Consider the following 57,671-nt stretch of genomic DNA (forward strand, 5'->3'; position numbering starts at 1 on the left):
ATCATGGAATGAATTGCTTCGGACTCTACGTATTTCTTCTTGGCTTCATCTGTGTAAACGGCTTGATTGATAATGATAGCCTTAAGCTTCTCCGGATCGGTTAGCTCTTCATAGCTCGCACCGATTCTGGCCGTATATTCTTTGAGACTCTGGTCATTAAGCGCGCTAAGAGTCGCATTGTATAGATACTTATTATTCTCCAGAATACTCTCATCCTGTTTTGCTAATTCTTTAAGGCGATCTGCGATCGCATCCTTATCGATCCAGCTAAAGAAATTAGCCCGTTTCATTACTGAATACTCCTCGACCTCTTTCAAATTAGCAATCGATTGTACAAATGAGGCATCCAGCTCCCCGCTTCTGCTGTCAATCTCGATATTATAATTTACACCGCTCTGCGTCATCTCCACGGATTTATTTAAGTTATTCGAGAAATAAGAGACAGACAGGAACAATACAATGCTGATCACGAGTGAAAATATGGTCGCCCGATACTTGCGCTTATTGCGTTTTAAATTCTTTAAACCAATCTCTGCTTCAATGCCAAAGATGGCTCGAACCAGCCGGGATGTCTTCACCGTTTTGCCCGTTAGCTTGATATCACTGGATTGGCGGATTGCTTCAATCGATGACATCTTCGACGCTCTTCTGGCCGGCACATAACATGAGACAAAGATGGTGAGTGCAGAGACAATGATGGTTACGATAATCGGTAATGGCGTGACCGTCATCTCCAGGTTCACTGTGGAGTCAATCGCCTGTTTAAATGCAGGACTAATGAAATGGAAACCAACCCCTATGCCGGCTAGTCCACATGCAATCCCTAAAGGAATACTGATTAAGCCAATGATCGCTCCTTCAAAAAACACGGAGTTTCGTTTTTGCTTTCGGGTCGCCCCAACACTTGAGAGCATGCCTAAGTAACGGGAACGCTCGGTAACTGAAATGGCAAACGCATTATATATGAGCGATATTGACCCGGCTATAATGATGGATATGATAATTGCACATAAAGAATATATGGTCTTGTTTAAGCTGTCATCATTCGTTATTCCATAATAACGTAGAAGGTCATTGTTGTAGTTGACCTGTTCCTGCGGAAAACCGGCTGCTTGCGCTAATTGCTCAGCATGAGTATAGATAGATTTATTAACATGCTTAACAATAACGGATACATCCGCCTTGTCATTAGCTCCTAATGCAGACTCGTCTAAATACGAAAATACAGAATAACTACCTCCTGATACAGATTCCCATATCGGAGGCTTAATTATGCCAACTATGGTATAGGTATGCCCCTTCAAGTTTACCAGTTTCTCCCCAGAATGATCATCTATCGAAGAGAGCTCGCCGGTGTTTAGCGTAATGGTATCGCCAATTTTATAATTCACTCCAGCGGATTCGACAATCTCTTTGGATATCACGATTTCATGCTCGTTTTTCGGAAGACGCCCTGCAGTTAATTCAATGTTAAATTGATGAAATCCGTAGTCATTGTATTCCTTAATGAACATATATGGCTTGCTCGGGTTTTTAGTCTCCTCCACAGATGCATATCCGATATCTCTGGAGATGGACAACGACTTGGTTTCGCTGTCCTGTCTGATCGCATGGATCTGATTGCCATTCACCTTCTCATAAAGGACGTGCCACTCTCCACCGATAGCGATTTCTTGTCTCTTCATCAGATCGATGAAGGAGGTACCCATTGTGGTTACAGCAGTTATCATAGCTGCGGATAAAATGACGCCGATGATGGTAACGAGTGTTCTTCTTTTGTTCTGCCTCATATGTCTGATGGTCAGCTTACCCATGATATTCATGGACGTATCACCTCGTCCTTGGCAATCCTTCCGTCTTCAATGGAAATGACTCGATCAGCCTGGAGTGCGATTCTCTCATCATGAGTAATCACGATAAGTGTCTGTTTCAGCGTTTTATTGAACATTTTAAGCATATCGATGATCTCACTGCTGTTCTGACTATCGAGATTCCCCGTTGGTTCATCGGCCAGTACAATGGACGGATTGCTAATTAATGCCCTGCCAATGGAGACGCGCTGCTGCTGCCCGCCGGATAGCTGATTGGGCAGATGGTTTAATCGATTATCTAACCCGAGGGCATCAACGATAGATTGTAACTGCTTCTTATCGACCTTGTGCTGGTCGAGCAGTATCGGCAATGTCATATTCTCTTCTACCGTTAATACCGGAATCAAATTGTAGAACTGATAGATCAGTCCGATTTGTCTGCGCCGAAATACAGCCAGCTCGGTTTCGTTCAGGCTATAAATATCCGTATTATCGATCATTACTTTGCCAGAACTCGGACGATCTACACCGCCAAGCATGTGCAGTAACGTGGATTTCCCCGAACCTGAAGGTCCGATGATAGCCACGAACTCTCCTTTTTGTACCGAGAAAGATACGTCATCTAGGGCTTTGACCACTGTTTCGCCTTTTCCATATATTTTAGACAAATGCTCTATCTTCAGAATTTCCATGCCAAATCCTCCATTAATGTATTGATAGAGTCAGTATAGTCTTTAGAAATGACTATTCAGTGACTGGCAAAGTGACATTCTAGTCACTTTTTGATTCGCTAGATGACGCTTTTATAAAACTTGATTCTGAACTGCGTCCCTTTCCCCGGCTGGCTAATTACATCGATTGTCCCGTTCTGACTGGTAATGATGCTGTGAGCCATGGCGAGTCCAATACCAACGCTGCTATCGCCTGCATTTTTGCCTCTGTAAAATCGTTTGAAAATATACGGCAAATCCTTCTTGGCAATTCCTTGCCCGGTATCTGTGATCTCTATTTCAGTGAACAGCGGATTCTCTCCATAATGAATGGCAATGCTTCCTCCATCACCTGTATGTTCTACCGCATTTTTCAGCAGATTAATGAATGCTTCCACCGTCCAATTCAGATCACCTGTAAAGGCTGCTTCCGGATTGCCATGAATCTCTACTGACAGTTCCTTGATTTCGATTGGAATTAACAATGGCTGCACTGCCTTATGAAGCAGCTGCTCAACTTTAACCGAATCCTTCTTGAAATGGATCGTACCCGCATCAATCTTGGATAGCTTGAGTAATGATGTGATCAGCCACTCCATGCGTTCCAATTGAATACGAATATTACGGGTAAATTCAGACTGTTTCGAGTCTGGGATATCCGGCTGGCTTAAAAGATCCACCATAACCAGCATTGAGGTTAGGGGTGTTTTGAGCTGGTGTGAAATGTCGGATATGGCATCGGTAAGCCGGAGTTTATCCCGCTTAAGAAGTGAGCTCTGCTCAGATAACAGGAGCGTCACTTTATAGATTTCATTTTTCAGGATACTCATTTCTCCTTCTGTATTATCACGCACATCCAGGGTATAGTTCCCGCTGGCAATAGTTCGCAAATATTCAGATAGCTTCTCCATTTCCCGGTATCTCCAGCGAGAGAAGAGTATGCAGCAAAAGATAAGCAGAAATGAAGTCACAAGAACGACGATAGCGGGAGGTATGGGTAAAAAGATAGCCGCCGATGCTCCAGCTATTGTAATGATACACATAATCAGCAGCATCTTTTGAAATTCTTTATTGCGCAGAATGCGAATCACCCACTTTATAACCAAGTCCGCGGACGGTCTTTATCAGTGTTGGCTGCCCGGGATTGTCCTCCAGCTTCTCCCGCAGTCTTTTTATGTATACAGTTAATGTATTATCATTGACGAAATCTCCAGCGATATCCCAAATTCCTTCAAGCAGCTGAGCCCGGGAAAGTACCTGCCCGATATGGTTTGCAAAAATAAGCAGCAGGCGATACTCCAGTGCCGTTAGTGGAACCTCATTCCCTTGCTTATATACCTTCGCTTCAAGCGTGCTGATTTGAACATCGCCGATCTCGATATATGATTTTGAGTGCATAGATTGGGTTACCTGCTGCGAGTACTGATACCGTCTGAGTACAGATTTAATCCGCGAAGTGAGCTCCCGAATCCGGAATGGTTTTGTTATATAATCGTCTGCCCCCATATCCAGTCCCATCACCACATTGACTTCATCGTCAATCGCAGTCAGGAAAATGACTGGCAGATCGCTCCTCTCCTTCACAAGCCGGCAAAGGTCATAACCGCTCCCACCGGGCAAAGACAAGTCGAACAGACATAGTGAAATTTGCTCCAGCCGCTCTGCAATGACATGTCTGGCTGAATCTACATCATGGCAGATGATCGTCGTGAAGCCGTCCTGTTCCAGTGAATATTGAATCCCATCAGCGATCGTCTTATCGTCTTCTACAAGCAAAATATTCATTTCAAGTCATCCTATCTTCAATGATTGTCAGTTTGTCAGTCCCATTGTAATCTTGACAATTTAATCTATACCCTTATTCTGCAGAATTGTTACCTGCATCATGGCAAAGATCTCATAGTAAACAACGCCATATATTCTACTTCATTCGAATCCTAATTGACATTTTGTTATGAGTAGAATTTTATACCATAAAAATAAAAAGCCGCATAATATGCGACTTTAATTATTCTCACTTATTGAATTCACTTTCAACCATTCAATGTCGCAAGCGCTTGTTCTGCCGATGTGCCTTCGTGCACGATCGACATTAACGCAGTCGTCATGCCGGCAGGATTCGTATGTTGGATCACGTTGCGTCCATATACGATTCCTGCAGCACCCTGCTTCATAAGCTCCGCCGTGCGCTGCATGATCTCTTCATCGCTTGCGCGGCCTCCACCCCTTACGAGCACGGGAACGCCTGAAGCCACCTCAATTACCCGATGATATTCAGTCACATCATCACAAGGATCGGCCTTGATAATATCTGCACCAAGTTCGACGCCTTGACGAACAAGTGCTGTGATTTTGCGGATATCTCCGTCCACCATATAACCGCCGTACGCTTCATTTGGCAGCATAACCAGCGGTTCGACCATGAGCGGCATGCCGTATTGCTCGCATTCTGTTTTCAGCCGGGAGATGTTCGTGACGCATTGATGATGCAGCTCCGGCTGGCCCGGAAGCAGCAGCAGATTGACACATACGGCAACCGCATCCAATCGCACAGCATGCCAGACTGCCTGATCGGCCAACTCGCTGAACAAGTGCCGTGGCAGCTCCTTTCCGTAAATATTTGCCGCGTCCGTTCTCAGAACGAGACCAGGTTTGTTTTTTCCGGGGATTTGCTGGTACTCGCGGGCTTGTCCAATGCTCAGCTGCACGCAATCCGGATTTGACCGAATCACGGTGTCGATCGCATGCTTCATGTTTTCAATCCCGGATAAAAAAGAGAATTCATTAAAAAATCCGTGATCGATCGCGACATCGAAGCATTTTCCATCCTGAGCAAACATTCGATTCATTCTTGCGGTGACTGACATTTGCCTCACTCCTTTTGATTTTATGATGCGAAGACCTTATAAATCGATGTGGTTAGCCTTTGACTGCCCCCGCCGACAATCCTTTCACGAAGAAACGCTGGAAGCCTAAGAACAAGACCAAAATAGGCAGCAGTGTAATGATGATACCTCCAAACAGCAGACTCAAATCCGCCATGCCGCGTCCGGCGAAAAACTTGTATAAGCTGATGCTAATGGTGGGGTGATCATTGGCATTGAGGATCACGAGCGGCAGCTGCAGGTCGTTCCATACATAGATGAATTGCAAAATAATCAGCGATGCTGTTACTGGCTTGACGAGCGGGAAAATAATGCGGAAAAACGTGTGTGCTGGCGAACTGCCATCGATATAAGCTGACTCTTCCAGATCGAACGGTAAGCTGCGCATGAAGCCGCTGAACATGAAGATGCAGAAAGGTGATAATACGGCAACATAGACAAGCGTGATGCCAATAATGGTATTTTGCAGGGACAGGCTTTTCAAGATAAATACAATCGGAATGAGCACCGATTGCACCGGAATCAGGATGGCCGATGCGTACACCCAATACAGTGTATTGAACAAAGGGTGCCGGATACGGGCTACAGCGTAAGCGGCCATTGCAGACAGGAAGATAATAATGATGAGAGCGATGCCGCCGATTGAAAACGTAACGCCGTATGCTTTGAGCGTGTTCATCTTCTCAAAAGCTCTTGCGATGTTGTCGAAGCCGACAGAGAAATTGGGCAGAGCAAGGGGCGCGCTGACGATTTGCTTATGGCTCTTAAATGCGTTGATCAGGGTCAGGTACAAGGGAATCGACATGACCAATGCGAGTACAATGACAAACAGCTCAATGGCAGTATTTTTTACTATTTTCACCTAAGACACCCCCTGTTCATATTTTCGGGTCATCGAAAGGAAAAATAGTGTCACGACCAGTGCGACAAGCGTCAGGACAAACGAAGACGCCAAGCCGTAAGACAAATCACTTGAAGCGAACGCGTAACGGTAGATCCGGATGGCCAGCGTCTCGCTTGAATTTGCCGGACCGCCGCCCGTAAGTGCAAATGGCAAGTCGAATATTCGAATACCGTTGGCGAGTCCGATCAGCACATTCACGGTAATGCCTGGAGCGATCATGCGCAAGGTGATCGAGAAGAATGTTCTACCCTTAGAGGCACCGTCTATGCTGGCCGCTTCCTTGAGTTCGGCGGGAACACCCTGCAAGGCGGCCAGATAAATGATCATAACCGGACCGACTCCTTGCCACACAGCTATAAAAATAAGGGAATATACGACATAGTCGGGCGAATCGATCCAAGGAATATTGACATTGGCTTCACTCAGCTTTGTTAGCAGTGCATTCAGCAGCCCGGTATTCGCATCGAATATATAACGCCATACAAACGCGGCAACGACGACCGGGATGATGTTCGGAATGTAAAATAAAGCGCGTAAAATATTCTTGGTCTTGAGGGCCTGATCCAGCATCATCGCCAGCAGCAGCCCAACGACATTCGCTAGAAATGCGGTGGATATCCCAATCACCAGCGTTCGAGTAAGCGACTCCGTAAACACCTTGTCATAGAAGATATCCCGGTAATTTTGGAAGCCGATGAACTGGTAAGCCCCAACCCCCTTCCAATCAGTTAAGCTGTAATAGAATGACTGGATGATTGGGAAGATCAAAAAAATCGCGATGACAATTGTAATCGGGATGACGAATGCAACACCAGTGATAAACATTTTTCTCTGCATAGGGTAATCACCCTCTATTCTTTCGAATTCATTGAAATTGTTTATGATCGCATTATTGTGAGCGGGTTCTTAGTTGTTATTTCGCTTTCGTCTTGTCATATTCTGAAATAAACTTATCGATCGCACTGTCGAGATCACCTTTAAACGTATACTCTTGTGCCGCATTGCCAAGCGCAACCCAGGTCGCACCTGGAATCGGACCTGTATTGGCAAACGAGATCACCTTATCTACCTTCAACCAATTTTCTACGTCGCTATAAGCTTCATCGGTCTTACCCACTCCGGGCTGAGCCGAAAGTGAACCCTTGGCCTCCGAGATTTTCCCGTAATTCTCCTTGCTGAAGAGCCAATTCATGAACACTTTCGCTTCCTCAACGTGCTGTCCCTTGGCATTGATAGCGAACCCGTCTTCCGGTATGAATAAATAGGCGTTCTCCTTATCTGGGGCGTAGGGCATGTTGATAAAACCGAAATCGAGGTTCGGACCAAGCTCGCGTAAGGTTCGCGCTTCCCACGGTCCACCCAGCAGCATAGCAGCATCTTCATTGGTGAACGATTGCTGCGCAATTGCATATTCATTCGTGAAACTGCCCGTGCGCACGAATTCGTTCAGTTCTTTGAAGCGCTGGAATCCTTCCTCCAGAATGGCCCGATTCTCCGGCAGGCTCCAATCGATATTGTTGGACAGATAGGCTTCCTTGAACGCATCGTTATTGACCGCGTGCTTGCCGAATGTCCAATGAAACACATTGCCGATTCCGGTCTCCCATTTGGAGGAGTATACAAGAAGATCCTTCCCTTTTTCCTTCAATTTCTTACCGGCATCCAGCAGTTCATCCCATGTCTGTGGAGGTTCGTTATAGCCGACATCTGTCAGCATCGCTTTGTTATAAGATAACCCAAGCACGCCAAGTCCTAAGGTGAAGATCGCCTGCTTGTCTCCTATTGAAGTCGCTTGACGAATGGAATCAGAGAAATTCCGGCTTGCATCCAGTTGGCTCAGATCATAGATATATCCCACCTGCTCGGCCATGGCAGTTGTGTCGTGGCCGATATTCAGCTGGTAGATGTCCGGCAATTCTCCGGTAGAGATGCGTGTTCGCAATGTATCGAAGAGTCCGCTGTCAGGGAGGGTTTCCGCCTTGATTTTAATATTCGGATGTTCTTTCTCGAATTCCTCAATCAACTGATCATGGATGTTGTTGAACACTGATTCTGCGAACAGCATCGACACTTCCACTTGACCTTCCCTGCTGCTTGCCGCACCACCCGAACAAGCTGTTAGCACACTGACGAGGATAACGAGGGCAAAGCCAGCGCATGTTATCTTTTTCAACCTCATGGTCACATTCCTCCTAGTCATCATTCTGTATCCTTTTACAATTTGATGATTCGATCATTTTCCGGAATGCAGCAATCGTTATTCGCCATCATATATACTTTGTTAGACGACTTTCTGGTTTTCTTCAACCACAATGGGTTTATCTTGTCTCTCGCCAATACTTGTTTGGTTGCTTGCAAGGCGGTGATCATCTGCAGAATATTGTAATATCTGTTGCCCGATAATCACCGTGCGCCACTTCATCACCTCTCCAAACCTCTTCAGCACATTCATCACATCGCCGTAAACGATGACGCCATGATGAGTGCCGCCCAACTGGCTGTACTGCGCAAGAAAGGCTTCGATGGGAACGGGTGGGCGGAACCAGCCGCGAATCGCGTCCGTCATCCGGTCTTCGCCATCAGGTTCACACATCTCGATCGGCGCTAAGATGAATGTATACTCCCCTTCTCGCCCAGGTGCCAGGTTCAAATAGACTGCCTGTCCCCCGCGGAAACAACCGTAAGCGGCAACGGGAGTGTCGGCGTCGGCAAACGGAAACGCTTTTTCTTTCAACACCGGTCTGCCGGCAGCGAGGCGTACATTCATTTCGCCCATGTGGCTCAGGAAGATGCGATTATGCTTCCAATCGGGACAGAACATCTCCGTAAACGAACTGTCCGGGTAGACGGACAAAAGTGCACCCGTCAACGCGGCTGTAAGCGTGTCACCTTCTCCTGCATAGCCAACACCTCGCGCCATCGCTTTGCTCGCTTCAAGGAACGGCATACTAGGCAGACCAGACCCTCTACGGACATCAAGGAAGTTGACAGTGAAGGCCGTGAGTTCATTTCGGTCGATCCAACGTCTTACCGTCAGGTCCGAACGGATCGATTGCCGCATTGTGTCGCGATCGATTCCGTCCACGTCATATCGCTGCGCATCCTCGGCGATTTCTCGCTCGATCCACTCATCGGGTATCGGATCGGCAGCAGCATCAGCAATCAGGAGGTTCGAAGCAATTGTCTCGATACCGATCGACGAATACAATACGTCCACTGGCACCTGGAAATCACCCATGCCGGTGAATGGTTGACCTATTACGCCGACGCGTGCGCTGCGCAATTCCCTCGCCAGCCTGACGGCTTTCACACCGTCAACCACCCGATCGAGCACGTCGGATTCCGCCCAGTGTCCAGCTTCAATATGAAACTGCTTTCCATTTCGGAGAAGCAAGTTACACATGTCCTGTACGCCGTGTATGCCATGGTTGTACATGATCTCGTCCGGAAGCTGCTCCGTGCCGAAATCGAAAGTCGGCGTTGTGTCCAGTACGATCAGCGGCAGCCTGGTGGCGGCAAGAGTATCTGCGGATTCCAGCGAAGGCGAGTATGCCAGATGCAGCGTCACGATAGTGTCTGCTTCCTCCCGTTCGAACAACTGCACTGCCACCTCGAATTCCGGCTTGATGCTGCATACTGGCGATGCTATGACCTCAAGCCCTCGTTTCTCAAATTCGCTGGTGATCGTGTGATAAAACGCTTCAACCCTCCCCCGTAATTCCGGCCAATAATCGTCATACAGCTTCACGTAAAACGGCAACAGCCCGATTGTCAGCTTCTTCATCGATGCGCCACCTCGATTCCGTTGATCATTGCATAGGCGTTGTTATGGAAAATATCCTCGATGTCGGACCGTGTTAAGTTCTCCGCCTCCGCAGCGATGCGGAATGCATTGATCTCTTCGTATAGAAAGAAGGATATCGAATCCGCCTCAGCCCCGGTCACTTCCCTCATATGCGAGTCACCGGACACATCACCATATAAGCCAGATGGCACCAGGTTCACATAGTGGCCATTCTCGCAAATTCGTCTTGTACGCATGCGCAAGATTGGCAGATCACTGCCGAAAACGATACGCTTTGGCCCAACGGCCTGAATCAATTGTCTGAATACGCAGGCATTTGTGTTCGCGCTAAAGTCGAACACCATATTCTTAGTCTCCGCGAGAATGTCAAAGGCATCACCTACGTCTTCCTCACAATATGCGCGTCCCACATGGGCGATGATCAGCTTCAACGATGGATAGCGGCGCTCAATCTCCAGCATTTGCGCGAGATTGACAGGGTCTTTCAGTCGGCCGTCACGGGGAATATGCAGCATGGCGATCCAGCCGTGCCGGTTCAGTACTTCCAATTGATGAGGTGGGAGGAAATCGAAAATGCGGATTTCTTTCTCCGGGATATAGGGAGCGGAGAAGTTCAGATATACTTTGCAGCCCAGAAAGCCGCCGCGTTTGATGCCTTCTTCGAATTCGGAAGCGCTTTGGTCTGGTCTGGCGACCATCAGTGACGGCAGCTGGTGCCGTTCGGCGCTTTGCCTGACATACTCGTTCCCTGCCGCGATGTCATAGTCCATACTGACTTGGGAGAATATGAGCGGGGTTACATCCTTGCCGGGGAACATTAACCGGTAAGTCTCGAACAGATCCTCGATCGGATTGTCCTTGGCGACAAGAGACGGCCATGTAACCGCTCTCACAGGTGCGTTTGACGAATCCAGTTTTATGCTGTCCTGCCATACGTGCGTATGGATGTCAATGATCCGGTCCGGAAGAAAGGCTTGCAGCTGCCGCTCGTAGAATTGTCGATCGACTTCTTTCACTTCAAACAAAGCTTTCATCATGTACCTCCTCCGTATCGTCATCTATATGAATCCTGAAACGTACAAAATCTTTCGTGATAGACCGACTCCGCCGACTGGTCCGGTTCGCGGACAACCTCGGGAAAATCCAATTCCTGCAATGCATCCCGTTCGTCTGCATATTGCCCCACACCAATGCCGGCCACGATCGCGGCACCGACAGCACCTGCGCAGGAGCCGTTGACTGTACGAACCTCCATGCCGAGCACATCGGCGACGATTTGCGGCCACGGATTCGTTTCTGAAGGACCGCCAACGAGTGCGGCAGATGTGAAGCGCATGCCGGCTGCCTCCAACCGATTTAGCTCCCGCTTTAATAAATAAGCGGTCCCTTCCATCAGCGCTCTGGCGATATCCGGTTTGCCGTACCCTTCCCGGTTGTCGAATCCCTCTTGCCTGCTCGGATTGAGGGTGAGACCGCCCGCCCCATGTTTAGCGGAAGCGGCTAATCGATTGAACTCATGGTACCGATCCGGGCCGCCTGACACGAAGCGGCGTATATAACCATCGATAGAAGATGAGATCGCCGACAGCGAGAACATTCCGCCCCAAGTGCCCGCAGGATGAAGATAAGGATCGGTCAGCAGCTGCAGCTCTACGGAGCGCTGTCGTTCGTTCATCGGACAAAAGCCAACCCAGGATGTGCCGCAGGACAGAAGGAGCTGGCCTTCATCGATTACTCCAGTCCCTCTGGCCGCGCACGGATGATCGAATGTGCCGAGAACTACGGGCGTGCCGTGTGCCAACCCCGTTTCTAGGGCAGCTTCGATGCTTATTTCCCCGATCACTGAACCTGTGGGGCGAATCGGCGGAAGCTTGTGCTCGGGAATGCCGAGGGCATGCAGGGTGGGAAGATGCCACTGCCCCGTCTGCTGTTCCTGCAAATACATAGTGGTAGCGGTTGAGGGATCGACAGCCCAGGTGCCTGTCAATTTGTAAAGAATATAGTCCGTGCTCATGCAGATAACGGCAGCTGCGTCCAGCAGCTCCGGAGAATGGCACCTCATCCAGGCTAGATGGGCTATTGGAAACGCATTCAATAATGGCCAGCCCACGCGCTCATGCACCTCACCCGTGTCCATCCGTCCAAACACCGTTTCGATCTCATCACGAACACGTGCATCCATCCAACTGATCGCCGGCAGCATCGGCTTACCCTGTTCGTTCACCAGCACGGTGTTCCCGCTGGCCGAAGCGATGCTGAGTCCAGCGACAGTACCGCCTGAAGGAAGTGCAAGCGTAAGCCTTCGGATGACGTCCGTCACCGAACGGTACAATCGTTCCACATCGAACTGTACCTGATTGTTCTCAGCGGATAAGTGTGCTACCTTGTGCGTTTCACGGGACAGGATCGTACCAGCGGCAGTCATCAACACGCCTTTGATCGCAGACGTTCCTATGTCAAGTCCGATGAAGCCAATTTGCTCGCGGTTCAGTCCACCCGGCATCGCGTTCACCCTCTCTTAACTAGTGTTCCGCTTGCAGTAAGCTTTCGGAATCGGTATACTCCAATCCATGACTGACCGCAACCGGTTGGCAAGTAATTTTTCCTGCATAAGTGTTCAGCCCTTTGAGCAAAGAGGCATCCTCGAGCAGTGCCTTGCGCACCCCTTTGTTCGCGATCTGCACCAGATAAGGGAGAGTCGCTGACTCTAGTGCAAAGGTGGAAGTACGCGGAACAGCACCGGGAATGTTGGCGACAGAATAATGTACGACTCCGTGCTTCTCATAAGAAGGCTGATCGTGTGTCGTGATGCGGTCGATTGTCTCGATCGATCCACCCTGGTCGATGGCTACATCGACAATGACTGATCCTTTTTTCATCGTCCTTACCACAGACTCGCGCACGATCTTCGGTGCATTTGCTCCGGGAATGAGTACAGCTCCGATCAGTAGGTCAGCTTGACGCACCGCTTCGGTCACATTGTACTCGTTGCAAATCAATGTACGGATGCGGCCGGAGAAGATGTCATCCAGGTACACCAGCCGGCTCTTGCTTACGTCAAGCACAGTGACCCTTGCGCCGAGCCCGATAGCCATCTTGGCGGCATTGGTGCCGACAACTCCGCCGCCGATGATGACAACTTCCCCATTCGCGACGCCAGGAACTCCGCCAAGCAGAATACCCATGCCGCCGTTATATTTCTGCAGCAGCGAAGCCCCGATCTGCACGGACATACGGCCGGCGATTTCGCTCATTGGGGCTAGCAATGGCAGTTGACCGTTATTTAATTGGACGGTTTCATAGGCGATGCCTGTAATGCGTTTCTCCAGCAGCATGCGCGTCAGGGACAGATTCGGAGACAGATGCAAATACGTATATAGCGCCTGTCCCGGACAGAAATAATCGTATTCCGATTCCAGCGGTTCTTTTACTTTCACGATAAGGTCTGCTTGATCGAACAGCGCCTTCTTGTCCGCTAGTACGGTAGCACCCGCCTCACTGTACTGACGATCCTCGAATCCGCTGCCCATACCCGCGTTCTTTTCAACAAGTACCTGGTGGCCATGCCTTACGAGCTCGCCCACGCCGCCAGGCGTCAGGCCGACACGATGCTCGTTGTTTTTGATTTCTGTCACCAGTCCAATAATCATCCGCAATCCTCCCTTGAGTTTAGACGAGCCGGACTTCGACACCCTTTTCCTTGATAGCTTCGATCTCATCCTTGTTGGCATTGTGGTTGGAGATCAGGCTATCAATTTTGTCGATGGTCTCGATGCGTGCGAAGTTGGCACGACCTACTTTCGTGTAGTCTGCGACCAGAATTCTTTTGTCTACGAGTGCAATCATTCTTCGGTATAGTTCCGCTTCCAGGTGATGATAGGTTGTCACCCCGAATTCGGAGCTGACGCCGTCTGACGACAAAATAAGTTTGTCTGCTTTATACCGATTCAACTGGGCAATGGCATCGTCACCAGTAGTAAATTGGTATTCCATATTGATATTCCCGCCCAGCATGACGACAGCATTTAGGTTACGATGAAATCCGACTTCGTGGATCACAGGCAATGAATTCGTAATAATGATCAAGTTCTTATGATTTTTCAGCTCCTGCATCACATATAGCGGAGTTGTTCCGGAGCCGATGATGACTGTATCACCGTCGGAGATCATAGAGGCCGCTTCCATGGCGATTCTTCTTTTCTCCTCGCCGTTAGCCGCAGATCGGTCGTGAAAAGTCATATTGTAGTAATTCTTGTACGTACTGATCGCTCCGCCATGTATGCGCTGCAGCGCTCCCTGCTCTTCCAGAAGATCCAGATCCCCCCGGATTGTCACTTCCGAAATGCCAAACAGCTTGCTTAAATCAGCGACTTTCACTTTGCCCTCGCTTTGCAGCAGTTCCAGAATTCTCTTTCTTCTTTCGTCGATGTCGATCTCTCTCATATCTTGCTCGAACATGAACATTCCTCCAGTATCAAACGATAGGATGGACTGATTCGCCGGAACTCCCGCTCTTCTCCGTGCGGATCGCCCGAAGCGCTTCGTCCATATGACTTAATACGTAGTCTATCATTTCCCTGGTGGCGATTGTAGGGGGCTTCGTAAGCGCCGCAGGCGGACAGCTTGCTTTGTATGCCTGGGAACTGACATCAATACACCCTTCGTTCAGCTTCTTCGTGAACTGCGAGACAGTCTCTGCTTCACGGAAGAAAATCGTTGATAAATGTCCAAGCCCTTCCGTTCGGTCAATGAAGTCTGAATAGCATTCCGCGAGTTCTCGTAATTTGTCTTCATAATATTGACCTACTCCGCGAATATGGCTGCCATTCGCTTCTGTAAACTTCATTGTAATTAGATAAGCCAGCGCCGCCAGTTCCTCCTGGCCATTGGTGACGAGCGCGCCGAATTGGTTAAGCGTATCCATATCTGCTGTTGTGATGATGCGGGAAGCCGGATATTGTCCTCCCGGGAATCCTTTTCCGATGACAACGAAGTCGGGATTCAGCCCGTATTCACGGAACAGGAACATCGGCGGACACCACATACATGATTGAATTTCATCGCATAGGATCGGCGTATCGTGCTCGTGGCACAGTGCATAGACTTGCTGCAAATACTGTTGTTCGAGCTTGATGCCTCCGTAATTCATCAGAATGATTTCGTGCAGGAACCCCGCAGCCTTGTATGGCGGCTTATTGTACTGTTCGAATTTCGTTCGAAAATCTTCCCAATCATTGATTCGCACTGGACAAACTTTCATGATCCCTGCCCGCTCCAGCTTTTCACCTAACCCCGGCCACATGTCGCGCATGATCTGGGCAAAAATCGTCGTTCCATGGTAGTTCGCCTTGCCCCCGCCATCATGATCAGCCATCACAAAAAATACCGGCGTGCGATTCTCATACTTTGGCTGCTGGAAGGTTTCATCCAATGAATAAAAACGGGACAGCATCATTTTGATGCCTGCTTCGCAAGCTAACGTTCCGGTCTCGAGATTGATGACCCGATTCAGCACGTGCGGTTCTTGGGAAGCGAGGACGACATCTAACGCGTCCGTCTCCTCCGGATGAAGCCCATTAATCGTACGCACGAGCTCCCGTTCAAGAAGGCGGGTAATATAGCCGCGGGTGTTGTTATGGGTCGCATTCGTAATGCCAAGCGCTCTCGCATTGTCGATCAGCCGGTAACCGGGGAAATTGTGTCCTAGCGGGGTATGATAGTGCTCGCTCTTGGCTGCAAGATACAGCCTTCCGTCTTCTCCCAGACGTAAATATCCAAGGCCACCGATCGGACTCGCTTTCGTATTGGTTGCGTTTCTGAATGCATTCGTAGGCGCCCCATCAAGCGTAGATTCCAGAGCAGGGACGAATGGCTTACCGACTTGCTCCAACAAGCTGTTTGCTTGGGTAACATATTCCTCTGGCAAAAATTCAACCTCGTCATGCGCTATACGCTCAGCCTCAGCGTGATTAAGCCCCGATAGAGAAGTTGCTCCGGCTATGACCGCGTTCATATAGGATTCGCCTAACAATTGGAACAAAGACAGCTTTACGGAGTTCAATCAAACCACCTCACTTTCTGAATAGACAAGTTGTTTTTCTATTTCATTTAAATTTTATATAATTTTATTTAAGTTTCGTTTGATTGTCAATATTATTATTAATTACTTTCGTTTATATTTCTTTTGTAGATAAAAAGAAGGTGGTTTATTCTTATTACTGAAAAGGTCACGATTTGAAGTGAAATGGATTCAGCGAAGATAAAATAGGTCCAGGTTCTTGCCCTTACTTCCGGGACAAGAACCTGGACCTAAATCTGGGTGATGGAAATTCCATTATTCCAAAAAAAGATAGCAAATCTAAATGATCAGATACCTTATATAAATCAACGTATTTTTTTGATATTGACTTGCCTTTGAAAATCATCAGGCTATCTTAAGAGTTCTAAATAGTTCTTTGCTGTGTAGTTGAACAATTTAGAAAACTTAGGCCTGGATATCCCTATTCTAACCGGTATGGTGTGTCCACCAGCAAATTCATATTCGATATGCTTCTGGTGTGGACTAGGGGCAGCAAACCAGAGGAAAGATGAGATGAAACATTGTTATCTGACATCAACACCTTCTCCAAATTACTCTTCACTTACCTTGAACTCTTCCATTTCATTGCATATCTTCTACTTGAAATGATATACAATATTCCCCCCCAGCATCCAATAAGGCTCCCAAAATAATAGACGCCACCATGTAGCATAACTTTCGAGATCCATCTCAAATATGTTCATGGTTGAAAGTAAAATGGTTGTAAAATTTACAAGTCCATATATAAACAGCAGTATTCCACTTCCAAATGCCACGAAATAGATAGTCTTTCTGAGTAATATGTGGTCCGTTTTTCTTAAACGACCATGCTATACCTGAAATTATGGGCCATGAGTACCTTAAATTATTCATTTTTTCTCCTATAGGTTTTTGATTTAATTGCTTTCATTATTTCCCAGTTATACCATGATTCAAAATTGTCCTTTTTATTACCCTATAAAGACATAGATATCGCGGAAAATCGAAAAAGTAAACAGTCTAAGTAAAAGGAATTCTATAATCTAATGTCCTCCCGTAGTTTCCATAAGTCTTGATGAAAAAGTTGATTTACCGGATCCAGGACAACCAATGACGAACACTCTTTTCATTTATTCCTCCATTGAATTGCTTTCAAAAAAATATTGTGTCGATTTCGTCAAACGTATTCGTGTTCACGACGTCCAACTCCCTTAAGACCCAACTGGGCCTCCGCGATGCGGTTAGGGAGTGTGATGTGTCCAGCTGATTCTGCTTCCCTGCTACTGTTCACACTTCTCCGAATCCTCTTTTAACTCCTGCCGGACCGAGGCGGCTTGTCCGGTGATGCGTTAACATGGAGTTATATGGAGTTGGGGCCTTCCTGAATTACAACCACAAGCTCTTTATAAATGAAAGGTATCCTTAATGATTCTTGCGACTTCATCGGCACTTAAATTGGTATTATTGATTCTCAAATAGTTCTCTCTTGTAATCTCTCCTTCATAAGAGTTAAGTCTATGCTTTTCCATCGTGTTGATTAAGTCCATTTCAGATTGTTCAATATTTCTTTTTGTTGGTTTTTGATCTAGTCTAAACGCCGTTGTATTTCGTAATAATCTTTCTTCTATATCTGCCTCTAATTCAACAAAATAGATTTGGCCACCTTTTGATTCAAAAATATCACACGTTTGCATAACAAATTCCCAATCTGCCTGGAGATCAAATCCCCATACATATGTAAATATAAGTCCATACTGATTACTGTTGGAAAATGATTCGAACAATTCTCTTCTTACAATGCTTGATAATCTCCATGTTTCACTACTGAAACCAAAAAAGGGATGGAACAGCTCAATCGACATATGATTGTGGAATAATTTCAATTCGGTTATTTTTGTTAATTCATGACCAACCGACATCTTGCCGACGGCTTGGGGTCCAAATAATAATAGGAACTTAATAATAATCACTCCTGCTCTTAAGATCTTGCGCCAATTCCTTATGACGTAATGGCCGCGACGCGGTTAGGCAGTGCAGGGTTGTCCGCCTGAATCCACTTCCTCGAAAATCCTCGGGCGGACCAAGGGGTGACAGCTCAACTGTGTAAACGTGTTGTTATCCGAGGTTCGTCCTGGAAACAGCCATTGTTTTTAAGGCGTTCTCCAAATAGCTATATACATCATCTGCAATTCCCAGAAACTCTTCAACAAGTACATTACTATCCAAGTAACAAGCATACAGATAATCAACTAAAGCGGAGTCAATCTCGCAATAGTTTAATATGGCATTCTTCATCTTAATAATGTCATCTTCCCATACACCCGTATCTTCTAAAACCAAAGAGTATAATGCACGAATTAATCTCTTAGAATAACCTTTAATATATCTAGTTTTCATTGTGTTATCACTAGCATTAGAAAGTAAATTATGTATACGATCTACTTCCTCCTTGGTCTCTGTATTTAAGTCTAAAATGAACTCTGGAGAAATAATTATCGGTGGTATTTTTTCACCAACGTCATGACCATATATGCAAACACAAATGATCTTAACCCAAAAACCCCACTCATTCGGTTTACTTAATACATCGTCAATTGAGCAAATTATCGTATCAATCTTAGTTACTACTGGATATTCTTCTAAAAGCCTGTCTTTAATATTTGACAATCTTTCGTAATCAATATCTTTAGGATTTACACATACAATAGTAAAGTCTGCATCTGACTTAAAAGGTTTAGCAGTTCCTTTTGGAATAGAGCCACACATATAAATGCTATGAATCTTACCTTTAAATTCGTTAAGTATATTATCTATATACTTATCAACAAAATCCTTATATTCACTTTGTATTGCAATTCTATTTATAACTTTTTCTAATATCATATAGATTCCTCCTAAACTAAGAACTTCTTTCGGCTAACGTTCCCGCATCTATGACGCGACCCGGCCTTAGATAGCTCTTATCTTAGGCCGGGTCGTGTGTTGTCTGAATATTCTTCTATACTATGTGTATAACCCCTGACAACCAAGGGGCGAATGCCCCGCAGCATAGATGCATTGTTAAGTGATCTTACTGCCTTCACTGTATTTACATTCTCACGAAGTTTTTATAGATATATAATGTTTTTAGTCTTGAATGTATTCTAGTTATTTATAGTATTTTTATGGTATTTCATTATGTCTTATATGTGATAAATTTTCTAGTACAATATACGGCTAAAAGGGCGGTTGGCTAGTCTCCCGGAAGGGAGGTGATGCCCATGGAGGTCAAAGACGCACTTACCTTAATGTTCATGTTCGGCATGTTCATTTTGGCGCTTTTTACCTACATGAAAAAGAAATAGACCGCCCTGCCTAAGGTAACGGTCTATTTCGACCACCACTTAGCGGCCGACTGCTCTTTATGCAGTTATTGTGCTCTGGAGTCGTGTTCCCGCACGACTCCTTAATTATTCTTACCTCAGTATAACTCATTTTATAACGCTTTTATAGGTATTATTTTCTTTAGTTATTCTTTATACATATTTTGTCTTGCAGTAATTTCACCTAACGTTCTTGTTTTTCTGAACCCGAGAGGCTTAAAGGAGCGAAGCGACTGGGTGGCTCCGCCACTTAGCCTCGCAGGGTTGTCTGTCTGATTATCTCCTCTTGGATACCTTCGGGCAGACCTAGGAGCGAATGCGACTCAGCAGGAAAACGGTGTTATACGCTGGTTCGTTCTTCTTCGAACTCACTATCATTGCTTGTTCATACATAGGGTTGTACAATTAATTTATAAGTCTTTTTGGAGGTGTTTATGTATGAAATGGAGTCATATCCGTAAGATCCATCCTAATCGTTGGGTATTAGTTGAAGCACTTACCACTCATTCTAATAATAACAAGAGAACTATTGAAGAAATGTCAGTTGTTTCTGAATATGACGACCCTAAGCATGCATGGGCCTCATATAAAAAACTTCATTTGTCAGAGCCTGTTAGAGAACTCTATATATTCCACACTGGAAATGAATTCATTGAAGTCATTGAGCAACCCTTTACCGGAATTAGAGGTCTTCGATGAAAATACATCTTGTAAATGGTCTGCCTATTGTTTCTCTTCCTCTATCTTACAAGAATAAATCAACTCTTCTCAATAATGTCTTACTGGATACTGGATGCTCCACAACTATCTTTGATACAGATCTTGTTGAACCTATTGGCCTGGATATAGACTTTATCAACGGAAAGTCGGTTCGGATGTATGGAGTAGGTGGCTCAAGTGAGTTGTGTTATCAACAGATTGTCTCAGACTTCTCTATTGATAGCCTCCTGCTTAAAGAATTTACTATCCAACTAGGACTTACGAAAGAACCTTATGGTTTCGATGCAATATTAGGTGTCGACTTTCTTTATAAATTTGGGTTAAACATCGATTTTAAAAATTTAGTTATTTCATAAAGTTTTAACGAAATTGCGTATAACGTTCCCGTATTCACGACGCCGAGAGGCTTAAGGTCGCAAAGCGACCGGGTCCGACAGGACTTAGCCTCGCAGGTGTGTCTGCCTGATCCCGCTTCCCCGAAATCCATCTAGCGGACCAAGGGGCCGCAGGCTCCGCAGCGGGAATACATTGTTGGTATTCTCAGTTCATACCCGACTGGTTCGGGGATGAACTTTTTTCTTTATACTGGAGAAAACACTGGGTTGAATAACGTATGCTTTGTTGGGACATAGATCCCGTCGCATAAAGTGTTATATGCCCTCGCCTTTTGTTCATACCCCGATTCAGCTGGTTGGGTCCTGAACCCGTATCACCGTTCCAACCTGTGGAGAACGAGAGTGCCGGTTCCAGTGAAATTTAAGGAGGTTATATGAATCAGCCTGTTCTAAGTATTGATGTCGCTAAAGGCAAAAGTGTTGCTGCTGCTTTTCTTTCCTACCAAGACTGTATGTATTAACCGTTTCCGTTTTACCATTCAGCAGAAGATCTCCAGCGGCTCCTGACCATTCTGGAGGAGTTGAGGCCCGCCTCCGGTCAAGAACCAAAGGTGGTTCTCGAAGCCACTGGGAATTATTCGAAACCTCTTGCTTCCTTCTTTTCTTCCCAAGGTTATTCTGTCATTCTTTTGAACCCGTTGTTAACTCACCAGCTTAGGCAGAAGGCCGTACGTAAGGTGAAAACCGATCCCATCGATGCGATACGTATTGCTCAAGTTTTTTACTTACAAGACCCTCAGCCTCAAGTACAGCTGAATGAGACGGTTCAGCAACTCCGCGTTATCTGTCGACAATATCAGCATTGGACGGCCTTATATGGCGAGACGCAGCTTCATTTCCGTGCTGTTCTCGATCTCCTTTTTCCGGGTTACGATAAAGCCTTTCAAAAAGTCTGCACTCGCACTTCCTTGGAGTTGTTATCTCGTTTCCCTACTCCTGCCGAGCTTCTAGCTGCAGATCCTGAAGAGGTTTTGAAACTGCTGCTTTGCAACCGTCGAGGCCAAGTATGGAACGAAACAAAGTTGCAGCAGCTGCTCGAAATCGCCAGGCACAGCCTGCCAGATCTTCATGGTATTGAAGCTCAAAAGGTGGTTCTTAAACAGTATATTCACCTTCTTAAAACGTATCAGGATTGCATGAATGACCTTTTACAGTCCATGCAAACACTAGCCGAATCGATGGAAACCTACCATCTTCTTCGTACTATTCCTGGTGTTGGCCCCTTAACAGCGTCCATGCTCATAGCTGAAATCGGAGACATAAAAAGGTTCCCTTCCGTGAAGCAGCTAACAGCTTTTGCAGGGCTAGACTCAGCTGTTCACGAATCGGGAACCTTTAAATCCAAGAAGAATCGAATATCGAAACGAGGCTCTTCGTACCTTCGAACGGCTCTTTATCAGGCTACCGTAGCAGCCATTTCCAAGCAGGTTCATGGCCCTAGAAATTCGACTCTCTTTCAATTCTATCAGCAAAAACGAAACGAAGGCAAATCGGCAAAAGTCGCAATTGTCGCTGCTTCTCATAAGCTTTTGCGCATTATTTTTGGCATGTGGAACTCTGGTAGAGCTTTTTTTGCTGATTACTAATGAAATTGGAAATTAACTTCCATTAATTCCTTCCTATCGGGCAGGTTTATTTGAGTATGTTTGATTTTTGACTGTCTATGTATTTTAGAAGGTAGGCTTGACTTTGATTAGCTGGTTTATAAGATGTTAGGGCCTTCCTGGCTTACTTACTAATTCTTTTAATTCTGTTTTAGTCTCTCTAAACGATGATCTTCAATGATTTCAATATTCCTTCGGTTTTGAATATAGTCTATAATTTGTTTATTTATATTTGGAATTAAAAGTATTTTGTCTAGGTCGTGAATAGGAATCCATTTCACTGCGGTTTGATGAGGATCTGGTTGTGAGGGTAGATGAGGAACTGAATTGTTCTTTAGTTTGCATTCAAAAATAAGATGTAGTCCGTGTTTTTCATTATCATTATAGTCCCCTGATTGCTTATGGGGAGCCATTTCATATACTAATGCTATCGGACCTACTTCAATATCTGCACAGGTTTCTTCGAGAACTTCTCGTCTTACTCCATCCATTATTGTCTCTCCCGGCTCTAATCCACCCCCTGGCAAGTTGTAATGGACACCTCTCTCCTCATATTCAACTAATAAAATTGAATCATTTTCAATAATTAGAGCTGTACAACGTATCCGAACGTGTGACAATACAGCACCTCGCTTTTAAGTTTTTTTGTTTTTTTTAATGTTTTGCCCCAATTTCTTATAACGTTCCCGTATTCACGACGTCGAGAGGCTTAAGGTCGCAAAGCGACCAGGTCCGACAGGACTTAGCCTCGCAGGTGTGTCCGCCTGATTCTACTCCCCTGAAAAATCCTCGGGCGGACCGAGGATCGGCGAAGACGATGCGAAGCGTGAATACATTGTTAGATGAGGCTCTTGCCTACTTCGAGTTACGATAACGATACGTCTTTTAATTCAATTCTATTCCCTTCTGGATCAATGATAACCCCAATGGTTCCCCATATATGTCTATAGACCTTTACATCTAATTGTCGTTTTAGATCTTCTAACGTCTTGTCAAAGTCCTCTACATCAATTCTAATTACTGTTGGATTTTGAGCCCTTGTCTTTTCGACTTCAGATCCTACACCATTGGCCTCAACCATTAAATAGCTGTTACCAAAATCAAATATTGTCAAATCCTCTTTCTGCTCTCTTATAGAAAGTCCAAGTATTAAACTATAGAATTCAACATTTCTTTTGTAATTTTCAAGGAACAGTATGAATCCAGTTTCCCTTATCTTCATCAAGAATCGCCTCATTTTATTTATTGGTTTTTTCCTGCAAGAATTTCACCTAACGCTACTGTATCCACGACGTCCCACCGACTTAAGTGACCATCGGGATCGGCCGAGATGCGGTTAGTCGATGCGGATGTGTCCGTCTGATTTCACTACCCTGCCATTCCCCTTCGGGCGGACCGAGGAGCTGCTAGGCTCCGATGCGTGGATATGATGTTAGATGAAGTCGGGTCTTCATTGTGACGCTCTCAAAACTTCTTTCAATTTGGGTCCTAATTGATTTAACTTATGTTTAATAAATGGTTGTGTACTTTCCGGAACTTCAAAGATATTAAAATACCTTGCTTCCAATACTTCATTACCATCCGGAATTATTTCACCATAATATTCAGTGCAAATATATCCAATTATTATATTGTAGTATTCATGTCCATTCCTTAACTTTGTATGTAATTCACTTCCGGAGAACACATCAAGTAGTTTAAGTGTCTTTAACTCTATACTTAATTCTTCTTTCACTTCTCTCCTAAGACATTCTTCAACTGATTCTCCCAATTCCATTAATCCTCCAGGAATTCCCCATGATTGATCTTGATATTTTACTAGTAGAATTTGTCCATAGCCATTTATAATGGCTGCACTCGGTCTTACTAAGATCAATGGATGATTTCCAACAATCTTTCTTAGATCTTCAATATACCCCACTGATAATCCCTCCTAAATATTGTTCTAAACCCAATTTCGTCTAACGTTCCCGTATCTACGAACCCGAGAGGCTTAAGGAAGCGCTAGCGACCGGGTCCGACGGACTTAGCCTCGCAGGGTTGTCTGCCTGGTTTCACTTCTCCGAATTTACTTCAGCAGACCAAGGGCCGAATGGCCCGCAGTGTAGATATAATGTTAGATGATTTAATCGCCAGCCTGAAACCCCTTTCAATAGTTCTTATTGTCTGTTTTCTCTTTTATATATTCTATATGTCTTTTATTATTTGCTGTCCACTCCACTAAAATTTCAGTTTCATTTAGATCGTTATCTTCTATAATTATATTCTTTGAGTATTGACTTCCGTTATATCCATTCTCTAGAGAGTACTTACTTATTTTATCCCCCTTTACTAATATTATAGTTGCGTTACTCTCTTTATAGAGTCCATTTATCTTAACTTGAATGTTTAAGCCTTTGCCATATGTGATAGAAAATGGTCCCAAGTTGGATTCTAATCTTTGAAGTAATAGATAGACTACGTTGAATAAGATTAAAACTAGTAAAATAAGTGAAATTGTTTTTTCTTGAATTTAGGACTCATTTCATCACATAACCTTTCATAAAGAAACAGTGAATATATGTTATTTAGTATCCAGCGATTATTTCATCTAACGTTTCCGCATCTACGACGTGACCCGGCCTTAGATAGCTCTTATCTTAGGCCGGGTCGTGTGTTGTCTGAATATTCTTCTATGTTTATAACCTCTGACAACCAAGGGGCGAATGCCCCGCAGCGTAGATGCAATGTTATCTGATGTTCTCGCTTCCCGATTCACCCACAGGTTTCATTTAGTTCTTTCATAGTTTGTAATGCCCTTATTAAAGCTTCTTTGTCACGTCTTCTTCCCTTTTCCGTTTTTGTTAATTCGATTTTCTCGAATGCTTCATCAGGATTAAACCATCCGACTTCCTGTGTTTCCTTATCAAAATCAATTATTCTTCCTGTCGGTTTCATTAAGTAATATTTAGTCTTGCATGTATCTGATTCAAACTCCCCCGGTATCCTTGATATTATTAAACATTCATATCCGGTTTCCTCCATGACTTCTCTTAGAGCTGTATCTTCAGTAGTAATATCACTTTCTTCATAGGATCCTTTAGCAAAAGTCCAAATATAGCCACCCCAATGATTACTAGGACTTCGCATTAAAACTTGTCCCTCTTCGTTAAATACAATGCCACCATAGGCGAATTCTCCCATTATAATTCTTCCGATCTATATTATTTTTTTGGTGTATCATAGTGAACTTACGAGAATGTCAGATAACATCATATCCACGAACTTCGCGAATACCTCCATATTACGCATATTCCTGTACTTCGTAAATACTTCATTCACACGGGTATTTACGAACCCCGCAATGCATCCCCATCATATACCATTCAATAATCCAGCGGACTCTTAATCCGCCTGGCGTCCTTTACGGATACGTGAGTATAACGCTCTGTTGTACGGCTGCTTTGATGTCCCAGCAGCTCTTGAATATACCGTAGATCCGTGCCGGCCTCCAGTAAATGTGTTGCGAAAGAATGGCGCAATACGTGAATGCTAACCTTTTTTGTTATGCCTGATCGCTGTAGTGCCTGGGTGAATACTTTTTGCACGGAACGTTCTGTGAGATGGCTTCCTTCCGGTTGACCGGGAAACAACCACTTCTCAAACGTGTGTACCTTCATATATTCTTGAAGCACCATAAAAGCGGCTTCTGATAAGATCGTAAATCGATCCTTCCGCCCTTTACCTTGACGCACTTTAACAATTCGTCTTTCCTCATCAATATCTGAGAGCGTCAAACGCACAACCTCTCCCACTCGCAAACCGGAGGAATACGTTAAATACAGTATCGCTCTATGCTTGATATTATCCACCTGGGAAAGTATCTGTTTCACTTCATTTAAGGATAATACGTCAGGTAATTTACTTTCTTTTTTGGGCCTAATGTATCCGGTTGTCTCCATATGTCCACAAACATTTTTCCAATAAAATTGCAGAGCACTAATACACTGATTAACATAGGCATGCGAATATCCACGACTTATCAGAAGCAATGAATATGCTTGGAGATTCACTTTCTCATCTTTATTACTTTCCTCAGCATATCGCCGGACATGTCCCAGGTACGCTTTAATGGTCTTCGGACTATATCCTCGCAAAGTCAGTAGTTCCTTCATTTTTCTTTCTTGCTGTGGATTGAACTGGTGTAAATCAACAGCCTGGGTCTCAATAATATTTTCCCTATTCAAAGCGCTCTTCTTAACCCAACCATCCAACCATTCTCTCACCTGCTTCAATTGTGAACTCAGCTGTATTTGGTCCCGAGCAAACTTCTGAAATAGCTGCTCCAACGTTTCTTTTGTATACGGAATCGTCCAAACACGATCATCCGGTATCCATTTCCGACCGCGTATCTGCTTTATTTTCTGAATATCCTCATCCCGAAAATATTTCAAAGTCAGTTCAAGCGAATAATCATCCCGTTCCTCCACAATAATTTTAGCCAACCCCATCCTCCTCAAATATCGTTCTAAAAAGCTATGTCCTGTATCAGCACAATCCACTCGACCTTAGGTAGAACATTTTCACTTAAAGGAGATCGACAATTCCGGTTCAAATCCCTCGCAGCAATGAATCCGGCAACTTATATATTAAAAAAGACCCGCAAGTCACAATTCGTGACCTGCAGGCCTTCGTTCTCCGAAGCCTACTGCTTCATTATATTTATCTTATGAACACTTGCTGTATCCGCAGTTGCTGCAGGTTTTGCAGCCTTCGATGTTAATCAGCGAAGCACCGCCGCAGGATGGGCACAGGTCACGGGAAGCTGTCTCATGGCTTGAGTGACCGCCATGTCCATGGCCGGCATCTGCATAAGCAGGTTCAGCTGGAGCCAAGGTTGCAGCTACCGGAGCGGGATCGAAATCATCCGAGCTATTGTGCGCAACATGGTTTTCGAGCGCTTTAGCTACGGCGTCAGCAATGGATTCAACGCGGTTCGCGCCAAAGCCGATTGCACCGGAGCCGCCAATGCCTTTGAGATGCTTGATCAGCAGTTCAACCTTGTTACCATGATCGCCATAGCGAAGGAACAGGGAGCACACACGGCCCAAAGCTTCAGCCATAGCGAATACGTCAGAACCCGCTTTACCTACATTCAGGAAGATTTCTCCCGGAATGCCGTTCAAATCATTGATCGTAATATATGCCATACCGAATGGTGTATTGATCTTGTAAGTTGCACCGCGCAGAACCTGAGGACGGCTCTTGTACTGCTTATCCAGCCCGCTCTTGCCTGGAGCAGGAGTCGTATTTACAGGAGTGCTTGCAGGAACACTTGCTGTTTCTGCACTTGCTTTCTCTTCAGTCTCGGAAGCCTTGTCTTCCTTCTTCTCTGTCTGAAGCACCTGTACATCACGGCTGCCGTCACGATAGATGGTTACCCCTTTACATCCCAGGTCGAAGGCAAGCTCATACAGGCGTTTTGTATCTTCCACCGTAAAGTCGGAAGGACAGTTGGCTGTCTTCGAAATGGAGCTGTCCACCCAGCGCTGAATAGCTGCTTGTACACGGATATGATCCTCAGCGGACAAGTCCATAGCAGTCACGAAGTAATCCGGCAGTTCTTCACCCGGATGGCTGTCCAGCCAATCCTGTGCAATCGGTACGAACTGCTCATCGAAGCCAAGACGGCTTTGACGGAAATACTTGAATGCGAAGTATGGCTCGATACCTGTCGACGTTCCTACCATAGTACCCGTGCTGCCTGTAGGAGCTTGAGTAATTACGGTAACGTTACGCGCACCTTTTGTGCGGACAGCTTCCGCTACTTCCGGGAACGTTTCGGCCATATTTTTCATGAACCCGCTTTGCATATACAGATCTGCATCAAATGCGAGGAAGGAGCCCTTCTCTTCCGCAATATCTGCAGATGCAAGATAAGCTTCACGAGCGATAAAGCCGTACAATTTATCAAGGAAGTCCAGGGATTCCGGGCTGCCATAACGGATGTTCAGCTTGATCATCAGCTCGGCAAGACCCATGGTTCCAAGACCTACACGGCGCTCTTTTTTCTGGTTTGCTTCATTTTCCGGAAAATGATAAGGAGTTGTATCAATCACGTTATCCAGGAAACGAACCGAGTAACGCGTGGTGATCGCCAGCTCTTCCCAGTCCACATCGTGTTTCTCTTCATCGTAGAACTTGGACAGGTTCATTGCAGACAGGTTACATACGCCCCATCCTGGCAATCCCTGCTCACCGCAAGGGTTCGTACAGATGATCGGATTGAAGTACCAGCTGTTCGACATCTGATTGTAGTACTCCATAAATACGACACCTGGCTCAGCGGACTTCCAAGCGGACTCCATGATCGTTGTCCAGATTTCACGAGCTTTCATCGTTTTATACGTAATGACCTTGCGGCCTGCTTGCTTCCATTTATCCAGATCGCCGTCCCACACTTCGTCATAATCAGCATCCGAAGTATCCGGGAATACCAGATCCCAATCGAGATCTTCTTTTACAGCTTTCATAAAGTCATTGCTTACGCAGACGGACAGATTCGCATTCGTAACCTGACCCATTGTTTGCTTAACAGTGATGAAATCCATTACATCCGGATGCCAGTCATTCATCATCAGCATGAGCGCACCGCGGCGGCTGCCGCCCTGCTCAATAAGTCCCGTAGTGTAGCTGAACAATCCGCCCCAGGATACGGCACCACTGGAAGAACCGTTCACACCTTTTACAATCGCACGGCGCGGACGAAGGGATGACAGGTTAATACCTACACCGCCGCCGCGAGACATAATTTCAGTCATTTCAGACAAGGTTTTCATAATTCCACCACGGCTGTCCTTCGGCGAAGGAATTACGTAGCAGTTAAACAGGGTCAATTCATCGCTTGCGCCTGCTCCTGCTGCAATACGGCCGCCCGGAACCAGTTTCCAGTCATCAAGAATATGGCGGAATTTCGCCTTCCATTCTTCCTGTAGTTCAGGTGTTGCTTCTGCCGATGCCATCGCAGCTGCCAAGCGGTCCCACATTTCCTCAGGTGTCTTCTCAATCGTCAGCGTCAGCTTCTCTACATCAGCCTCTACCAGTTCGCCTTTACGGGTCTTCACGGTGACAAGACGGCCATCACGCTTCACAATCTCTCCAACTTCCTTAGTCGGGAACTTCGGATCGTCTTTCGTCAGAACCAGAACCACATCGCCCACCTTGGCGTTATGGGAATTAGCGTCTTTCCACGCATACCGGTCCAAAAAGATCTTCTCACTTAAACCTTCCAGCCGCTGATTTTGCATCGTACTCAAGAACAACTACCTCCTATATATACATATAAATTCTATAAATCCATATCTAGCCAATATGATCCCGGCCTACTACATTTAACCCCATATGTACACCGGTTAAACGCAAAAAGCTATTATAACCACACCATATATTGTGGGCGAGCTTCATTATACTATACTACATATGGTAAAACTATGCCGAAGATGTGAAATTTAAGGCTTGTACGCCGATTATCGTCAAACAAGCTTCTGTTTTCTTGTTCTCTCTCCCTTTTTTAAATAATCTCTCTGAAAAAATAATGAAAAATCACCAAACGTAGTATTTACGCGATTTGAGGACCAAAATGGTGAGATAACCCAAGGTTATGAAGTCTCCTTTTTTCGTCCATACTAGACATAATCATCTGCCTAGAATCGACAACCAGGAGGAGATATTGTGAATGACCAAACACCCGGCAGCCCGGGAACTATTCAAGATTCGCGTCTCCCCGTGCCTCTTCATATTGACCGTTCATGGCTTGATAACTTAGAGAACCGGCTGAATAAAGGCGGCCCGTGGGGAGATTACCGCCTGTCACGGCTTGCCGTGCAGGGAGAAGAATCAAGGCTTGTTACAAGTTTCGAAGAACTGCAATGCCTGAAATATATCGGCAGCCTGTCCCCGCTCCCGCATCAGACGGATACGGCACGCCGTGTGCTGTTTGAAATGTCCGGCAGAGCCATTCTGGCTGATGAGGTCGGGCTTGGCAAGACGATCGAAGCCGGTCTTATTTTAAAAGAATATATCGTTCGCGGCCTGGTCTCCAAAGTCTTAATTCTCGTACCTGCATCCCTCGTCCTGCAGTGGGTACGGGAGCTGAATTCCAAATTCGGCATCCCTGCCATTGCACAGAAAAAAGCCTACTCCTGGAGCAATGATATCGTTGTTGCATCCATGGATACGGCTAAACGTGATCCTCATCAAGAGATCCTGTTAAATGAAGAATATGACATGCTCATTATCGATGAAGCACATAAATTAAAGAACAAGAAAACATCCAACTATCAATTCATACAAAAGCTGCGAAAAAAATACTGCCTGCTTCTAACGGCTACCCCGGTTCAGAATGATCTCAGTGAACTGTTCAATCTCATCACACTTCTGAAGCCGGGACAGCTCGGCCGGCAGGGCGATTTTTCTGCAAACTTTGTCCTCGACAAGCGGAAAGCCAAGAATCAGGACCAGCTCAAGGACGAGCTGTCCAAAGTCATGATCCGCAACCGCCGGGGCGAAGGATCCACACAATTCACCAAACGGAATGTACGAAATGTCGGTCTCGAACTTTCACCCACAGAAAAATCATTATACGATGGCGTCACTTCTTTCGTCAAAGATCAGTATCAGGCAGCAGGGGGAAATTTAAGCAGTATGCTCTCGCTGGTGACGCTTCAGCGTGAAGTGTGCAGCAGCCGGGATGCAGTATTTGTTACGCTGGTCAACCTGTCCAAGAAAATGCCTGAGGACTCTCCGCTGCGTGATAAAGTATGGGAGCTTGTACACCTGATTAAGGCTATTAAAGCTAATACCAAGGCAGAGAAAGCCATTGAACTGATTAAGCAGATGAACGAGAAGGTCATTGTATTCACTGAATACCGGGCGACCCAGGAGTATTTACTCAATTATTTCAGGGATCACGGCCTGATAGCTGTTCCTTACCGGGGCGGGATGAACCGCGGCAAGAAAGACTGGATGATGGACCTGTTTCGCGGAAAAGCCCAGGTTATGATTGCTACCGAAGCTGGCGGAGAAGGCATTAACCTTCAGTTCTGCCACCATATGATTAACTTTGATCTGCCCTGGAATCCGATGCGGGTCGAGCAGCGAATCGGACGGGTGCACCGGCTTGGACAAACGAACGACGTTCAGATTTTCAATCTTTCCACCTCCGGTACGATCGAAGAACATATTCTAAATCTTCTGCATGAGAAGATCAATATGTTCGAGATGGTCATCGGGGGACTGGATGTCATTTTGGAGCGCTATGAAAAAAAGGAATCCATCGAGAAGAGTCTGTACAAAATCATGCTCGAATCCACAAGCGATGATGAGCTCCGAAGCCGTCTTAGCTCTCTTGGCGATTCACTCCATCATATTAAACAGGATCTGGAGCGGGAATCATCCGTTTCAGCAGACACCATAAGAAAGGAAGAGGCCTAAAATGACCTTGACGCCGCAGGAGGTGCAGCAGCACTTCATGGCTTATCTTGAGGCTACCGATTGCACCGTCATTGAAAAATCACCTGAGCACGTGACCGTGAAGCTCTCACCCCAAGCCGACAAAATGCTGACCAATCGGCCTTACTACTGGGGATTTGTCGATCGTACGGGTGCTCCGGCAGAAACGCTGTCATTCACCTTTGTCTTTGACCCTGGGAAATATGACGAACGTTTAGCCAAGCAAGCGGCATCAAGCCCAAATAAACAAGCTCAAGGGGGACAGGACCCCCTGCTCTCCCGTTATTACGGCAGCGCTCCGATCCTCCCGGCTCTAGGGCCGGGAAGAATTCAGCGAGAGGATATTGTTTACGGCAGCCGGAGGCTGGCCCAGATTTGGGATGCCTCCCGTGAGGAAGGTAATTATTTATACCTGTTCGAACAGCCGGATGAAGGACAGCGTCCGAAGACCCGCTCGGCTCCGTATGAGCAGTGGCTCGGCATTTGCTTCAAAACTGAATTCAGCTGTGACCTGAAACGGGAGGAGCTTCATTTTCTTGGGATATCCTTGTCTCGCAGGACGATTGCCGAGAACTTTTATGCACAGCTGGACGGCCTGAACTTAACCCCGCGGCTTCCCGAAAACGTCCATGTCCGTCCTGCAGCTTTAACCCTGTCTCAGGCGGCCGCATTGCTTGAGGAGCACCTCATAGGGAAGCTGGCTAAGCTTGACTACACTTGGGCTGAACAAGCCCGAATACGGCTTGCAGAAGAGCTGGAAATCGTGGACAACTATTACGCAGATCTGCTGAATGAGCCGGACGAGGAGAAAAAGGCAGCGATCCAGCAGCAGTATCAAGACCGCCGTACCGAAATGGAATGGCAGTATTCGCCGAAAGTGAGCTTGTCCGCCATAAACTGCGGCCTGTTCCATTTATGTTCGCCTGGTGCCGGACGCGCGTGAGCTTCATCAACAAAACAAGGCAAAAAAAGACCCCATATCTTACCTTGGACGCGACACCTTGCAACAGCCTTTTTATAGCTTGTCCTTTAAGATATGTCTAACTTCTATTATTAGTTGTTTATCCTAACGATCGATTTTTTGGAAAGGCGGTTGACCGCTTGAAGTACTTTTCGGACCGATCTATCATTAAGGTCGTTTGTGTCGCTCTTCTGTTAACGACAGCTATGGCTTCATCAACAACTCCATCAATCGCTGCTGGAACCTCTTCTTCGTCTGCGGGTATGGCTGTATCAACCTTTATGAATACTAATGCCGCAGTTCCGGAAGAACTTGAGACATTCGCGAAGCAGACTATTGGGAATCTTTCCGGGCACATGCCTTTTAAAAGCTGGCAGGATGCAGCACTGAAATTTACCCCGCTTGGTCCAGGCACCCACAGCTGGCTCGTCATGCTTGAGAACAACACCAAACCACTCGGATATTTGATCATTACTTCAGATGATGCGGGAGGATACATGCTAAGCGAATATGGGATCGGCTCAGAGCTCCCATACAGTATTGCCCCGTTAGAACATTCATTAGCAGCTGCCAGCCTGGTGCAAGCAGGCTCCCCAGGTATTTCAGCAGCTCATCCTTTTTTGCCACAAGGCAGTAAAATCGAACCTCTATACAGCCCCATGTCTCCTTACTTCAAGATTACTGTTAAAGGCAAAGCGCCAATGTATATTCACGCTGTAACATATGACATGCTCCCTGCTCCGACTTCAGTTGATACTGCTAATTCAATGGGACAGACGGCAGAAAAATATACAGTTATAAGCTCCTCTGATGCTCTTACGCCATCTCCTGTAACAAGTACTCAAGGCAAGCAAGATCCTTATCTCAATCTAACTTGGCTCACCCGTCCTGCGCTTACGATCAAAAGCGGGAAGGAAATACTCCGTCATCTCCAGGCCAATAGCCGTAAATCATTCGTCTTTACTTCAGAGAAACATAACGCGGCCTTTGGCGCTCCGTTCAGTCTCACGGGGTGGCAGCGCTGGTCAGAAGAGGAACATGCCAAATCCGATATCATCTATGTCTCAATCCCGCAGAGAAATCAAGACTTAACGAGGTTTGTCCCTGCTCAAATATTGATCGAATCAGGCACATTTCACGAAGAATAAACGACTGAAACAGGTGCCAATCACTTAAAAAGAATAAAAAGGTCGGAATACAGACTCAAGTATACATTCTCGAGTTCTCAGTCTCCGACCTTTTCATATACTTCCCCAGTATAAGAACCGTCTTCTACCCCAGCTTGGTTCACTAGCTCTTCTTTCCTTTTCTTTTCTTGGTGCCGATCTCTTCTCTCCACAGTGATACTGAGAATGGAATCATTCCGAACCAGCGCACGGACCATGGTTCCTTCTTAACCTGCTGCTTTCTCACTTCTTTAGGGGTGTCCATATAATGGAGTAAACGTTCCGTAATATATTTAATAAGATCATCGCTGCTCGCCATTTCATGTACCTCCTTCTAACTGCGGCTTTGCCTCTTCCCTATCAGGATGGACCTATTCCCGAAAATTTAGACATCAGCATGATTTCCCGTTTCTTGCACATCATAAAGGGAAAGGAAATACGACTGGCACTTACATTTATGAAAGAGGGACGCATCATGATCAAACGAATATTGCTGTCGATGCTGCTGGCCTTATCGTTCTCAATCCCGGGCCCCGGGGGCCTCCTTCCGGTTTACGCAGAGAAGAGCCGGTCTTTGATGACAGATCCACTGATCGATATGAAGCATTCAGACATACCTCATCATAATCCTGCAACAGGTTCCGAGGAGTCTCTTGAACTTGAGCTGATTCATCCCGGATTACAGAGACATCATCCTTTTCCTCACGAGATGATTCTGATCGACGTCGGACATGGGGGAATTGACGGGGGTACATCCTACCAAGGTATACTGGAAAAAGACATTAATCTCGCTATTTCCCGTCATCTGTTTAAACGTCTCAGGAGTGAAGGTTATATAGCCGTGATGAACCGGGATGCGGATTATGCGCTTAGTGAAGACAACCGCTGGCATGCAAGCCGTTCCCGTCACCGCAAAGATTTAGCACAGCGCAAGCAATTGAGCAGCGAAATCCCAACCAAGCTGGTTGTCAGCATCCATGTCAATTGGGCCAAAAATAAAACCAAGCGGGGCGGCATTGTTCTCCATCAAGCAGAAGGACGCAGCTCCTTGCTTGCAGAGTGCATACAGCGGCAGCTGAACGGAGTCTATTCCAGCAATCATGAAACAACCGTTGGCAAGCCCTTTTACTTGTTGAACCGGATGGAGGTTCCGGCAGTCATTGTCGAGACAGGGTTCATCAGTAATCTCGAGGATCGGATCCTTCTAACCAGCGAAGATGGTCAGAAGGCCATTGCAAATGCAATCGTTGATGGAATAGTCGATTACCTAACCGCTCTATAATATTGAATTCACAGCCCAAAAAAGGCGTTTCGCTCAAATAGAGCGAGACGCCTTTTACTCAGTATACCGGCAGCGGATTCGGCGGCCATTCAGTTTTCTCCTGTACCAGCTCCTGTATTCCAACGAACCGGACCCTCTGTTTCAGCTCTGGAGCTGCCATTTGCAATGCAGCGGCTGTTCTCTCACCAAAGGTTCCGACATGTCCTATCGTGATACAGGATTTATTCTTCTCAGCGTACTCCGCAGCCAGATTGAGCTGCTTGGTCACATGCTTTACCGTATGCACATCATCCAGAAAAATATCATTCCAGATGCTCGGCATCCCTTTCTCAGCGGCGAGTGCAGCCGTAATCGAGTGATAATTCGTTTTGCTGTCAATAAAGAACAGTCCTCGCTCCTTGCATACATCCAAAATGACGGACATAATCCGTTTATCACCGGTGATCTTTGAACCCATATGATTGTTTACCCCAATGGCATGAGGAATTTGATCTATGGCTTTTTCCATCTGTTTACGCACTTCTTCGTCTGTCATATCACTGGTAATGGCACCTGGACCAAGCCATTTTGCTTTTCCCTGCTTGGGCTCCATTGGCATATGAATGATCACGTCATGCCCCATCTTATGCGCCTGTTCCGCATCACTCTTGCTTGTCGGCAAAAAAGGCATGACCGCTACCGTAATCTTGATCGGCAGATTCATCATCTGGTCTGTCCCTTTTTGCCCGTTGCCAAAATCATCGATAATAACGGCAAGTTTGTGACCGGGAGGTGCCTTAGGAGCGTCCGATTTTGAACTCTCCCCTTCCAGCCCGGCAGCCCTTAACTCATCAGACCATACTCCTAACATAAATATCATCAACAGGGCAGTACAACAACCAATCGATATACATCCTTTGAAATTCCGCATGACATTCTCCTTAGCTGAAGTTTCTGTACTATAGTGTTTGAGAATGACGCCACAAATATGTAGTTATGCATACAAAAAAGACGTCCCCTTAAAAGGAAACGCCTTTCTTAAGATGCGGTCGAGAGGATTCGAACCTAAATTAATCAATTCAATTTAACACCTCACTTCCATCTCACACATAATAGGGAGTGGGCTTTCTCGTTCGGCAAAACCTGTAAATAAACGATTATAAACTCTTACTCCATTCGGCCACCCTGCGTTGGCTTTCTTCTTCTGAGATATCCACAATGCGAGTCATAATCGACCATCTGATGCCAAATGGATCTAAAATACTGCAATATCGGTCTCCTGAAACAAAGTCCATAGGCTGTTCTCTGACAGTCGCGCCGTTGGCTACTGCCAAGGAGAATGCATGGTCAACGTCTTGAACGTATATTCCTAATGAATAGCATGCATTATCATCTCCTGGAGGTAAAACCAATTGGTATGTAGAATTAGCGGCCCCAAGTTGTAGATAACCGTTACCAAAATCAATATCGGCATGGATAATCTTTGAGTTACCGTTTACGCCTACATCCGTCACGCTTTTTACTTTCGCCCCAAAAACGGTTTCATAAAAAGCAATCGCATTAGCGGGATCCTCCACAACGATAAAAGGCGTAATCACACTATACCCCATCGGTATCCCATTTTTAGTATACTCCCCAGTTACACCCTTACTTTGTTTTTTGTAGTTTGACATTTCTATCCCTCCAATTCAATGTATAACCTTAAAAGGTCATTTCTTCGCAATTCATTTTTCGAAATTTGCTAGTTTCTGCTAATCTCTATTATAGAATTTTCTTTCGGAAAGTATTGTAAAAAGGCGACATAAAACAATGGAAGGAGGAGGTTAGGAGTATGAAGAAAGCAGAGGATTCATCCGTGCGCGGTATATTGAAAGCTGATGCTGGAAAAAGCAATCGAATTTTTGTAGCGATTCTAATAAACTCCTTAATTTAAATATAAATCCAGTCCTCGCACCCTCCCTCTCGTCCCGGCGTTTCAGGAAGTACTTTTGCGATTACTGAACGAACAGCAGCGAAATTAAATGCCAAAAAGCTCCTGAAATCGTCACAAGGACAAATTCAAGAGCTCGTTAATTGTTAGAGTGATGCGGTCGAGAGGACTCGAACCTCCACGGGGGTTAGCCCACACGGACCTGAACCGTGCGCGTCTGCCAATTCCGCCACGACCGCATATTCCTGTTCACTGCAACAATCTCTCGTTGCGGCGACAAGATATATCTTAGCATGCTGAATAAGTGGAGTCAACATTTTTTTTGGATCTTGATAAAACAATCGATTTCGGGTTAAAACAAGAACATAAGTTCGTATAATAATAGATATTTTCAAAATAAAGGCGGTGAGTACCCATGGCAATTGCAGGGATTACTTCTGAGGAAAGATCTCTCGTCAAGAGCTATATGCTTCTGATTTACATTCATAAGGTTTTTGAAAGAGACTGCCGAATTATTCAGGAAAGCGGTGTATTTAAGTCCCCTCAGCTGTATGTTGAAATCGTAGGCAATGGGGCCAAACGGGCTGCCATACTGCTGCGGGAAATCAAACAGGAATTTACCAGGCGTACGATTAAGGTATTTGACATCCAGCGGGGACAGGATGGAATCGAGGCTCGTTATGCTTGCCGGGGCTATGTTGGGAGCATGGAGATGCTGTGGCCGTCCTTTCGTGAAGAAATGATGTCCCGGATGCGCGTTTATCTTGGGCTTGCACCCTTCGATCCTCGGCCTGTTCCAGCACCTGATGCCCGGTCCTCCCGGTTGACCACCAGCCCATGACCCGCATCTCCACATCAACTTAATATAGAAAAAACCTTCCCGCACACGAACGAATAGTCCGTATGCGGGAAGGTGAATTCCTTTTAAATGCTTCATCCAAATTTATTCCAAAGGGCTTGTCCGCGGCTCATCATACAGCTGATAGCTGTAATTCCGATCAAGCTTCACTACGCGCCTGTTGCGTCTGCGGACAATAACATGTTCCGGATCCCAGGCAACAACAATTCCGATAACATCATTGCTCTCCAGATCGTCCCGTACCACGCGAATCCGGTCGCCCGATAATCTCAGTTCATTTAACCGTTCGTCACTTATCATCTTTTACACAATCCTCCTATTTCAAAAAGAGACCCAAATGAACTCATTTAGGTCTCTTGCCAGTAATATGAATAAATAAGAACATATATTTGGATACTTGCTAGCGCTGCGCCGGCTCAGTACTGTCATTCTTCTCAAACCAGAAATCGAGCACCGTTGAGGACATAACACGTTTCTCAACATATTCGACCTGCTGTGGGGTAAATTGCTGTCTCCAGTCATAAGAGAGCTCCTCACACAACCCAGCAATCGTTAACAGTTCAGACCAAGCAACATAACGCTTATACCAGAAGAACTGAGGATGTTCAATCATATAGGGATAAAGATCATCAAACTCCGTATGTTTACAATCCAAAGCACGTTCAAAATGTACCTTCGCATCATTTAGCCTCTCAATCAAAAACGGCTCGGTTACCGGTTCTTTCCCCATTGTTTGTGCCTCCTCTCTCTTTCTTACACTTTTATTATAAGACAAAAAAACGGGACCGAAAAGAAGCTGATAAGATTTTAGGCATAAGTTCAACTTACCCCTCCTAAAAAGGTTCAAAACAGCTAGTCCGCAAACTGGATCTTTCCGCCATCTAATGAAGCGATCCGGACAAGCGATTCGACCTCTATTCCCTGCTCCCGAATCGTCCTTGCACCTGCTTGAAAGCTTTTCTCGATCACAACACCAAGACCTACCAGCTCGGCGCCGGCGCGCTCAATGATTTTAATCAAGCCCCTTGCTGCGTCACCGTTTGCAATAATATCATCAATAAACAACACCTTATCGGATTCCCCGATAAATTGGCGGGACATCATGATATCCGTAACGATTCCTTTCGTAAATGAAGGAACACGCTCACATAAAGCATCCGGATCGGCCAGAAGTGTTTTTTTACGACGTGCGAACACCATAGGAACTCCAAGCTCAAGCGCTGCGGCAAAAGCAACGGAAATACCAGAGGATTCTAATGTGACCACTCTGGTGACACCCTGATCCTTGAAACGGGCTGCAAATTCCTTCCCCATCTCCATCATTAACGCAGGGTCTACCTGATGCGTCAGCAACGCGTCGAGCTTCACAACCTGATCCGTTACAACGACAGCATCTTCTATGATCCGCTTCTTCAACCAATCCATTATTAAATGACCTCCCACGACAATCCTTTGTCGTAAAAGTACCATATAAGAACTACTCGGGCAACCCTATAATCTCAGAAGATCCGGACAAGTGAGAGTCATGTCCAGACAAGGGAAGGCATACCTTGTACTAATACGAATGCAGCGAGACCACATCGACCATACAAGGGGGCTTCTCATTGAAAAACCGACTTCGCATCTTCCAGATCGCTTTTACATATATCGGAACGATTGTAGGTGCAGGCTTCGCTACAGGCAGGGAAATCCTCCAGTTTTTCACCCAGTATGGGCACTGGGCAACCATAACCATTCTGATATCCACCATGCTTTTCATTTGGCTCGGAACCAGGATCATGACGCTCTCCAGAAAGATTGGTGCGAAATCCTATGAAGATTTGAACAAGCATTTGTTCGGAGAGAAAGTCGGAGGATGGATCAGTCTCGTTATGCTGGTCATACTAATCGGCGTTAATTCCATTATGCTTGCCGGGGCTGGCTCCGTCTTTATGGAGAATCTAAATTTTCACTACCAGACAGGCTTGATCTTAACAATGGTTGGTACCTTCTTCATCCTTCGTAAAGGCATCCAATCCATTCTCTATATGAACAGCCTTGTTGTTCCCATGATGCTTATTCTGTCCATGCTTATCATTAGCAAGACCATAGAGACACCGGGAGCTGCCAATTTTCTAACTTTGACAACAGAACACAGTCTTCCCTCCGCATGGCTCGCCCCGCTGTTATACACAGCCTTTAACCTGGTAATGGCCATGCCGGTTCTTGTACCCCTTGGCAGCCAGACGGGTCATATCAGAGAGGCCAGATGGGGTGGTATTATAGGCGGAGCAGGTGTTGGCTTTATGCTTATGGCTGCTCATTTTGCGATGTCCGCACAAATGCCGGGCATTACTCAATTTGAGATTCCGATGGGCAGCATCGCTTACCAGCTGGGGTGGTTCGTACAAACCATTTACATCATTCTCATCTTCCTAGAAATATTCAGCACATTCGTTGCCGATCTATACGGCATATCACTCCAGTTACAGCAGAGAACCTCTCTTTCACCGCAGACGATTCATATTGGCATCATGCTGATATGCTATTTCTTCAGCCAATTCGGATTTAGCTCTCTGCTGTCCGTGCTCTATCCGCTGTTCGGTGCACTATGCTTCTTCTGGGTGCTTCGATTAACGATCTTTGGATTTGTTTCAACACGTAAATAATGCTTCCCCCAATGTCGTCCACTTATGTTTCAATTAAGTAATTGGGGGAAGCTGCTTCACAAGCCATCACTACATCTGAATCCATTGAGCCGAAGGGCTAAGCTCTCTAATCCGCTGCACCACATGCTCGTGACAAGTCATCATAATAATCTGCCTTCCAGAGGATACCTCTGCAAGCAGCTGAAGGGCATAACCTAAACGCTCGCTGTCAAAGTTAACGAATATATCATCCAGTACAAGCGGCAATTTTACCTTATTCGGCATGAGCTCCACCAGCGCCAGACGCATTGCCAGGTACAGCTGTTCTGCTGTCCCCCGGCTGAGCCGCGAGCTTTCGACAACCGTTCCGCCAGCTTGTTCAGCCAAAAGCATCTGATCACCCATTCGCATCAAAACCCGAGTATAAGCTCCCCCGGTCAATCGTGAAAAATATACCGAAGCGAGCCTCAACACCTGCGGCTGTTTCTCTTCTTCATAAATTTTACGGGTCCTGCTGATCAGCTCCATTCCGATGGACCGAATTACATATTGGACAGCAATGTCTTTAAGTGCAGCCTGTTTTTCCTTTAGCTGCTGAAGTGTATCCTCATGAAGTCCCTTTTGTTCAAGGCTCTCCTTCTCCTGTAAAAGACGGCCCCGGCGCTCCTGCAGCTCATCTCTTGCAGCTTCGTCTGCTTCCGCTGCCTTCTCTATTTCCTGACACCGTATTTCCAGCTCCAGCTTATCCGATTGCTCCAGAATAAATTCGATCTGTGCCCGCTCTTCCGGATTCCAGCCGCTGAACATAACAACTTCACCATGCCGGATACTCTGCTCTAATTGTTCTGCACGGATGGACGCTGTTCCAAGACGCAGGAAGTCCTCCTCGTTCTCTGTCCTGCTTGTCTTCAGCAGCTCGTTCTTCTCTTCCTGCAGCCTGCTGATTGCTTCAGCGACTATGACTTCCTCAGCCTGCAGTTCGTCAAGCCTTCCCGTCAGCAGCTTTCTTTCATGGATCGTCTCTTTATAGGCCTTCCATTCTTGATAAACAGCCTCGAAAGGGTCTGCTTCCGTTTCTTTGATCCCCAATTCCCGTTCAATAAGAACACAGTCCTTTTTAAAACGAGCCTCTTCTTGAGACAGCACGTCTATTTTCGGAGACAAGCTTTGCAGCTGCCTAATCAGTTCATTTCCTTGTTCTGCGGAGCTAAGAATATCCATGACAGCGTCCGGTGACAGACTGTGCGGTAACAGCCTCTCCTCAAGCCAGCTCTCCCATTGCTGCTCCAGCTCCAGAAATCTCTTTTCTTCCTGCTGGATCACCCGCTCGATATGCTTCAGCTCCGTATGATTCTGAGAAACCCGCTCCTTGGCTGTATTCACTTCAGCCGCAAGGCGCTGCAGACGCTGCTGCCAAGCCTGCCATTCGTCCATCATCTTTCTGATTTCCCGCAGGCGGGCTTCCATTTGTACCGGGTCTGCCGGAATATTAGCAGCAGTGCCTTTCATTCCACGCCCGTTCGTTATCTCTTCAGTTACGGCAGCATAAGGATCTCCAATCAGATCCGAGATAAGTGTGATTACCTCCTGCTCACCGTTCACCGCAGTTCTTGCCGTCTCAACCGAACCACCCTGGGCAGCCTTTACCCTCCGTCCGTTCCACCAGATATAAATATCCATAACGGCAAGCAGTGCTGCCGCTGCTGCAGCTGCCTCCGGCGCCCCTGCGCCAAACAGTATGGCCGGCAGCACAATCGTAAGAGTGCTTAACACCACAAGCAGGTTACGATGTAAAGCTGGAACTCCTTTTGAAGGCAGGGTATCCTGCAGTGTACCCGCTCCTCTTCCACTGAGTCCGGTCATTCGTGCTTCTCTCCAGCGCTCTGCTTCTAGTTGAAGCTTATTCCATAGAGTGAGCGTTTCCCGAGGTTCAGTTGGTTTGATCATATAGAAGTGGGATTTTCCGTTCTCTATTTCTTCCTGAAGGCTACGCTGTGCTTCCCGCAAGGATACTTCAGATGCAGCTAACGTGCGCATCGCACCTCTCTGTTCGAAAGACAATGTCTCCATTCGGCGGTCATAACCTGCGAAAGAAGAGCCCATCCGGCGGATTTCTTCACGCTGAGCGGCAGATACCTTGAATGAAGCCAAATGATGTGGTGTCCAGGACCCATCAATATCCTGCAATATACGAAAAAGGCGATCCTCCAGGATCCCAAACTCCGATCGAAGCTTCTCTTTCTCGGTCTTCCCTGCAATATACAGCGGTCTTCTCGACCAGATGGCCTCAATATCCGGACCCAGCTTCTCCAGAACAGGCTGCTCAGGCAAACGTTCAAGAGCACTTCTCGTATCAGCTGCCCTTTTCAGTATCTGTTCTCGTCTCAGATCCAGTCCCTTATACTCCTCCCGCAGCTGTTCCCAGCGGTTCAGCCCTTCTGATGGAAATGCGGAAATGTCAGGCAGATCAGATTTTTCGAGAAGATCCTCCTTCCAGGAAAGCCATACGGGGCGAATCTCCACTGCCTTTCGATACAGCATCAGGTCCTTTAAGCTGCTTTGGCGCCTAAGCTCAAGCTGCTCCAGAGCCGTATCGATATTGTCCAGTTCCGATATTACTCCGTTATACTGTTTAAGATAAGAACCGCTTTCTGCTATCCGTCTGCGCAGCTGCTCGATATCCTGAATAATCTTGGCACTCTCCTGAACTCTCCCCCTCGGTTTATATAACTTTTCCATTTCCTGATTCAGCTTCCGCTCTGCCTGCACAATGCCGTGGCCTCCGCCGATTCCCGCATGAAACAGATATCTGTTCATTTCCTCCGATTGAAGTGTCCTTATTTCCTCCAGTTCACTAAGGGAAATGGCAAATAACTGCCGGAACATATTCTCCGAAACACCGCCAAGCAAATCTCGTTCTAATTCCTGCTGTCCGAGTTCCTGTGCAGTGCCCTCACCGTCCTGTACAGTGATCTGCAAGCGCTCACTCCTACTCCCGCCGGAAGATCCTTCAGGCGAGCGCCCATAACGGCTAAGCATCCATCTGCTGCCGTTCTCATCCCATAATGACAGTTCGCCTCCGTGAATGCCTCCAGCCTTCGGTTCACCCCGCTGAGCAGATAGTGCTCGTCCGGGGAAACCGTACAGCATCGCACGGATGAAGTAGAGAACACTGCTCTTTCCGGCTTCATTAGGCCCGAATAGGACTGACAATTTGCCGTTAAGCTCCAGCTCACGATCATGCACGGCACCAAAACCGCGTATATTAATCTTTTGTATTCTCATACTGAAGAACCTCCGGCTATCTGATCATCAAGCAGAAGCACAGTATTTAGCTCCATCGCTCTCCTCAGCCATTCCTTCTGCTCCTCAATAGAGATTTCTAAGAGAAGCTGCCTCATTTCAGCCTGCTCCATCAAAGGCTTCATCGCGGCCTGTATAACACTATTTCTTCCCGCTTCTTCTACATGCTGAGCCTCAGCCATACGGAGCATCTCCCCGATAAAACTATCCTCCTGCAGCAGTTGATCCAGCTGGAAATCGGCTCCGGATTCAAGACGGAAGCTCTCAACCCAGACACCGCCAGCAAAACCAGCCATGCCTGCACGGTTATCTTCCTTCCTGCGTAATTCATTCAGCATATCATCCAGGATATAACCGTCCTCCAGCATTTGGTGAACCTTGCTTCTTCCCGTAATACGTATGCGAACCATATTAAATACAGAGGTATGGGAGCTTGCAATTTGAGCTAGTTGTTCCTCAACTTCAAGGCGAAAATCTTCCGGCTGACAGCAATCGTTAATAGAAACTATGATCTCAGACCAGCGGACAGTGTCCAGCTCCCTGAAATGCATAGCCACCGTTCCGTCCTCATCCACATCTATCAGATAACAGCCCTTGGGCCCCGTTTCCCGAATATGTCTTCCTTGAATATTGCCCGGATATACGATGTACGGCAGCTCATGCAAAATCCTGCGGCTGTGAATATGGCCAAGCGCCCAGTAATGATAGCCAGAGCCTATAAGATCCTTTTTCGTGCAAGGTGCGTACGTTTCATGTTCTTGATCTCCATCTACATTCGCATGAAGCAGACCTATATGAAACAAGTCGGAATTCTTTCTTTTGCTATACCGAAGTGAAATATTGTCTTTCACCTTGGAGGTTGGATAAGACATGCCCGAAATCACTGCAATCTCCTGACCGTCGCTTCGCCGGGATACCGTTACGGATTCAGGCTCAGCACCAAAGGTATGTACCAGGGGCGGTAATGTCACTTCAAGCCGCGGGCTGTCCAGCGGATCATGATTTCCATGAATGATAAATACGGGGATCTGCTCCCCGTCAAGCATCTTCAGCGCCTCCATAAAACGGAGCTGCGCCCGAAGCGATGTGTTCGCACTATCATAAATATCACCGCTTATAACAACAAAATCGACTCTCTCCGTAGTGGCAAGCTGCACCAGCCGGTCCAGAGCTGTAAAGGTCGATTGCTGCAATTGTTTACGAACTTGGTCTGTCAATCCGGACAAACCCGCAAAAGGGCTGTCCAGATGCAGATCTGCTGCATGAATAAATCGGAAGGGAAGCATGTTCTGTCCTCTTTCTTACGATTGATATTTCAAATATAATTTCTTAAGCTCATTCACCGATTTCGAGAGTGAATATTGCTTTTTGGCTTTATCCCAAGCTGTACGAGCCAGTTCATACCGGTACAACGGGTCAGAGATTACTTTTTCAAGCGCTTCGCAAAGCGCCTTATCATCCTCGGGAGGTACAAGCAGGCCGTTCACCCCGTTCTCAATTTGCTCTGCAATTCCCCCTACATCACTTCCCACAATTGCAAGACAGCTGAGTGCTGCCTCTGCAAATACAGAGCCAAACGCCTCGGCCCGGGACGGAAGCACAAAAATATCAAAGAAAGGCATGAACTCTTCGGGATGCAGTGTATATCCGTAAAAAATGGTCTCCTGATAAATTCCGAGCTCTTTAGCCATACCCTCCAGCTCTTGTCTCGACGGACCATCGCCAATGATATGAAGTACATAATCGTACCCTTTGTTCTTAAGCTCCGCACATGCCTTCAGTAGAATATCCAGTCCTTTTGCAGGAACAAGGCGGCAGACGGTAACAAGCTGAGGAACCTCGTTCTCATGCGGCACAGGCTTAAACCGTTTCTCATCAAATCCATTTCGAATAATACCAATCGCTTCCGGGGATTCCACGTAAGCCGACAAATAGCCCGCAAAAGACCGGGATACCGTAAGAAGCTTATCGCTGACATATTCCAGCTCACGGTATAGCGAAACAAGAAAACGGTGTTCCAGGCCATTCTCCTCAATTTTTCCATTCAAAATAAGCTCCCGCTCATAGCTGGAATGAATCGTCTGAATAAGCGGTGTATCCGGAAAGACGGTCTTCATGGCGAGACCCGCGATGGGGTGATGTGCATGAATAAGATCATAACGTTTATGAATCCGAAGCCGAATCCACCATATGTAGTCCAGGTAGGTCTGTATATACTTGCGAACAATAGGGCTTTGTTCGTATTCCTTCCAGTCAAATGTATGAAACACTGGCTCCTCTTGTCCTTTGTTGCGGATCCTTTTAGGCAGCCAGAACATATCCATGTCCCAGCGTGAGGATTGAAACCGGTCCTGCAAATAAGGAATCATCGAAGAGACGCCTCCCGGCTGTTCAGGAGGGAAAAATAACGCTTGTAGTAATTTCATGAGGATCTCCCTTTCTGGTGGTCTCTTTTCAGACACTTTTTAATTATGGTATATTAGAACATATGTTTCAATAAAGGAAAATAAATACTCCGGGAGTCGATACCGCTCATGAGCGAACTCACCGTACCTTCTGCCTTTTCCATTTTTGGCGTATCAGCCATTTGCGCTGCCTACTTAGCCGTATTAATGCTGGTCATGTGCCTGCTAATCTATAGTAAACAACGAAAGAAAGCTTATGTTTACATGGCAGCTGCATTCTTTTTCATTATGACATATGAAAGTCTGAACATCCATCAGGCATTCTCGGGTCAAGCTTTATTTAAAGATTGGCTGCGCCCTCTCCAGCTCTATTCATTCGTGCTTCTCAATCTGTCTGTTCTGATGCTGTACCGGCGAGTCCGTCAAGCCCGCAGCAGACTGGCTGCATTATCAGGAGTCCTGTTAACGATACCGCTTCTTATTCCTGATTCCGCCAACCCTCTCTGGACCTCACTATATCTGGACCTCTTTGAATGGACTGTGATCTACATCAGCTATACAAAAATATCCACCCGGATTGGCCAACAGATTAAATATGTCGTTGGATTAACGATATATGCACTTTGGGCTGTATTAAGCACCATTCAGCGGTATTATCTCCTGGCAGAAGATCAGGAATGGCTGAGAGCGACGATTTCCATCCTGCCTATCCCCTTTTACAGCATTATATTCTTCATCCTGATCCAGCGTATCATCGAATTAATGCAATCGATATACCGTTCTTCCATCACAGACGGATTGACCGGCTTGTACAATCGCCGCTATTTCATGAAAAATTTACACCATTATGCAGCGCAGCAGCTCAAAATTTCGGCTATCTTTTGTGACATCGACAATTTCAAGAAATTAAACGACACCGAAGGGCATGCCCGTGCGGATGAAGTCCTGAAGCAAGTGTCTGATATTCTGGAAGAAGAGCTTGAAGGAATCGGAATTACAGGACGTTATGGCGGCGAGGAGTTAGTCGCTCTGGTCGTGAGCCGGGGAATAAGAACATCTCAAGTTGCAGAGAAAATTCGGTCACGCGTCGCAGAGGAAACGACGGTTACCGTTAGTGTCGGCTTCAGTGCACTCCGGAAAGGGATGAATGGTGACATGCTGATGAAGCAGGCCGACGAGGCGATGTATATCTCAAAGACCAGCGGCAAAAATCGAGTAACCGATTATCACAGCAAGGCTTCCCGTTTCCCTGTCCCTAAGGAGCCTGCCGACGATTATATCTGAGACAAGCACCTTTAAGGCAATACAAAAAGTCTCCGCTTTCGCACTCGTTCGTGGAAGCAGAGACTTTTCTATTGTTCTTGATTATGACAAGCAGTACTTGATTAACGCTTCATGCACACCATCTTCATTATTCGATGCCGTGATCGCATTTGCTGCAGCCTTTACTTCAACCGGAGAATTATCCATCGCAATGCCCATACCTGCAAAGGTCAACATGGTAATATCGTTATAATAATTGCCGATTGCAAGAACCTCTTCCGGTTTTACTCTGCGCTTGGCTGCCAGCTGCTTCAGAGCATTGCCTTTGGAAGCCTGCTCGTGCATTAAGTCTATAAAGAACTCGCCGCTGCGGAGCATATTAAATACCGGTGTCCATTTACTCCATTCCGCAAATACCTCATCCAGCTCAGCCGCTTTACCGAATGCCGTAAACTTTACGACAGGCTCAGCCAGTTCATCCCAAGATGGCAGGTTTGTGGGAGTCATCAGAAAGGTTTCATACATATCACGTACAGGACCCGCCAAGCCCTCTTCCTTGTCCACGTAAATATCAAACGCCGTATTGACGTCAAAATGAACACCCTTCTCACGGCAATAATTAATAAACGGGTCCAGCGAATTATTGTCCATGGTAAATTGATGAACAATATTCCGGGTTTCCATCTCAACCGTAGCCGCTCCGTTATGGCTAATCACATAGCCGGATAAACCCATCTGCTCCATAAAAGGAATGGAGTTTTGCGGTCCCCGTCCCGTACAGAGAACAATTTCGATCCCTTGTTTTGAAGCCTCGATGATGGTTTTCATGGTCTGCTCTGTCATCCTGTGCTCATCATTCAGCAATGTTCCGTCTACGTCCAGTGCAACCAGTTTATAAGTCATACTCCACCCATCCTTTTGCATTTATCTCTATTTCTTATTATCTAACGGATCCATAGCCCCCGGTTTACCGAGGATCGCCAGCTCATCTTCTGTCAGCTCCCGGTAAGAACCGATCGGAAGCGATTCATCCAGCATAAGCTCGCCCATTCGAACCCTCTTTAAATAGACCACTTTTTGACCAACAGCCTCAAACATCCGTTTAACCTGATGGAACTTGCCTTCATGGATCGTTAGCGAAATTTTGGACAGCGGCCCATCATCCCGCTCCTCAACCGATAATATCGTTAGTTCTGCAGGCAGCGTGACATACCCGTCATCTAATGTTACCCCTTCCGAGAAGAGCCTAACTTCTGATTCCGTTACCCGTCCCGCAACATCTGCTTCATACGTTTTGGGTACATGCTTTCGGGGCGACAAAAGCTCATGCGCGAGCTTGCCGTCATTGGTTAGCAGAAGAAGTCCTTCTGTATCTTTATCCAGTCTTCCAACCGGAAACGGCTCGTATATCAAATAAGACTTGTCCAATAAGTCCAGTACGGTCCGATCTCTCGAATCCTCTGTCGCTGAAACCACTCCCGGCGGCTTATGCAGCATGATATAGATAAACTCCCTATAGAGAAGCTTCTCTCCTTCTACTTCAATAACATCCCTGTAAGGATCCACATGCATGCCTGGATCCTTGGCCGGAAGTCCGTTTACAACGACTCCTCCCTGCTTCACCAGCTTCTTCAATTCAGCACGGGAGCCGTACCCCATATTGGAGAGCACTTTATCCAGCCTTTGAGTCGTTCTGCCCTTGGCACTCATACCGATGTCCACCTCCAGCCTGCAGGATACTCATTTTTCAGTATGCCGGGCTGCTGCCATTTGCCCCATCCAGCTGCATACCCGTCTATCAATACTAGCACATAACCTTTAAGATCTGAGGATGGCTCGCTTTGAATCCGGTCGGCAGGAACCTCAAGCGTCTCCCCCTTCAGGTATCTTACAGCTTCACCGTCTTGTGAAGACAGATTGACCGATCTGCGCGCTTCATTCGGATGTAGTGCCGTTGCAAGCGGATGCCCCGGCACAAATCTGCCATTCTTGACTTGTCCCATGTACCAGCCTGCTCTTACCGTCTTAAGCCCCTTTAACCGGCTTCCTGGCAAGGGGGAAACATATATATTATTTCCATACACTACAGGATATCCTGCAGATATATCCACATTCAGCTGTTTATGAATAAACTCATAAAAAGGAGTTAGGCAATCGGCTTCAGCTTCTCTGCGTCCATGCTCGGACGAGCCGCCAGTGCGCTTTCCTCCTGCTGCCTTGTTATCTTTATGACGCGCCCCATGGCGTGAGCCTTGGCCCTTTGCCTGTGAACGATATTCCTTCTTCGTAGAGGTGTTAATCGAATGCTCCGCTGTTTCCATCCTCATGATTTCGGAGGTGTCTTCCAGTTCACCTTCCCGCTGAAGGACAGCCATGAAATGTCCCTCTCCCTTCACACGATGAGGCCACAGCCGCCCGGTTCCAGCGGTCTGCTGGACGTACGGACCCAGTTCATCTCCCTCTTCAATCCGGAAGCCATCCCGCTTCCCCAGCCACTGTGCTTCTCCCTTTGAGAACCACTCGGAGTCACCAATAGGAACTACTGAAAACTCCGAATGGTCCTTTAGAAACGATGCGATCATGCCTTCATTCTCCTCTGGGGAAAACGTGCATGTGGAATAGACAAGCCTTCCACCTCTCCTCAGCATTTTGGCAGCAGAAGCTAAGATCTCTTTCTGCATATCTGCATATTTAAGGGGTGAGGATTCTTCCCAGTACTTAAGCATATCCTCATCTTTCCGAAACATCCCTTCACCTGAGCAAGGGGCATCAATCAGAATTTTGGTGAAAAACTGCGGGAAAGCTTCAGCAATCCGTTCTGGACTTTCGTTTAATACGATGGCATTTCGGACACCGTACATTTCAATGTTTTTCGCCAATGCCTTCGTCCGGTCCGGATGCAGATCATTTGTGACCAGAAGCCCCGAACCAGCAAGCTTCGCCGCAATCTGGGTCGATTTTCCGCCCGGTGCAGCGCACAGATCGAGCACAAGGTCACCCGGCTCTACAGACAACAGCTCAACCGGTGCCATTGCGCTAGGCTCCTGAATGTAATAAAGCCCTGCATGATAGTAAGGGTGTCGTCCCGGGCGTGCGCCTTCCTCCACGTAAAACCCTGTTTCAGCCCATGGAATGGGTTCAAGAATAAATGGAGAAATAGCTTTAAACTGCTCTTTACTTATCTTTAATGTATTAATACGTATGCCAGCATGCGGCATCTGCTCATAGGATTGTTTAAACTGCTCAAAATCATCGCCAAGGAGAGAATGCATCTTAGCCTCAAATGGCGCTGGAAGTCGAAAAGCCATATATCTACCTGCCTGTTCTAGTTATAGTGTGATAGCGAATTCTTCTTTGTTCCGCAATGACATTTATTCATGTATAATAAATTACATTATAAGGGACATGCCCTAATAATACTATTTAACAATCGGGGGTGAGTTAGTGAACCGCAAGAAAAAGAAATACACGGGACTTTATTGGTTTGGCGGCACTCTATTAGTTCTCATCGGACTGCTTGCATTTCTTAATACCCAGGATGCAAAAAGTGAACTGTACGGAGGCAAGAAGGTAGCAGAGATGAATCCTGCTACGAAACAGATTCTAGACGACCCGAACTATCAACAGATCATCCTGCCAGATGAGATTAGTAAGAAAATAAACAACAAAGACAGCTTCTTTGTTTATTTCTTCGCATCAGATTGTCCTAGCTGTCAGGCTACTACTCCGAAGCTGATGCCTCTCGCGAAAGAAAGCGGAGCCTTTCTTCATCAATACAACCTCCGGGAATTCCAGGAAGGATTCAGGCAGTACAACATCGAGTATACTCCAACACTTGTATTTTTCGAGAATGGTGTAGAGAAGGAACGACTCGTTGGGGGAATTACTCCCGAACCGGTTGAAGGCGGCCATACAGAAGAAGATTTTACCCAATTCTTCGACAAATATAAAGGAAGTGTCAAACCATGAAGCGTGCAGCCTACCTCCTCATTACAGGAATGATCGGTATACTGCTGCTGTCAGGATGCGGTGGCAAGAATTCCGCTTCCTCCCATGAACATGGTCTGGACTCCGAGAAATACGAGACGACTTCATCTATTACGGTTATGCCTAAATTTTTATCTGTTTATACCGATAATACACAAGCTTCTTACGCATCTGTTGGAGAAATTGAAGATATCCTTAAAGACCTGAAATGCTATTGCGGTTGTATGGATAACGGCAAGCTGCATGATTCTCTTCACCGCTGCTTCATCGCAGAGAAGAACGATGACGGTGTGAAGTGGACAGATCACGGTGCACAATGCGGAACCTGCCTGTCTGAGCTTCAGGACGCGAAGCGTATGAATGACGAAGGCAAATCCATGGACGAAATCAGAGACTTTATTGATAACAAATACAAAGGAACCACTCCGCAGGTTTAATTCATCTGCCTTGTTACATAAAAATCGCTCCTCAAGTGATGGAGGTTACCTGACCACCATCACTTGAGGAGCGTTATTTGTATACATTTATAACTTAATTTCATAACTTAACAGGGCGCTGCGGACCGCGGCGTTGTGGTACATTGGGCTTGATTTGGTCGGAAGCTTTAGCAGCGAGCCGTTCCAGTTCCGGGTCCACAATCTCAATCGTAAGATCATAATAAGCAAAAGGCTCCTTGTGATAGTTGGCCAGCTTTTCAGCATAAACCTTAACTTCACGAATTAATTTACCCATGTGAATTCCAAGCTCTTCAGCAGGGTAACCGTATAATTTAGAATAAGCACTTTGCATCATCTTAAGTCCACCCGGAACATTGCTATTCCGAAAATGATAAAGTCCTACAGCTACCTGCAGCAGCCCCTTATAACGCGGATCTTTGTTCTGAGCCAGCCAGAGTTCTTCAAGTACCTCATGACATTCGAAAAAGTCCCGATCACGGTTAAAATAGACCAGGAAAGCAGCGTAAAGCGGCTCATACTTCATGATTAAGGACTTTCTTCTTCGCTTCTGTGAGCAGTTCCTTGACCTCAACCAGCAGCTCCTTCACAGCTTCCATATCATGATCCTGTCCCTGCTGCCAGATCTTGTTGAATCGTTCCTGATAATCAATAGCCTCATTAATCATATGATAGAAATACAACTGGTGTACTGCCTTAAGGAACTGAGAGGTAATGTTGGAGTTATCTTCGAACTGCTTTTGAGCCTCCAGTATTTCCTCACGGATACTCGACATTTCATTATCCAGTGTATTTGCGGCTTCCGCTGCTTTTTTCAGCCGAATCCGAATTTCTTCGGGAAGACTCTCACGATACTTGTAGCTTAACGAATGCTCAATAGTTGCCCAGAAGTTCATCGCCAGCGTACGCACCTGAATCTCAGCAAGTACGATTTTTTGACCTAATGCAGTCTGAACCGGGTATTCAACAATCATATGAAAGCTGCGGTATCCACTATCTTTATAATTCGTTATATAGTCTTTCTCGTAGAGGACTTTCAAGTCCTTTCTTCCGCGAATGTATTCAGCTACACGCCGAATATCCTCAACAAATTGGCACATGATGCGGATGCCGGCTATATCCTCGATTCCTGTCTCCAATTGGTCCATTGGAACATTTAACCGTTTGGCCTTATCAAGAATGCTAGAAATCCGCTTGACCCGTCCGGTCACGAATTCGATTGGCGCATACTCTTCTCGTTTCTTCAATTCAGAGCGCATGGTCTTGAATTTCACTTTCAATTCTTCTACGGCCTGTTCATACGGAAGTAAAAATGTCCCCCAGTCTCTACCGTCCATCGTCGTGCCTCCTGTCTTTAACCCATTAACGGTGATCTGCTCCTACCGCTTCGGATATATGTGCATATCCATCACGTTTCAAGAGTTCTCTTAGGCCAGCATGCAGCCTTCGATTCACCTCAGGCCCCTCATAAATGAGTGCTGTATAAATTTCTACTAAACTTGCACCAGCCCGAATTTTTTCGTAAGCATCCTGAGCTGTGAAAATTCCGCCCGAGCCGATAATCGGCAAGGAACCGTTCGTTTGCCGATATATCTTGGAGATAATCGCCGTGGATCTCTCACGCAGCGGTTTGCCACTAAGTCCGCCGCTTTCTTGGGCATTTCCGTGGCTTAAGCCTTCGCGGGATAATGTCGTATTGGTTGCAATAATGCCGGATACCCCGCTTCGGGCAATCGTATCCACCATGTATTCGAGTTCACCGTCACTCACATCCGGAGCAATTTTAACAAGAATGGATTTTTGCTTTCCATGCTTCAAAGCTTGGCGTGACATTTCACTCATAACAGCATCAAGTAATGAGGACAGCTCACTGCCGTGCTGCAAGCTTCTTAAATCCGGGGTATTCGGAGAACTGATATTGACAACAAAAAAATCCCCGTAAGGGTACAGCTCCCGAATACACGCTTCATAATCACGGTGTGCTTCCTCGTTCGGTGTAACTTTATTTTTCCCGATATTAACAGCTACAGGGATGGGACGCTCCTTCAATGCGGACAATCTCCGAGCCAATGCCTCGGCACCCTCATTATTAAAGCCCATCCGGTTAATGAGCGCTTCGTCTGAGGGCAGTCTGAACAACCGGGGAAGCTCGTTCCCTGGCTGTCCTAATGGTGTTACAGTCCCAACCTCCATAAACCCGAAACCGATCGATGAGAATCCCCTAACAGCCTTCCCGTTCTTATCTAAACCTGCAGCTAAACCTACCGGTGTAGGAAAATGCAAACCGAATAAATCAGCAGCAAGATCAGGTGTTTCTGTTATTCCGTACAATCCTCTCATCACAGCTTCAGTACCTGGCACCTTCACCGTGCGCCCAAGTCCGCCAACCACAAGGTGATGAGCTTTTTCCGGGTCCATCTTAAAAAATAAGGGTTTGCCTATATTACGGTACAGCACATCCATTCTTCCTCTCGTGGCTTTTAATTTCTCTATCATTCAGTTTATCCGTTTCTGGCTCAAAAAGAAAGTTATCTTCACGTTTTCAGACACTTCTCTCCCCTCCCTTATTGTAGCATTTCCGGGACAAACCCTTTACAATATAAGAGAGATTATATGATTAAACCGGAAGAGGGGAATGAACATGTCAGCTAAGCGTAAACCACCGACATTGCAGCAGAAAAAAGAAGAGGTCAATAAAAAGGCGATTCTGTGGATCGGCACAGGCATCTCACTGCTGATCATTCTGATCATTGTTTTGATTATCATCTCCCAGCCTTAATCCAGCCAGTTATATTCTTTGCGGGGGTTACTTTGTTCAGCGGCATGTATGAGCGAAAATCGCTCTTTCGGAACAACCAGGCCGGCTGGAAGAACCCCTTCCCCAATTCTAACCTGGGTCCCCATAGGCACCAGATCGAATAATTCCTCAACATCCCGTTTATGCATCCGAATACATCCTTCCGATTCGTTGCCCCCGATACTTTTAATATCCTGAGTTCCGTGAATTGCATAATTCGTATCTGAAAGCTGCATTCCCCTTGAACCATAGGTTCCTGTAGCTGAACCGTTCGGATTTATTACCTTATCACTGATCTGAAACCTGCCAAGTGGTGTTTTATTATCACGGCCAAGCCCTACCTCATAATTTCTAAGTAAAATGGAACCACTGACTACCGCCAGCCGATGATTTTTCCGATCAATAATTACTTCCAGAGGTTGTTTGAAAAATGCCTGCCCGTCAGGAAAAGCACCCAGTCCCGACGGCAAGCTCTCCGTCACCAGCTCTTCCGCTTGACTGCGATTTGATTCACTTGCGCCTTTTCCGACTACAGCCTTTTCCCTGCCCGTCAATACAGGAAACAGCCAATTCATCTCTGCGGATTGTCCGGATAGCCAGTTATTCGGAAACGGCCTTGTGAGTTCATCCAGATGATTAGGCAGCCTGCTGTTATGTTCACGGAACTGCTTAATGGCTTCTGACAAAACAGCATACTGAACCTGAAAATTCGCCCATTTCTCAGCCGCACCCTTGAGCGGTTTGTCATCCTGAGGTGAACAACTGCATTCGTCCTGAACCCCTTTAAAGGGCTCAATGGTTACAGCCCCTGCAGTATTGCGATGAATCCCGTACAGGACAGGCATTTGATCTGACCATACATCAAATTTTCCAGCCCGCTCCATCCCTAGAATGATTGTCGATGAGGGCAGTCGATCAGGAACGGTCAAAAACCTCGCCACCACGTCCGGCCATTTATGATTGCGGGCAGCAACTGCTGTGAATAGAGAATTGGTCTTAGCATCAGCCTTATCCCCCACCTCAGCTTCAGAAAACTCGGGCCACTGGATATCGCCGGGATGACTGCTTGCAATATGGGCAGGAGATTTATCCGGGGCATGAACAGAAGGCAGGAGAACAAGCAGCATCATAACAAGAACGAAAAGGACGCGCCGAATTCTTCTCCCTCTTTTATCTCGTTCTCTTTCGATCTCAAGCAGCCTTGATTCGTAGTTTTCCCAAATATGTGATGGGACCTTGCTCAGTTCAAACGCTTCATACACTTCTCCTGCTCGATTGAAGCAGTAATTGGCTTTTCCTATCTCACCGTTAGCAGCATAATCCTTCCCAAGCAAATACCAGGCCATTTTATTGTCAGGATGTGTCTCCACATATCGTTTGAGGTACAGCGAATTATTCATCAGAACCTCCGTAGGAGCTTATTCATATCATAAAGTTTATCGGCAAAACGCTTCCATTTCTAAAATACGAAATACTCCTGCTCCTCCTGCTGGTATCTTACCGGGGTATAAAAAAACGTCTCTGCTCATGGGCAAAGACGCTGGCTGCTGTTCCTATAATAATACCTGCGGATCTCCGCAGAAAATGATGTCTATTCTTCGTTAAAAGGTTCATCCGCAATGCGAATGGAATCCGTTGGGCAGCCATCACATGCATCTTCCATGTCTTCGTACATGTCCTCAGGAATTTCCGTTACACCACGGTTATTGTCACCTTGGTAGATGACTTCAGCCAGACCTTCATCGTCATAATCATAAATATCGGGTGCTGTTGCTCCGCATGCGCCGCAAGCAATGCAGGTATCTTTATCTACATAAGTGTATTTCGCCATAGCTTCTCTGCCTCCTGTATATCTAAAACATTCTTTAAAAACAATGAACGGTGCTCAGATATCCTTGCACCAACTACATATTAATACAATTTTTTGGGGAATACAAATGAATTCGCAACATTTTTCGCGCCCATGAATATTATTCCTGCTCTGATTTTCTTTCTGCACTTCTCACAAAATCCATCTGCAGGGAAGTCCCCCTGACTTTGTGATTCCGAATGAGTGCCGAAGGATCATCCCCCAGCATGCCTGCCGTCAAGACCGCGCTTTCCCCGAACTTGTTGCGCAGCTCATCCATCACTTTGGTCAATGACTCCTTCCTAGGCTGTTTCTCATAATCAAATAGATCAAGCTGAACAGCAGAATCCGCTCGCGAACATAACTGCTGAAGTGTTATCCCAAGCAATCGGAGCGGCTTCTCCTGTTTCCAATGCTTCTCGTATAATAAACAGGCTTCCCGGTATATATCATCTGTATTCTCGGTAGGAGTTCCTAGTTGACGTGATCTGGTAATAGTTTTCATGTCCGGTGTCCGAAGAGTAATCTGAATGCCTCCTGCCATAAGCTCCTGTCTGCGAAGCCGCCTGGCAACCTGATCGCTCAGATTCAGCAGCACACGCCTCACATCCTCAGGAGATGTAATGTCTGCAGGCAGCGTCGTTGTATGACCAATCGATTTGCTCTGCTCCCGATCCGCGTTTACGGGGGAATGATCCTGTCCGTTTGCCGCCTGTTTCATCCAGCTTCCCATGACACCAAAAGCTCTGGTAAGGAGCTGCTCATCCGCCGCTGCCAGTTCACCTATTGTGTTAATGCTCAGCTTTCTCAGTTTCTCGGCCGTTTTGGAGCCGATGCCGAACAGCTCTCCACAAGGACGTCCCCATAGTAATCTTGGCACATCACGAATACGAAGAATCGAAATGCCATTTGGCTTCTTCATGTCTGATCCCATCTTGGCCAGCAGTTTATTCGGTGCAATTCCGATGGAACAAGGCAAGGACAATTCTTCACGAATACGGCTCTGAATTTCTTCGGCGATCTCAAGCGGCGTTCCAAATTGCTTGGAGCCCGTAATATCCAGGT

The 57,671-nt window shown here is 46.3% G+C and carries 53 protein-coding genes, 1 tRNA gene and 1 pseudogene (2 of these 55 running past the window's edge); 14 read left to right on the forward strand and 41 right to left on the reverse strand.

The window, feature by feature from the left end:
• The 16 genes from BN1234_RS17765 to BN1234_RS17845 form a co-directional block, all read right to left on the reverse strand.
• On the reverse strand, positions 1 to 1,823 hold the 5' portion of the coding sequence (locus BN1234_RS17765; RefSeq protein ID WP_054957977.1) for an ABC transporter permease. Its footprint begins 733 nt before the window's first position; the window shows 1,823 of its 2,556 coding nt (coding positions 1-1,823); it begins with the start codon at positions 1,821 to 1,823; the stop codon falls past the left edge of the window.
• Positions 1,820 to 2,503: an ABC transporter ATP-binding protein gene (locus BN1234_RS17770; protein ID WP_054957978.1), complete on the reverse strand. Its 684-nt coding sequence runs from the start codon at positions 2,501 to 2,503 to the stop codon at positions 1,820 to 1,822. The genes BN1234_RS17765 and BN1234_RS17770 overlap by 4 nt, the downstream gene beginning before the upstream one ends.
• Before the next feature lie 98 nt (positions 2,504 to 2,601).
• Positions 2,602 to 3,603: a sensor histidine kinase gene (locus tag BN1234_RS17775; protein ID WP_054958043.1), complete on the reverse strand. Its 1,002-nt coding sequence runs from the start codon at positions 3,601 to 3,603 to the stop codon at positions 2,602 to 2,604.
• Positions 3,590 to 4,306 (reverse strand): response regulator transcription factor, encoded by a 717-nt coding sequence (locus BN1234_RS17780; RefSeq protein ID WP_054957979.1) that lies wholly within the window; start codon positions 4,304 to 4,306, stop codon positions 3,590 to 3,592. Before BN1234_RS17780 ends, BN1234_RS17775 begins: the two co-directional genes overlap by 14 nt.
• Before the next feature lie 248 nt (positions 4,307 to 4,554).
• Entirely contained in the window at positions 4,555 to 5,388 is an 834-nt protein-coding gene (locus BN1234_RS17785; protein ID WP_054957980.1) for a class I fructose-bisphosphate aldolase, read from the reverse strand.
• Between the two features lie 52 nt (positions 5,389 to 5,440).
• Positions 5,441 to 6,268, reverse strand: coding sequence for a carbohydrate ABC transporter permease (locus BN1234_RS17790; protein ID WP_054957981.1), 828 nt, complete (start codon positions 6,266 to 6,268; stop codon positions 5,441 to 5,443).
• The gene (locus BN1234_RS17795; protein WP_054957982.1) at positions 6,269 to 7,147 is read right to left on the reverse strand and encodes a carbohydrate ABC transporter permease; all 879 of its coding nucleotides are present in this window, start codon (positions 7,145 to 7,147) and stop codon (positions 6,269 to 6,271) included. It lies immediately after the preceding gene.
• A gap of 76 nt (positions 7,148 to 7,223) precedes the next feature.
• Positions 7,224 to 8,489: an ABC transporter substrate-binding protein gene (locus BN1234_RS17800; protein ID WP_054957983.1), complete on the reverse strand. Its 1,266-nt coding sequence runs from the start codon at positions 8,487 to 8,489 to the stop codon at positions 7,224 to 7,226.
• Between the two features lie 102 nt (positions 8,490 to 8,591).
• On the reverse strand, positions 8,592 to 10,094 hold the full coding sequence (locus tag BN1234_RS17805) for an L-arabinose isomerase family protein (RefSeq protein WP_054957984.1): 1,503 nt from the start codon (positions 10,092 to 10,094) through the stop codon (positions 8,592 to 8,594).
• Positions 10,091 to 11,152, reverse strand: a complete 1,062-nt coding sequence (locus tag BN1234_RS17810; protein ID WP_170308075.1) for an amidohydrolase family protein — start codon at positions 11,150 to 11,152, stop codon at positions 10,091 to 10,093. The genes BN1234_RS17805 and BN1234_RS17810 overlap by 4 nt, the downstream gene beginning before the upstream one ends.
• Before the next feature lie 17 nt (positions 11,153 to 11,169).
• Positions 11,170 to 12,618 (reverse strand): xylulokinase, encoded by a 1,449-nt coding sequence (locus tag BN1234_RS17815; protein WP_054957986.1) that lies wholly within the window; start codon positions 12,616 to 12,618, stop codon positions 11,170 to 11,172.
• Positions 12,619 to 12,637: 19 nt separating this feature from the next.
• Positions 12,638 to 13,765 (reverse strand): alanine dehydrogenase, encoded by a 1,128-nt coding sequence (gene ald / locus BN1234_RS17820; RefSeq protein WP_054957987.1) that lies wholly within the window; start codon positions 13,763 to 13,765, stop codon positions 12,638 to 12,640.
• A gap of 19 nt (positions 13,766 to 13,784) precedes the next feature.
• Positions 13,785 to 14,573, reverse strand: a complete 789-nt coding sequence (locus BN1234_RS17825) for a DeoR/GlpR family DNA-binding transcription regulator (RefSeq protein ID WP_054957988.1) — start codon at positions 14,571 to 14,573, stop codon at positions 13,785 to 13,787.
• A gap of 16 nt (positions 14,574 to 14,589) precedes the next feature.
• The gene (locus BN1234_RS17830; RefSeq protein WP_054957989.1) at positions 14,590 to 16,176 is read right to left on the reverse strand and encodes an aminotransferase class III-fold pyridoxal phosphate-dependent enzyme; all 1,587 of its coding nucleotides are present in this window, start codon (positions 16,174 to 16,176) and stop codon (positions 14,590 to 14,592) included.
• Positions 16,177 to 17,576: 1,400 nt separating this feature from the next.
• Positions 17,577 to 18,134, reverse strand: a complete 558-nt coding sequence (locus tag BN1234_RS17840) for a shikimate kinase (RefSeq protein WP_054958044.1) — start codon at positions 18,132 to 18,134, stop codon at positions 17,577 to 17,579.
• Positions 18,135 to 18,288: 154 nt separating this feature from the next.
• On the reverse strand, positions 18,289 to 19,056 hold the full coding sequence (locus BN1234_RS17845; RefSeq protein WP_054957991.1) for a nucleotidyltransferase domain-containing protein: 768 nt from the start codon (positions 19,054 to 19,056) through the stop codon (positions 18,289 to 18,291).
• A 377-nt stretch (positions 19,057 to 19,433) separates the two neighbouring features.
• Here BN1234_RS17845 and BN1234_RS23000 point away from each other — a divergent pair, with 377 nt between their 5' ends.
• From BN1234_RS23000 to BN1234_RS17860, 4 genes and pseudogenes are all read left to right on the forward strand, one after another.
• Positions 19,434 to 19,517 carry a putative holin-like toxin gene (locus BN1234_RS23000; protein ID WP_306455091.1) on the forward strand — a complete coding sequence of 28 codons (84 nt, stop codon included), beginning with the start codon at positions 19,434 to 19,436 and terminating at the stop codon, positions 19,515 to 19,517.
• Between the two features lie 456 nt (positions 19,518 to 19,973).
• Positions 19,974 to 20,234, forward strand: coding sequence for a hypothetical protein (locus BN1234_RS17850; RefSeq protein ID WP_054957992.1), 261 nt, complete (start codon positions 19,974 to 19,976; stop codon positions 20,232 to 20,234).
• Positions 20,231 to 20,611, forward strand: coding sequence for a retropepsin-like aspartic protease (locus BN1234_RS17855; RefSeq protein ID WP_054957993.1), 381 nt, complete (start codon positions 20,231 to 20,233; stop codon positions 20,609 to 20,611). Before BN1234_RS17850 ends, BN1234_RS17855 begins: the two co-directional genes overlap by 4 nt.
• A 524-nt stretch (positions 20,612 to 21,135) precedes the next feature.
• Positions 21,136 to 22,236: pseudogene (locus BN1234_RS17860) on the forward strand (IS110 family RNA-guided transposase); the annotation flags it as partial.
• Between the two features lie 158 nt (positions 22,237 to 22,394).
• Here BN1234_RS17860 and BN1234_RS17865 read toward each other — a convergent pair.
• From BN1234_RS17865 to BN1234_RS17895, 6 genes are all read right to left on the reverse strand, one after another.
• Positions 22,395 to 22,874 (reverse strand): NUDIX domain-containing protein, encoded by a 480-nt coding sequence (locus tag BN1234_RS17865; RefSeq protein WP_054957994.1) that lies wholly within the window; start codon positions 22,872 to 22,874, stop codon positions 22,395 to 22,397.
• Between the two features lie 245 nt (positions 22,875 to 23,119).
• Positions 23,120 to 23,476: a VOC family protein gene (locus BN1234_RS17870; protein ID WP_054957995.1), complete on the reverse strand. Its 357-nt coding sequence runs from the start codon at positions 23,474 to 23,476 to the stop codon at positions 23,120 to 23,122.
• 228 nt (positions 23,477 to 23,704) lie between these two features.
• Positions 23,705 to 24,175 (reverse strand): NUDIX hydrolase, encoded by a 471-nt coding sequence (locus tag BN1234_RS17875; RefSeq protein WP_054957996.1) that lies wholly within the window; start codon positions 24,173 to 24,175, stop codon positions 23,705 to 23,707.
• Positions 24,176 to 25,008: 833 nt separating this feature from the next.
• A complete protein-coding gene (locus BN1234_RS17885) occupies positions 25,009 to 25,437 on the reverse strand; it encodes an NUDIX domain-containing protein (RefSeq protein WP_054957998.1) in 429 nt (142 codons plus the stop codon).
• 182 nt (positions 25,438 to 25,619) lie between these two features.
• Positions 25,620 to 26,738 carry a tyrosine-type recombinase/integrase gene (locus BN1234_RS17890; RefSeq protein WP_245640216.1) on the reverse strand — a complete coding sequence of 373 codons (1,119 nt, stop codon included), beginning with the start codon at positions 26,736 to 26,738 and terminating at the stop codon, positions 25,620 to 25,622.
• A 222-nt stretch (positions 26,739 to 26,960) separates the two neighbouring features.
• Positions 26,961 to 29,540: an adenosylcobalamin-dependent ribonucleoside-diphosphate reductase gene (locus BN1234_RS17895; RefSeq protein ID WP_370734177.1), complete on the reverse strand. Its 2,580-nt coding sequence runs from the start codon at positions 29,538 to 29,540 to the stop codon at positions 26,961 to 26,963.
• Between the two features lie 424 nt (positions 29,541 to 29,964).
• Between BN1234_RS17895 and BN1234_RS17900 the strand changes: the two genes are divergently transcribed.
• From BN1234_RS17900 to BN1234_RS17910, 3 genes are all read left to right on the forward strand, one after another.
• Positions 29,965 to 31,725 (forward strand): DEAD/DEAH box helicase, encoded by a 1,761-nt coding sequence (locus BN1234_RS17900; protein WP_054958001.1) that lies wholly within the window; start codon positions 29,965 to 29,967, stop codon positions 31,723 to 31,725.
• Between the two features lies 1 nt (position 31,726).
• Entirely contained in the window at positions 31,727 to 32,686 is a 960-nt protein-coding gene (locus BN1234_RS17905) for a YqhG family protein (RefSeq protein WP_054958002.1), read from the forward strand.
• Between the two features lie 158 nt (positions 32,687 to 32,844).
• A complete protein-coding gene (locus tag BN1234_RS17910) occupies positions 32,845 to 33,852 on the forward strand; it encodes a hypothetical protein (RefSeq protein ID WP_054958003.1) in 1,008 nt (335 codons plus the stop codon).
• Positions 33,853 to 33,994: 142 nt separating this feature from the next.
• Here BN1234_RS17910 and BN1234_RS17915 read toward each other — a convergent pair whose 3' ends face one another.
• The gene (locus BN1234_RS17915; RefSeq protein WP_054958004.1) at positions 33,995 to 34,189 is read right to left on the reverse strand and encodes a YqzE family protein; all 195 of its coding nucleotides are present in this window, start codon (positions 34,187 to 34,189) and stop codon (positions 33,995 to 33,997) included.
• A 156-nt stretch (positions 34,190 to 34,345) separates the two neighbouring features.
• Here BN1234_RS17915 and BN1234_RS17920 point away from each other — a divergent pair, with 156 nt between their 5' ends.
• The gene (locus BN1234_RS17920) at positions 34,346 to 35,152 is read left to right on the forward strand and encodes an N-acetylmuramoyl-L-alanine amidase (RefSeq protein WP_054958005.1); all 807 of its coding nucleotides are present in this window, start codon (positions 34,346 to 34,348) and stop codon (positions 35,150 to 35,152) included.
• Between the two features lie 58 nt (positions 35,153 to 35,210).
• Here the strand turns inward: BN1234_RS17920 and BN1234_RS17925 are convergent, their stop codons facing one another.
• The 3 genes from BN1234_RS17925 to BN1234_RS17935 form a co-directional block, all read right to left on the reverse strand.
• The gene (locus BN1234_RS17925) at positions 35,211 to 36,062 is read right to left on the reverse strand and encodes a divergent polysaccharide deacetylase family protein (RefSeq protein ID WP_082423270.1); all 852 of its coding nucleotides are present in this window, start codon (positions 36,060 to 36,062) and stop codon (positions 35,211 to 35,213) included.
• Between the two features lie 226 nt (positions 36,063 to 36,288).
• On the reverse strand, positions 36,289 to 36,804 hold the full coding sequence (locus tag BN1234_RS17930; RefSeq protein WP_054958006.1) for a VOC family protein: 516 nt from the start codon (positions 36,802 to 36,804) through the stop codon (positions 36,289 to 36,291).
• Positions 36,805 to 37,216: 412 nt separating this feature from the next.
• Positions 37,217 to 37,300: transfer RNA gene (locus tag BN1234_RS17935), tRNA-Leu, on the reverse strand.
• A 176-nt stretch (positions 37,301 to 37,476) separates the two neighbouring features.
• On the opposite strand from BN1234_RS17935, the gene BN1234_RS17940 reads away from it, so the two are divergent.
• Positions 37,477 to 37,902: a YhjD family protein gene (locus tag BN1234_RS17940; RefSeq protein ID WP_054958007.1), complete on the forward strand. Its 426-nt coding sequence runs from the start codon at positions 37,477 to 37,479 to the stop codon at positions 37,900 to 37,902.
• A gap of 102 nt (positions 37,903 to 38,004) precedes the next feature.
• On the opposite strand, the gene BN1234_RS17945 is transcribed toward BN1234_RS17940, so the two are convergent.
• The 3 genes from BN1234_RS17945 to BN1234_RS17955 all read right to left on the reverse strand — a co-directional run bounded on the left by BN1234_RS17945 (position 38,005) and on the right by BN1234_RS17955 (position 39,345).
• Positions 38,005 to 38,220 carry a hypothetical protein gene (locus BN1234_RS17945; RefSeq protein ID WP_054958008.1) on the reverse strand — a complete coding sequence of 72 codons (216 nt, stop codon included), beginning with the start codon at positions 38,218 to 38,220 and terminating at the stop codon, positions 38,005 to 38,007.
• A gap of 100 nt (positions 38,221 to 38,320) precedes the next feature.
• A complete protein-coding gene (locus BN1234_RS17950) occupies positions 38,321 to 38,650 on the reverse strand; it encodes a hypothetical protein (protein WP_054958009.1) in 330 nt (109 codons plus the stop codon).
• A gap of 122 nt (positions 38,651 to 38,772) precedes the next feature.
• On the reverse strand, positions 38,773 to 39,345 hold the full coding sequence (locus tag BN1234_RS17955; RefSeq protein WP_054958010.1) for a xanthine phosphoribosyltransferase: 573 nt from the start codon (positions 39,343 to 39,345) through the stop codon (positions 38,773 to 38,775).
• 179 nt (positions 39,346 to 39,524) lie between these two features.
• Here BN1234_RS17955 and BN1234_RS17960 point away from each other — a divergent pair, with 179 nt between their 5' ends.
• On the forward strand, positions 39,525 to 40,568 hold the full coding sequence (locus BN1234_RS17960; protein WP_054958011.1) for a YkvI family membrane protein: 1,044 nt from the start codon (positions 39,525 to 39,527) through the stop codon (positions 40,566 to 40,568).
• Positions 40,569 to 40,637: 69 nt separating this feature from the next.
• Here BN1234_RS17960 and BN1234_RS17965 read toward each other — a convergent pair whose 3' ends face one another.
• Genes BN1234_RS17965 through BN1234_RS17975 form a run of 3 tightly spaced genes read right to left on the reverse strand, consistent with a single transcriptional unit; the run spans position 40,638 to position 46,276 of the window.
• Entirely contained in the window at positions 40,638 to 43,832 is a 3,195-nt protein-coding gene (locus BN1234_RS17965; RefSeq protein WP_054958012.1) for an AAA family ATPase, read from the reverse strand.
• The gene (locus BN1234_RS17970) at positions 43,829 to 45,136 is read right to left on the reverse strand and encodes a metallophosphoesterase family protein (protein ID WP_054958013.1); all 1,308 of its coding nucleotides are present in this window, start codon (positions 45,134 to 45,136) and stop codon (positions 43,829 to 43,831) included. Before BN1234_RS17970 ends, BN1234_RS17965 begins: the two co-directional genes overlap by 4 nt.
• A gap of 15 nt (positions 45,137 to 45,151) precedes the next feature.
• Positions 45,152 to 46,276: a glycosyltransferase family 4 protein gene (locus BN1234_RS17975; protein WP_054958014.1), complete on the reverse strand. Its 1,125-nt coding sequence runs from the start codon at positions 46,274 to 46,276 to the stop codon at positions 45,152 to 45,154.
• 108 nt (positions 46,277 to 46,384) lie between these two features.
• Between BN1234_RS17975 and BN1234_RS17980 the strand changes: the two genes are divergently transcribed.
• Positions 46,385 to 47,539: a GGDEF domain-containing protein gene (locus tag BN1234_RS17980; protein WP_054958015.1), complete on the forward strand. Its 1,155-nt coding sequence runs from the start codon at positions 46,385 to 46,387 to the stop codon at positions 47,537 to 47,539.
• A gap of 81 nt (positions 47,540 to 47,620) precedes the next feature.
• On the opposite strand, the gene BN1234_RS17985 is transcribed toward BN1234_RS17980, so the two are convergent.
• Genes BN1234_RS17985 through BN1234_RS17995 form a run of 3 tightly spaced genes read right to left on the reverse strand, consistent with a single transcriptional unit; the run spans position 47,621 to position 50,826 of the window.
• Positions 47,621 to 48,421 carry a Cof-type HAD-IIB family hydrolase gene (locus BN1234_RS17985; protein ID WP_054958016.1) on the reverse strand — a complete coding sequence of 267 codons (801 nt, stop codon included), beginning with the start codon at positions 48,419 to 48,421 and terminating at the stop codon, positions 47,621 to 47,623.
• A gap of 27 nt (positions 48,422 to 48,448) precedes the next feature.
• Positions 48,449 to 49,228, reverse strand: a complete 780-nt coding sequence (locus BN1234_RS17990) for a pseudouridine synthase (RefSeq protein WP_054958017.1) — start codon at positions 49,226 to 49,228, stop codon at positions 48,449 to 48,451.
• A complete protein-coding gene (locus tag BN1234_RS17995; RefSeq protein WP_054958018.1) occupies positions 49,225 to 50,826 on the reverse strand; it encodes an RsmB/NOP family class I SAM-dependent RNA methyltransferase in 1,602 nt (533 codons plus the stop codon). The genes BN1234_RS17990 and BN1234_RS17995 overlap by 4 nt, the downstream gene beginning before the upstream one ends.
• Before the next feature lie 136 nt (positions 50,827 to 50,962).
• Here BN1234_RS17995 and BN1234_RS18000 point away from each other — a divergent pair, with 136 nt between their 5' ends.
• Both BN1234_RS18000 and BN1234_RS18005 read left to right on the forward strand, forming a co-directional pair.
• Positions 50,963 to 51,487 carry a thioredoxin family protein gene (locus tag BN1234_RS18000; RefSeq protein ID WP_054958019.1) on the forward strand — a complete coding sequence of 175 codons (525 nt, stop codon included), beginning with the start codon at positions 50,963 to 50,965 and terminating at the stop codon, positions 51,485 to 51,487.
• Positions 51,484 to 51,942: a PCYCGC motif-containing (lipo)protein gene (locus BN1234_RS18005; protein ID WP_054958020.1), complete on the forward strand. Its 459-nt coding sequence runs from the start codon at positions 51,484 to 51,486 to the stop codon at positions 51,940 to 51,942. The genes BN1234_RS18000 and BN1234_RS18005 overlap by 4 nt, the downstream gene beginning before the upstream one ends.
• A gap of 100 nt (positions 51,943 to 52,042) precedes the next feature.
• Here the strand turns inward: BN1234_RS18005 and BN1234_RS18010 are convergent, their stop codons facing one another.
• The 3 genes from BN1234_RS18010 to BN1234_RS18020 are packed head-to-tail and all read right to left on the reverse strand — an operon-like array spanning position 52,043 to position 54,417.
• On the reverse strand, positions 52,043 to 52,486 hold the full coding sequence (locus BN1234_RS18010; protein ID WP_054958021.1) for a DUF309 domain-containing protein: 444 nt from the start codon (positions 52,484 to 52,486) through the stop codon (positions 52,043 to 52,045).
• Positions 52,476 to 53,297 carry a GTP diphosphokinase gene (gene yjbM / locus BN1234_RS18015; protein ID WP_054958022.1) on the reverse strand — a complete coding sequence of 274 codons (822 nt, stop codon included), beginning with the start codon at positions 53,295 to 53,297 and terminating at the stop codon, positions 52,476 to 52,478. The genes BN1234_RS18010 and yjbM overlap by 11 nt, the downstream gene beginning before the upstream one ends.
• A gap of 25 nt (positions 53,298 to 53,322) precedes the next feature.
• Positions 53,323 to 54,417 carry a quinone-dependent dihydroorotate dehydrogenase gene (locus BN1234_RS18020; RefSeq protein WP_054958023.1) on the reverse strand — a complete coding sequence of 365 codons (1,095 nt, stop codon included), beginning with the start codon at positions 54,415 to 54,417 and terminating at the stop codon, positions 53,323 to 53,325.
• Positions 54,418 to 54,601: 184 nt separating this feature from the next.
• On the opposite strand from BN1234_RS18020, the gene BN1234_RS22550 reads away from it, so the two are divergent.
• The gene (locus BN1234_RS22550) at positions 54,602 to 54,739 is read left to right on the forward strand and encodes a hypothetical protein (RefSeq protein ID WP_170308076.1); all 138 of its coding nucleotides are present in this window, start codon (positions 54,602 to 54,604) and stop codon (positions 54,737 to 54,739) included.
• On the opposite strand, the gene BN1234_RS18025 is transcribed toward BN1234_RS22550, so the two are convergent.
• The 3 genes from BN1234_RS18025 to BN1234_RS18035 form a co-directional block, all read right to left on the reverse strand.
• The gene (locus BN1234_RS18025) at positions 54,736 to 56,157 is read right to left on the reverse strand and encodes a L,D-transpeptidase (RefSeq protein WP_054958024.1); all 1,422 of its coding nucleotides are present in this window, start codon (positions 56,155 to 56,157) and stop codon (positions 54,736 to 54,738) included. The two genes, BN1234_RS22550 and BN1234_RS18025, sit on opposite strands and share 4 nt — an antisense overlap.
• Positions 56,158 to 56,348: 191 nt before the next feature.
• Positions 56,349 to 56,588: a ferredoxin gene (locus BN1234_RS18030; RefSeq protein WP_054958025.1), complete on the reverse strand. Its 240-nt coding sequence runs from the start codon at positions 56,586 to 56,588 to the stop codon at positions 56,349 to 56,351.
• Between the two features lie 139 nt (positions 56,589 to 56,727).
• Positions 56,728 to 57,671 carry the 3' portion of a DNA polymerase IV gene (locus BN1234_RS18035; protein ID WP_054958026.1) on the reverse strand. It continues 355 nt past the right edge of the window, so 944 of the gene's 1,299 nt are visible here — the last part of the coding sequence; its start codon lies off the right edge, out of view — the gene reads right to left on this strand; it ends in the stop codon at positions 56,728 to 56,730.

This window comes from Paenibacillus dakarensis (assembly GCF_001373415.1).
GTDB classification, from domain to species: Bacteria; Bacillota; Bacilli; order Paenibacillales; family Paenibacillaceae; genus Paenibacillus_AQ; species Paenibacillus_AQ dakarensis.

Coding starts and splice junctions, on each gene's coding strand:
- BN1234_RS17770 (WP_054957978.1), bottom strand. CDS start 2,503: ATGGAAATTCTGAAGATAGAGCATTTGTCTAAAATATATGGAAAAGGC.
- BN1234_RS17780 (WP_054957979.1), bottom strand. CDS start 4,306: ATGAATATTTTGCTTGTAGAAGACGATAAGACGATCGCTGATGGGATT.
- BN1234_RS17785 (WP_054957980.1), bottom strand. CDS start 5,388: ATGTCAGTCACCGCAAGAATGAATCGAATGTTTGCTCAGGATGGAAAA.
- BN1234_RS17795 (WP_054957982.1), bottom strand. CDS start 7,147: ATGCAGAGAAAAATGTTTATCACTGGTGTTGCATTCGTCATCCCGATT.
- BN1234_RS17800 (WP_054957983.1), bottom strand. CDS start 8,489: ATGAGGTTGAAAAAGATAACATGCGCTGGCTTTGCCCTCGTTATCCTC.
- BN1234_RS17805 (WP_054957984.1), bottom strand. CDS start 10,094: ATGAAGAAGCTGACAATCGGGCTGTTGCCGTTTTACGTGAAGCTGTAT.
- BN1234_RS17810 (WP_170308075.1), bottom strand. CDS start 11,152: ATGATGAAAGCTTTGTTTGAAGTGAAAGAAGTCGATCGACAATTCTAC.
- BN1234_RS17815 (WP_054957986.1), bottom strand. CDS start 12,618: ATGCCGGGTGGACTGAACCGCGAGCAAATTGGCTTCATCGGACTTGAC.
- ald (WP_054957987.1), bottom strand. CDS start 13,765: ATGATTATTGGACTGGTGACAGAAATCAAAAACAACGAGCATCGTGTC.
- BN1234_RS17825 (WP_054957988.1), bottom strand. CDS start 14,573: ATGTTCGAGCAAGATATGAGAGAGATCGACATCGACGAAAGAAGAAAG.
- BN1234_RS17845 (WP_054957991.1), bottom strand. CDS start 19,056: ATGATATTAGAAAAAGTTATAAATAGAATTGCAATACAAAGTGAATAT.
- BN1234_RS23000 (WP_306455091.1), top strand. CDS start 19,434: ATGGAGGTCAAAGACGCACTTACCTTAATGTTCATGTTCGGCATGTTC.
- BN1234_RS17850 (WP_054957992.1), top strand. CDS start 19,974: ATGAAATGGAGTCATATCCGTAAGATCCATCCTAATCGTTGGGTATTA.
- BN1234_RS17855 (WP_054957993.1), top strand. CDS start 20,231: ATGAAAATACATCTTGTAAATGGTCTGCCTATTGTTTCTCTTCCTCTA.
- BN1234_RS17870 (WP_054957995.1), bottom strand. CDS start 23,476: ATGAAGATAAGGGAAACTGGATTCATACTGTTCCTTGAAAATTACAAA.
- BN1234_RS17885 (WP_054957998.1), bottom strand. CDS start 25,437: ATGGGAGAATTCGCCTATGGTGGCATTGTATTTAACGAAGAGGGACAA.
- BN1234_RS17895 (WP_370734177.1), bottom strand. CDS start 29,540: ATGCAAAATCAGCGGCTGGAAGGTTTAAGTGAGAAGATCTTTTTGGAC.
- BN1234_RS17905 (WP_054958002.1), top strand. CDS start 31,727: ATGACCTTGACGCCGCAGGAGGTGCAGCAGCACTTCATGGCTTATCTT.
- BN1234_RS17915 (WP_054958004.1), bottom strand. CDS start 34,189: ATGGCGAGCAGCGATGATCTTATTAAATATATTACGGAACGTTTACTC.
- BN1234_RS17920 (WP_054958005.1), top strand. CDS start 34,346: ATGATCAAACGAATATTGCTGTCGATGCTGCTGGCCTTATCGTTCTCA.
- BN1234_RS17925 (WP_082423270.1), bottom strand. CDS start 36,062: ATGCGGAATTTCAAAGGATGTATATCGATTGGTTGTTGTACTGCCCTG.
- BN1234_RS17930 (WP_054958006.1), bottom strand. CDS start 36,804: ATGTCAAACTACAAAAAACAAAGTAAGGGTGTAACTGGGGAGTATACT.
- BN1234_RS17940 (WP_054958007.1), top strand. CDS start 37,477: ATGGCAATTGCAGGGATTACTTCTGAGGAAAGATCTCTCGTCAAGAGC.
- BN1234_RS17945 (WP_054958008.1), bottom strand. CDS start 38,220: ATGATAAGTGACGAACGGTTAAATGAACTGAGATTATCGGGCGACCGG.
- BN1234_RS17950 (WP_054958009.1), bottom strand. CDS start 38,650: ATGGGGAAAGAACCGGTAACCGAGCCGTTTTTGATTGAGAGGCTAAAT.
- BN1234_RS17955 (WP_054958010.1), bottom strand. CDS start 39,345: ATGGATTGGTTGAAGAAGCGGATCATAGAAGATGCTGTCGTTGTAACG.
- BN1234_RS17965 (WP_054958012.1), bottom strand. CDS start 43,832: ATGAGAATACAAAAGATTAATATACGCGGTTTTGGTGCCGTGCATGAT.
- BN1234_RS17970 (WP_054958013.1), bottom strand. CDS start 45,136: ATGCTTCCCTTCCGATTTATTCATGCAGCAGATCTGCATCTGGACAGC.
- BN1234_RS17975 (WP_054958014.1), bottom strand. CDS start 46,276: ATGAAATTACTACAAGCGTTATTTTTCCCTCCTGAACAGCCGGGAGGC.
- BN1234_RS17980 (WP_054958015.1), top strand. CDS start 46,385: ATGAGCGAACTCACCGTACCTTCTGCCTTTTCCATTTTTGGCGTATCA.
- BN1234_RS17985 (WP_054958016.1), bottom strand. CDS start 48,421: ATGACTTATAAACTGGTTGCACTGGACGTAGACGGAACATTGCTGAAT.
- BN1234_RS17990 (WP_054958017.1), bottom strand. CDS start 49,228: ATGAGTGCCAAGGGCAGAACGACTCAAAGGCTGGATAAAGTGCTCTCC.
- BN1234_RS17995 (WP_054958018.1), bottom strand. CDS start 50,826: ATGGCTTTTCGACTTCCAGCGCCATTTGAGGCTAAGATGCATTCTCTC.
- BN1234_RS18005 (WP_054958020.1), top strand. CDS start 51,484: ATGAAGCGTGCAGCCTACCTCCTCATTACAGGAATGATCGGTATACTG.
- BN1234_RS18010 (WP_054958021.1), bottom strand. CDS start 52,486: ATGAAGTATGAGCCGCTTTACGCTGCTTTCCTGGTCTATTTTAACCGT.
- yjbM (WP_054958022.1), bottom strand. CDS start 53,297: ATGGACGGTAGAGACTGGGGGACATTTTTACTTCCGTATGAACAGGCC.
- BN1234_RS22550 (WP_170308076.1), top strand. CDS start 54,602: ATGTCAGCTAAGCGTAAACCACCGACATTGCAGCAGAAAAAAGAAGAG.
- BN1234_RS18025 (WP_054958024.1), bottom strand. CDS start 56,157: ATGAATAATTCGCTGTACCTCAAACGATATGTGGAGACACATCCTGAC.
- BN1234_RS18030 (WP_054958025.1), bottom strand. CDS start 56,588: ATGGCGAAATACACTTATGTAGATAAAGATACCTGCATTGCTTGCGGC.